This window comes from Amorphoplanes digitatis (assembly GCF_014205335.1).
Classification (GTDB): Bacteria; Actinomycetota; Actinomycetes; order Mycobacteriales; family Micromonosporaceae; genus Actinoplanes; species Actinoplanes digitatus.
In genome coordinates this window covers 629,735-685,488 of the sequence record NZ_JACHNH010000001.1, presented here as the reverse complement: position 1 = coordinate 685,488, position 55,754 = coordinate 629,735, and the positions used below count along the sequence as shown (strand labels likewise).

Here is a 55,754-nt window from a genome sequence, read left to right as displayed (position 1 = left end):
GGTCCGCGTACACCTCGGCGGGCGGGCCGGCCTGCTGCAGCACCCCGTACCGCAGCACCGCCACGCGGTCGGCCATGCTGATCGCCTCGATCTGGTCGTGCGTCACGTAGACCGTGGTGACACCCAGCCGCCGGGCCAGCGCCACGATCTCGCCGCGCAGCGCCGACCGCGCGCCGGCGTCCACGTTGGACAGCGGCTCGTCGAGCAGGAAGACCGACGGGTTGCGTACCAGTGCCCGCGCCATCGCCACCCGCTGCCGCTGGCCGCCCGACAGGTGCTCCGGATAGCGGCTGAGCAGGTCGGCGACGCCGACGTTGCGGGCCGCCTCGGCGACCCGCACGCCGATGTCCGTCGCCGGCACCGGCACGGTGCGCAGCGGAAAGCCGATGTTCTGCGCGACGGTCAGATGCGGGTAGAGGGCGTGGTCCTGAAAGACCATCGCGATGCCGCGGGCACGGGGATCGATGTCGCGCACCGGCACGCCGTCGAAGAGCACGACCCCCGACGTCGGCTCCTCGATCCCCGCCAGCAGGCGCAGCAACGTCGACTTGCCGCAACCGGTCGGGCCGAGCAGCACCAGGAACTCACCGGGCGAAACATCGAGATCGACATGGTCCACCGCGACGACGTCGTCGAAGTTCTTCGTAAGCCCGCGCGCGGCGATCGCCACCATGCCCATCATCGTGGGCGTAGGCGGCCGTCAATACCAGAGCGGGCCGCCCTACTTACTGGAAGACGGACCGGTCCAGCCAGCCGTCGCCGTCGTCATCGAACATCCGCTTCTCGAAGACGCCGTCGTGGTCCTTGTCGTAGTCGGCGAAATCGACCCGGTTGTCGAGGTCCTTGTCGACGCCCACGAAGTCGGCCTCGCCGTCGCGGTTCAGGTCGACCCGGATCTCCACGCCGCCGCCCTCGCGGCCGCGATAGGTCGCCTTGTCCAGGTGGCCGTCGCCATCGGCGTCCACCTGGTTGTGGTAGCCCTTCGGCGGTGCGAGGTGCTCGGCCTCGGCCTGGCCCTTGCCGGTGCCGCCCAGCGCCTCGCCGACCTCCTTGAACGCGGCGCCGAAGCCGCTGCGGGGCGCGTCGCCGAGCCGGGAGACGGCCGGCAGCCCGTCCAGGTCGGGGGCGTCCTCGACGCCGGGCGCCGACCCGAGGCCGGATCGCACGGCCATCTCGCCGCCGCCGGTGCCCCAGGCGTCCGGCGCCGAGCCGAAGCCCTCGGTCACCGGGTGCTCGACGACGTCGCGCGCGGCGACCCCGGCCGCGCTGCCGAACTCGGACCACTCACCCAGGGTTTCCCGGGCCGCGCCGGGACCGGCGCCCACCGGAGCGGAGCCGATGCCCTGGTGGGCCGCGCCGCCACCGAACGCGCCGGAGGCCCCGCCGAGGTCGCCGAACGAGGAGAACAGCCCGAACGTGCTCGACTTGTTCACCCGGTCCTCGACCTGGGCCGCGGACGCGCCGGGGTCGGCGCCGACCTGCTGCCGCAGCAGCTCGGCCTCGCCCGCCTCCAGCTTGTAGCCGGCCAGGGCACCGGTCGCGTCGGCGGCGAGGTGCGCCTGGAACGACGGGTCGGTGAGCAGCCGCTCCAGCACCGCGTCGAAATCACTCATGCCAACCACGTTAGGAGCCCGCGTCCAGTGCCCGCCATAGGGCGGGTGGTCAGTCCAGCTCAGGCATGGCCACCGGCTGTGGCCTGGGCCGACAGGTGCCGCACTGGACCGCGTCCTCGACCACCAGCGCCTCGGCCCGGCCACGCGACGCCGAACGACTCACCTGAAGGAGGTACGGCCCGAAGCGGGCGTGGTCTTCACAGACCCCTCGCCCACAGAACCGGCACGACCCTCGGGCGGCCTTGGCACAGAACCAGCAGAGCACTCATTCATCCAATCACTGGTGGCGGCGGGGAGCTCGACGAGGGCGGCGGCGAGCTCGGTGGCGACGACGACGGCGGCGGGCTCGACGGGCTCGACGGCGGCGTGGTCCGCGGCGTGGTCGGCGGCGGCGTGGTCCGCGGCGTGGTCGGCGGCGGCGTCGTCGCCCGGGTGGTCGGTGGCGTCGTCGTCGGGTCCGGGTCCTCCGTCGTCGGGTCCACCGGGTCGATCGTCGGCACCGGGACCTCGGTCGCCTCGGTCGGCGGAGCCGAGGTCGGCGACACGTCGTCGGTCGGCAGGTCCGACGGCAGCGGCTCGTCGCTCGGCGAGGGGCTGGGCGAGCCGGCCGGCGGCTCCACCTTGACGCCGTCGCCACAGCTCAGGTCGGTGCCGCTGGCCAGGCTCGGTGTGCCGTCGACGTAGACCCGCCCGGTGGCGACGCTCAGGCCGACGGGCTCGACCGCGTACCAGGCGGAGCCGTCGTTGGTGACCAGGCCGGACGGGCGGGACACGGCCATCTCCAGCGGCTGGTAGGCGCCGCTCGTGCTGGCGGTGTCGGCGAGCAGCCGGCCGGCGTCGAGGGTGAGGCTGCCGTGCGGCACCCGCCGGCGTCCGGCGTCGGTGTACAGCCGGCCGACCCGGGCGCTGGAGCCGGCACAGAACAGGGTGGCCGAGCCGCCCTGGAAGGTCAGCCGCCCGGTCGCCTTCGCCGGGACCGTGATGCGGGCGCCCTCGTCGACGTAGCGACGCTCGCCCTCGCTGATGGTCTCGGTCCGGCCGTCGATGGTCGCGGTGACCGTGCCGCGGTCCGAGGTGAGCAGCGCCCGGTCGGTCGGCATCTCGGCCCACGCGGGCCCGGGCACGAAGTTCATGGCCGTGAGCAGCATCGCGAACAGGAGCAGCAGCAGGACCAGCCACCACATCCGGCGCTCGAAGCGGCGGTCGACGTCGGGGTTCTCATAGCCGTCCGGCGGACCGGGCGGCGCGGCGAGGGGCGGATAGACGCCGGGCGAGTGCACACCGGACGCGGCCGGCCCGCTCTCCGCCGGCCCGCCGGCCGGGTGCACCGACGAGCCGACCAGCGGCGGCAGGTCGGAGGCGTCGGGGATGACCCACAGCCGTACGGGCGTGCGGGCCTGCGCGACCGTGCCGGGGCTGCCGTCGCCGACCGGGCCGACGAGCGTGCCGCGGCGCAGTTCGACCCCGTCGGGCATCGCGATGACGCCGGACTCGACCACGACGGCGTGCGTCGGCCCGGGCAGTACGACCGGCGCGCCGGGCTCGAGGTCGACCGGGTGCGCGGAGGCGATCAGCGCGAGCCGCTCGTCGCCGGCCAGCCCGGACAGCGCGGGTGTGTCGGTGAAGAGCGCCTCCGCCTCGGCCCGGTCGGCCGGCGGCGGGCCCGGCAGCGGGCCGACAACGGTCGCGACCGTGGCCGCCGGCACGGCGAGCAGCGTCGTACCGGCCGTGTGCCAGTCCAGCGAGGTCGAGCGGCCGGTGAGCGCGTTGGCCAGCCCGACCACGCCGCCGGCGCCGACGTGGTGGCGGATGACGCCGCCCGGATCGCCCGGCTTGCGGGCCTGCATCGCGCCGTCCACCACGACGTACACCGCCTGTTGGGCGGCGCCGGCCAGGATGAGCTGGGTGCCGGAGCGCGGTCGCAGCCAGCGCGCCCGGGCGGCGAGCCCGGCCAGCGCGTGCTCGGGCAGGCCGCCGAGGTCGGAGGCGCGCAGCGCGGCCATCCGGCGCGGCGCGTCGGCCTCACGCTGCTTCTCGGAGGCGCGCGCCCGGGCCGAGCGCCACCAGCGCGCGACCCGCCCGGCGGCGATGTAGATCAGCGGTGCGCAGAGCCCGAGCACGATCAGCACCAGCAGCGCCTGTCCGGCCAGGCCGCTGTGCCAGAGTCCGGTGGCGAGCCCGGCCACCCGGTCGGCCCAGATCCGGTACACCAGGTTCACGGCCACCGCGAGCCAGAGCACCGCCAGCACGCCGTAGAGGGCGACGATGCGGCCCTCCCGGTCGAGCCCGGACCACGACGGCGGGCGTCCCCGCAGGCGGCTGGTCACCCAGGCCAGGCCCCGGCCGCGCAGGTTCGGGATCTCCAGCCAGTCCATCAGCAGGTAGTAGCCGTCGAGCGCCAGCAGCGGGTTCAGGTTGAACAGGGCGTTGACGTACCAGGCGAAGGCCAGCTTGAAGGCGAGCGGGCCGAGCGCCGGCACCGCGAGCCCGACGAGCTGTATCGATCCGGCCAGCACCAGGCCCGTGAACGGCCCGGCGGCGGTGACGAGTATCCGGGCGCGGCGCCCGGCCATCCACACGTCGGTGGTGTCGACGAAGACGGACGGAATTCCGAAGAAGACCAGCACGCCGGCCGCGGGCACCTCCCGCCCGGCGTGTTTCGTGGCCAGCGCGTGTCCCAGCTCGTGGCTCGCCAGGGCCAGCAGGTTGAGCAGCAGCAGAACGATCGCACCGAGCAGATAGGAGCCGTTGGCCAGGAAGATCGCCTGGCTGCCCCGCCACCAGGTGGCGAGGAAGAGGCCCATCCCGGCGACCGCGAAGACGGACATGACGATCGCCGCGGCCTTGGTGAACAGGAACCGGCCGCCGAAGCGGTAGAGCGCGGAGACCACGCCGTCGATGTCGAAGACCAGCATGCGGCGGCCGCGCGCCGCCGCAAGCACGCCGCTGCCCAGGCGCTTGGGCAACGGCCGGCGCTCGAGCTCCTGGAGCGGGCGGAACGCGTCGACCGGCAGCTCGTCGAGCATCCGGTTGCCGGCCAGGTCGGCGACGACCCGCCGGACCTGGTCGGGCGCGAGCCGGCCGGCGAGCCGGGCGAACTCGGCGACCAGCCGGGCGACCGTGTGCGTGCCGTCCATCATCAGCGCGAGCTGCCACTCCTCCGGCGTCAGCCGCAGATAGCAGGCGCGGCCGCCGTCGTCGGGCGAGCGCAGCATCACGTACGCGGAGCCACGCACGCTCATGAGCTCGACGGCCTCGATGCCGGCGCGCAGCACCGGCCGGGCACGGGCGGGGTTGAGCCGGTCGACTACAGCGCCCCAGAGGCCAGGATCGGCGGGGCCGAGCGGCTCGCCCGGCGCGCGTCCCGCCAGGGCTTCCCAGACGCTCATTCGGGTCTCGACGTAGGTCACCGGGGTCGACCTTCCAATCGCTTTGGCGAATGGAGACTAGGCGGTCAGCCCGGGGATAGCGACCCCCCGATAAGCCTTTCGATATCTGAAATCACTCAAAGTGGACAAATAAGGGTGCGGTGGGTGGCCACGACCAACCCCCTTGGTCGCGACCACCCACCGCTGTGGGAAGTGGTGCCGCCCGATGGCCCGGGCGGCACCGGATGCGTGGTGTCAGGCCGATTCGGCCAGCACGGCGTTCACGGTCTGGCGCTGGCCGTTGCGGGTGAAGTCGATCGTCACCTTGTCGCCGACCTTGGCGCCCTGGATGATCCCGACCAGGTCGTCGGAGTCGTTGACGGCCTTGCCGTTCACGGAGTGGATCACGTCACCCTGCTCGATGCCGGCCTTGGCCGCACCGCTGTCCGGGCTGACCTCCTTGACGAGTGCGCCGCCGCCCTCGGCCTCCGTGACGCTCACGCCGAGCGCCGGGTGGCTGACCTTCTCGCCCTTCATCAGCGCCTCGGCGACGGCCCGGGCCTTGTCGCTCGGGATGGCGAAGCCGAGGCCGATGTTGCCCGAGCCCGAGCCCGAGGTGGCGATCGCGGAGTTGATGCCGATGACCTCGCCGTTGGTGTTGACCAGCGCGCCACCGGAGTTACCCGGGTTGATCGGCGCGTCGGTCTGCAACAGGCCGGACATCGAGGTCGCGCCAGAGCTCTGCTGCTGCGGCTGCTCCTCGCCGAACGGGTTCTGCGGTGCCTGCTGACCGTCGCTGCCGGCCCGGATGGTGCGGTCCTTGGCGCTGACGATGCCCTCGGTCACCGAGCCCTCCAGGCCGAGCGGGCTGCCCAGCGCGAGAACGGTGTCGCCGACCTGCATGTTGGCGCTGGAACCGAACTTCGCCGCCGTGAGACCCGAGACGCCTTCCGCCTTGATCACCGCGAGATCCGTACGCGGGTCGGTGCCGACGATCTTCGCGTCGGCCTTCTTGCCGTCCGCGAAGATCACGGTCACGGTGTCGCCCTGCGCGGTCGCGACCACGTGGTTGTTGGTGACGATGTAGCCGTCCGCGGTGAGCACGACGCCGGAGCCCTCGCCGGTGCCGGTGGTGATCGAAACCACACTGTCCTTGACGGCCGCCACGATCGCGGCCATCGACGAGTGGTCGACTACGCGGGTGACCGAGGAGTTGCTGGTCTGCACCGAGCCGGGGGCGTCGTCGGAGAACGCGAGCGCGGTGGCCGCGCCGACGCCGCCGGCGGCAAGGGCGATCAGGATCGCGGCCGCGCCGGCCAGGACGACCTTGCGGCCCCCGCCGGTCCGCGCGGGCTGGCGGGTCTCGGTGCCGACCGCCTGCGCCCAGGACGGGACCTCGGACTGCGGCGGCACCTCTCCGCCGGGCACCCAGGTGCCGGGCAGGCCGGCCGGGCCCTGCGACGGGTACTGCGGCCGGCCGGGGTAGGCGCCCGCGTAGGGCTGCTGCGGCCCGGCGGCCTGGTAGGGCTGCCCGCCGTGCGGGAACTGCGGTGCCGGGTGCTGGCCGGTGTGCTGCCAGGGCGAACCGGGCCAGCCGCCGGGCTGCTGCGGCGCGCCGGACTGCGGCGCCGCGGACTGCGGGATCCCGGACTGCGGGATGGCGGACTGCGGCGCGCCGGACAGCGGGATCGCGGACTGCGGCGCGGCCGGCTGGATCACCGCCGGCTGCTGGGCCGTGACGTCGGACTGTCCCCGCTCCGGGTTGTTCTCGGGGGAGGCGTCCACTGGCCGGTGCGACTGCTCCTCGGAGGGCCGCTGCGGGTTGGTCTCGTGCTCACTCATAGGAATAACCATGCCTTCGCCCGCTCCGATTGACCTGTGCTGCCCCTGGACGTTCTCTGTGAATGGTGCATGCCTCCAGAAGTCATGATTCGTCGGGAACCAGCGCCGGAAGGGACACCCGGAACGTCGCGCCCTCGCCGGGCTCGCTGATCACCTCGACCGTGCCGTGGTGCGCCCGCACGATCGCCGCGACGATGGCCAGGCCGAGGCCCGTGCCGGACGCCCTGCGGTCCGTACGCCGTGTCCTCGCCTCGTCGGCGCGGTAGAAGCGCTCGAAGACGTGTTCGCGCTGCTCGGGAGCGAGCCCGGGGCCGGTGTCGCTGATCTCGATGACGGCCTGGTTGCCCGTGTCCGGATAGAGCGCGAGCGTCACCGACGCCTCCGGCGGCGTGTGCACCAGCGCGTTTGTCATCAGGTTGCCGATGACCTGCCGCAGGCGCGCGTCGTCCCCGTACGCGACGAGCTTCTCCGGCGACTCCCGCACGTCCAGCTCGATGGTGCGCTCGGGCGCGGTGGCCTGCGCCGCCTGTACGGCGTCGACGGCCAGCACCGTCAGCTCGACGGGCGCCAGGGAGATCGGCCGCTCCCGGTCCAGCCGGGCGAGCAGCAGCAGATCCTCGACGAGCAGGCCCATCCGGGCGGCCTCGTCCTCGATCCGGCGTACCAGCTTGGCCACGTCCTCCGGTTTGCCGACCGCGCCCTGGCGGTACAGCTCGGCGAAGCCGCGGATGGAGGTCAGCGGGGTACGCAGCTCGTGCGAGGCGTCCGCGACGAACTGCCGCATCTTCTCCTCCGAGCGCACCGCGCGGGCCTCAGAGGCCTGCGCGGCCTCGGCGGCGTCCCGGGACTGCGACTCCGCGGCGCGGGCCGCGGTCTCCGACAGCGCCCGGGCGGTGAACGCGGCCTCGATCTGGGCGAGCATCGCGTTCAGGGCCCGGGAGAGCCGGCCCAGCTCGGTCTGCGGTTCCTCGACGTCCGGCTCCGGATCGGGTACGCGCTGGGTGAGGTCGCCGGCGGCGATGGCCGCCGCGGTCCGCTCGATCTGACCGAGCGGGATGAGGCTCTGCCGCACGATCGCCGCGCCGACCGCCGCGAGCGCGAAGAGCACGCCGGCGCCGACAAGCGTGTCGACCCAGATCAGCCGGCTTATCGCGTTGTCGATGCCGAGCAGGCGCTGCCCGACCTGAAGCACCTCGCCGGTGTCGGTGTAGGTGATCAGCATCCGCCACGTCACGGTGCCGTCGGAGGACTTGACCGTGAACGGCTTGTTGAGGTGCTTGTCGACCTCTTTCTGCCCCTTGATCACCGGCGGCAGCTGGCCGGGTTTCAGCGAGTTGTCGTACTTACGGTTCCCCGGTGCGCCGACGCCGTCGACCGTGGTCGCGCACACGTAGTAGTCGGAGGGCAGGATCAGCTTCTGCTCCCCGGTGAGGTTCTCCAGCGTGACCGTGAACCGCACCAGCCCGGCGTCCAGCCGCCCGATCATGTAGCTGTGCAGCGCGTACGTGCTGGCGGCGCTGATCAGGGTCAGCGCCGCGAACACCAGCGCCAGGACGGAGGCGACGAGCTTGATGCTCAGCGGCACGCGGCGCAGGCTGGCCTGCAACGGTACGTACCTGCGGAGCCGGTCGGAGAGGGTCGCGGTCACGGGGTTTGCTCAGGCCGCCGGCTTGCGCAGCACGTATCCGACGCCGCGAAGCGTGTGGATCAGCCGCGGCTGCACGTTGTCCACCTTGCGCCGCAGGTAGGAGATGTACGACTCCACGATGTTGTCGTCGCCCCGGAAGTCGTACTTCCACACGTGGTCGAGGATCTGCGCCTTGGAGAGCACCCGGTTGGCGTTGAGCATCAGGTAGCGCAGCAGCTTGAACTCGGTCGGGGAGAGCTGCACACGCTGCCCCGCCCGGTAGACCTCATGGGTCTCCTCGTCCAGCTCCAGGTCGGCGAAGACCAGGCGCGAGGGCTCCTCGTCGCCGGCCGAGGTGCGGCGCAGCACGGCCCGGATCCGGGCGGTGAGCTCCTCGAGGCTGAACGGCTTTGTCACGTAGTCGTCGCCGCCGAGCGTCAGGCCCCGGATCTTGTCGTCGGTGCCGTCGCGGGCGGTCAGGAAGACCACCGGCGTGCGGGTGCCGCCCTCGCGCATGAGCCGGATGACCTCGAAGCCGTCGAGGTCGGGCAGCATCACGTCGAGGACGACAAGGTCGGGAGTCGCACTCTTGGCCGCGCTGACGGCGGCGCTGCCGCTTGTCGCGGTGCTGACGTCGAACCCGGCGAAGCGCAGGCTTGCGGAGAGCAGCTCGAGAATGTTCGCATCGTCCTCGACGACGAGGAGCTTCGCCTCGCTCTGTTTGCCCTGGGTCTGAGAAACGGCCATGCAACCATCTTCACCCAGGGGCCTGCGCCCACGCTGCGCACTGGCTGAAAGTTTTCTGTGAGGCAGCTAGGCGGCAAGATCAAAGGTGCCGGACCGCAGTCCGGCCGTCGCCTCGGCCGCCCGGGCCAGCGACCGCCGGTCCGCGCCGGGCGCCGGTAGCAGCGCCGGAGCCCCGACGAGGGTAACCGTAAGCCCGCGCGACCGCGCCACCCTCCGCACCGAGGACCACAGGGAGTCGTCGCCGACGAAGGCGGCCGCCGGGGACGCGTACCGGATGGAGATCGGCACGACCGGCGCGCCGGCGTCGACGGCCGCCTGGAACACGGCGGGCCGGAAGCGCCCGCGGTCGGCGCCGCAGAACGTCGTGCCCTCCGGAAAGACCGCGACCGTTCGGCCGGCCCGCAGCGCCGCCGCGATCTCGGCGACCGTCGCCGGCAGGCGCTTCGGCCGGGTCCGGTCGAGGAAGATCGACCCGCTCGCGACCGCGAGGGCGCCGATGCCGGGCCAGCCGCGCACGTCGTGCTTGGCGACCAGCCGGACCGGCGTCACCGCGTGCAGCGCGAGGATGTCGAGCCAGGAGACGTGGTTGGCCACGAGCAGGCTGCCGGGCCGCGGCGCGGGCCCGCGCCACACCAGCCGCACCCCGAGGGCCGCGAGGATGCCGCGGGCCACGGCCCGTGCGGCGCCGGTCCGCGCGAACGGCGCAAGGGCGAAGGCCCATACGAGTACGCCGAAGAGCGCCGACATCCGCAACACCGTGGTGACGGCCCGCACGCCCCGCTCGCCGCCCGGCCGGCACTGCGGGCCGCAGGCGGAGGCGGGCTGCCACATCGCCGCGATCATCGGGTCGCCCCGAGAAAGTGCCGCCGGTAGCGCGGGTCCATCCGGTCCATGGAGAAGAGCATGTAGAAGTCGGCGCAGTTGAAGTCCGGGTCGTAGGCCGGCTCGCCGCAGACCCAGCCGCCCAGCCGCAGATAGCCCCGCAGCAGCGGCGGCGGCAGGACCGCCGGGTCGCCGACGAGGTCGGTCCCGGCGAGCCAGGAGTCGCGCGGCCGCACCCGCAGCGCGGGCGGAGAGAGGTGCCGGGCCGAGACCCGGGCCCAGACGCCGGCCGCGGTCGCCCCGCCGTCCTCGAGGCCGACCGACGCGCATCCGCCGAGCCAGCGCAGGTTGTTCAGGTGCAGGTAGCGGGCGATGCCGGCCCACATCAGGTTCACCACGGCCCCGGAGCGATGGTCCGGGTGCACGCAGGAGCGCCCGGTCTCGACCAGCTGGTCGCGCAGCGGGCGCAGGGCACTGAGATCGAACTCGCCGTCGCCGTAGCGGCGCCCGGCCCGCTCGGCACCCTTCGGGTGCATCATCCGGTACGTGCCGACGACCTGACCGGTCGAGTCGTCGCGGACGATCAGGTGGTCGCAGTAGTCGTCGAACTCGTCGACGTCACGGCCGTCGGGGGTGACGCCACGCAGCGTCGCGCCGAGCTCGGTGGCGAAGACGTCGTGGCGTAGCCGCTGCGCGGCCGCTACCTGCTCGGCGCCGTCGGCGATCAGGAGTGAATAGCCGCTGGTCCCGGTGGATGCGGCGGCGGTCATGAGTACCGTCATGAGAACTGTGTAAGGCCCCCGACTGCCGTCGGCGTGTCGGCTCAGGAGGCGGCGGATGACCGGTACATGAACGGCTTTATGTCGCACCCGTATGAGAGCGTCGGTGACATGCAGATCGCGTCCCGCTACAACGGCCCGCCCACGTCGGGCAACGGCGGCTGGTCCGCCGGCGCGTTCGCCGTGGCGTCCGGCGCGGGCGCGGACGGCCGGGCCTTCGAGGTGACGCTCCGGGTCCCGCCGCCGCTGGAGACCACGCTGACCGTGGCGGACGGCAAGGTCGCCGCGCCCGACGGCACCCTGGTCGCCGAGGTGGCGCCGGTCGCCGACGCCGGCAGCGGGGTGGCACCGGTCTCCCTTGAGCAGGCGCGGGCGGCCACCGCCGGCTACCCGGGCTTCGCCGACCACCCGTTCCCCACCTGCTTCGTCTGCGGCCCCGAGAACCCCGACGGTCTGCGGATCTTCGCCGGCCCGCTGCCCGACGGCCGGATGGCCGCGCCCTGGGTGGTTCCGCCCGACGTTCGCGTCGAGACGCTGTGGGCCGCGCTGGACTGCCCCGGCGGCTGGTCGGCGCTGCGCACCGGCCAGGTCTACGTGCTCGGCCGCATCGCGGTGGCCGTCGATTCCCTGCCCGCGGCGGGCAGCACCTGCGTGGTGGTCGGCGCGGCGGTCTCGGTGCAGGGCCGCAAGGCCCTTGTCGATTCCTCGGTCTACGCGCCGGGCGGCGAGCGAATCGCCACCGCACGGGCAACCTGGATCGCGCTGACGCGGTAGGTTGATCCACCAGCCGAGCGGAAGGAGTGTTCGTTGCCGACAGGCTCCGAGGAGATCGTCGTCTCCAACCTCACCAAGCACTACAAGGCGCTGCGCGCCGTCGACAACCTGTCCTTCACCGTGCACTCCGGGCGGGTGACGGGCTTCCTCGGCCCCAACGGCGCCGGCAAGACCACGACGCTGCGCATGCTGCTCGGCCTGGTCACCCCGACCTCCGGCACGGCGACCTTCTCCGGCGTCCGCTACGGCGACCTCGACGAGCCGATCCGGCACGTCGGCGCGGTCCTCGAGGCGTCAAGCGCGCACAAGGGCCGCAGCGGCATCAACCACCTGCGGATGATCTGCCTCGCGGCCGGGCTGCCGCGGCAGGCGGCCGACGAGGCGCTCGCCCGCGTCGGGCTCACCCCGGCCGCCAAGCGCAAGTTCAAGGGCTACTCGCTGGGCATGAAGCAGCGGCTCGGCATCGCCTCGGCGCTGCTCGGCAACCCGCGGGTGCTGATCCTCGACGAGCCGGCCAACGGCCTCGACCCCGAGGGCATCCGCTGGCTGCGCGACCTGCTCAAGGCGCTGGCCGCCGAGGGCCGCACGATCCTGGTCTCCAGCCACCTGCTCAGCGAGATGCAGCAGCTCGCCGACGACGTGGTGATCATCGCCGCGGGCAAGCTGATCCGGCAGGGCCCGGTCGGCGAGGTGCTCGGCTCCATGGCGGGCGGCAGCCAGGTCCGGGTGCGCACGCCCCAGCCCGCCGTGCTGGCCGCCGCGCTCGCGGCCGAGCAGGCCGCCGTGACCACGCTGCCCGACGAGGCCCTGCTGGTCACCGGGCTGGACACCGCCAAGGTCGGGCACATCGCCTTCACCGCCGGCGTCGAGTTGCACGAGCTCTCCGGCGAACGCGCCGACCTGGAACAGGTCTTCCTGCAGCTCACGGCCGGAAAGGCGGGCATCCGATGAATCTCGTCAAAGCCGAGCTGTTCAAGATCCGATCCACCTCCACCTGGTGGATCTTCGGCCTGATCACGCTGGCGCTCTGGGCGCTGTCCCTGCTGATCAACTGGGCCGGCAGCAGCATCAACCAGGGCGTCGACCCGGCCGAGCAGGGCCTGACCGCCGAGCAGGCCGCGCAGGTCCGGGTGGCCAACGAGGCCGTCAACGTGGCGGCCAACCTCTACACCAGCGGCCAGTTCTTCGGCGTGCTCATGGTGATGCTGTTGGGCGCCATCGTGGTGACCAACGAGTTCTTCCACCTGACGGCCACCACCACCTTCCTGGTGACGCCGCGCCGGGAGCGGGTCGTCCTCGCCAAGCTGGTCGCCTCGGCCGTGTTCGGCGTCGGCTTCTGGCTCGTCACCACCGTGCTCAACCTGATCTTCGTGCCGCTCATCCTGAACCAGCTGGACGTCGGCGCGCAGCTGGGCGAGCCGGCGGTGTGGCGGGCTATCGGCCTCAATGCGCTCGCGTACGCCCTTTGGGCGGTTCTCGGCGTCGGCGGCGGGGTGCTGATCCGCAGCCAGATCGGCGCGACCATCGCGCTGAGCACGATCTACGTGCTCGGCTGGTTCGGAACGACCATCATCTTCGCGCTGCTCGCGCCCCGGTTCGGCGACTGGTTCGACAAGCTCCAGGTGCTGGTCCCGCCGATCGCGTCACAGCTGATGATCTCCGGAACCGAGTTGCCGGGCAGTCCGCCCCGCTGGCTCGGCGCCGTCGTACTGATCGGCTACGCGGTGCTCGCGGGCGGTCTCGGCACGTGGCTCATGAAGCGGCGCGACATCACCTGATCGTGTTCGGCAGGTCACACGCCTGCTCTCCGCCTCGGCAGTTCGTCACACACTGGACGTCCGGATGGCCGCGCGAATCTCACGGCGTAGCCTTGACGGCGATTCCTTCGTCCCGTGTGACGAACCGTCGCGTGCTGACAACATGGTGAAAGAGGCGAACACGGCAGTGTCGACCCAGCAGACTTCGCATGACAATCCACTCGCGGACTTCGGCCCCAACGAGTGGATTGTCGACGAGATGTACCAGCGCTACCTGGCCGACCCAGCCAGTGTCGATCCCGCCTGGCACGATTTCTTCGCCGACTACAAGCCGGCCATGGCCTCGGGCTCGATCGCTACCCCTGACGAGGCGACCGCCGCCAACGCGAAGGCGACCGCCGCGAAGGCGGGCACCGACGCACCGGCCGCCGCGACCATCGCGCCGGAGAAGCCGGCCGCGCCGGCCAAGCCGGCGGCCGCGCCCGCCAAGCCGGCGGCAACGGCGAAGCCGGCCACCACGGCCGCGAAGACGCCCGCGCCGGCGAGCACGTCGAAGGTCACCACGCTGCGCGGCGTCGCCGCCCGCATCGTGCAGAACATGGACGCCTCTCTCGAGGTGCCGACCGCGACGTCGGTCCGGGCCGTCCCGGCGAAGCTGCTTGTCGACAACCGCATCGTGATCAACAACCACCTCGCCCGCGGCCGCGGCGGCAAGGTCAGCTTCACCCACCTGATCGGCTGGGCGCTGGTCCGCTCCGTGATGGCCCACCCGGAGATGAACAACTCGTTCGCCGAGGTGGACGGCAAGCCGGCGCTGGTGCAGCCCGAGCACGTCAACCTGGGCATCGCCATCGACCTCGCCAAGAAGGACGGCACCCGCACCCTGGTCGTGCCGTCCATCAAGAACTGCGAGCAGATGGACTTCCGCAAGTTCTGGCAGGCGTACGAGGACGTGGTCCGGCGCGCCCGCCGCAACGAGCTGACCATGGACGACTACGCCGGGACGACGATCTCGCTGACCAACCCCGGCGGCATCGGCACCGTGCACTCCATCCCGCGCCTGATGGCCGGCCAGAGCGCCATCATCGGCGTCGGCGCGATGGAATACCCGGCGCCCTACTCCGGCATGTCCGACGAGACCCTCACCGAGCACGGCGTCAGCAAGGTCACCACGCTGACCAGCACCTATGACCACCGGGTCATCCAGGGCGCGCAGTCCGGCGAGTTCCTCAAGGCGATGCACGAGTACCTGCTCGGCGACCACGCCTTCTACGACGACATCTTCACCTCGCTGCGGATCCCGTACGAGCCGGTGCGCTGGGTGCGCGACGTCGCCCGTACCTCCGAGGGGCAGATCGACAAGGCCGCTCGGGTCGTCGAGCTGATCCACGCGTACCGGGTGCGCGGCCACCTGATGGCCGACACCGACCCGCTCGAGTTCGAGATCCGCCGGCACCCCGACCTGGACGTGCTCCAGCACGGGCTGACCCTGTGGGACCTCGACCGGATGTTCCCGGTCGGCGGCTTCGCCGGCAAGCAGAAGATGAAGCTGCGCGACGTGCTCGGCGTCCTGCGCGACACCTACTGCCGCCGGGTCGGCATCGAGTACATGCACATCCAGGGCCCCGAGGAGCGGCGCTGGATCCAAGACCGGATCGAGATCAAGTACACCAAGCCGGACCCCGAGGAGCAGAAGCACGTCCTCAACCGGCTGAACGCCGCCGAGGCGTTCGAGACGTTCCTGCAGACCAAGTACGTCGGGCAGAAGCGCTTCTCGCTGGAGGGCGGCGAGTCGCTGATCCCGCTGCTCGACGAGGTGCTCCAGGCGTCCGCCGAGGGTGGCCTCGACGAGATGGTCATCGGCATGGCGCACCGCGGCCGGCTCAACGTGCTCGCGAACATCGTCGGCAAACCGTACGAGAAGATCTTCAACGAGTTCGAGGGCCAGATGGACCCGAAGTCGGCTCACGGCTCCGGCGACGTCAAGTACCACCTGGGCCAGACCGGCAAGTACACGACGCCGGACGGCACGAACTCGACGACGGTCAGCGTGGTGGCGAACCCGTCGCACCTCGAGGCCGTCGACCCGGTGCTCGAGGGCATCGTCCGCGCCAAGCAGGACCGCCTCGACCTCGGCCTGCACGGCTACACGGTGCTGCCCGTCCTGATCCACGGTGACGCGGCGTTCGCCGGCCAGGGCGTGGTCGCGGAGACGCTGAACCTCTCCCAGCTGCGCGGTTACCGCACCGGCGGCACGGTGCACGTGGTCGTCAACAACCAGGTCGGCTTCACCACCGCCCCGGAGTACAGCCGCTCGTCGCTCTACTCGACCGACGTGGCCCGGATGATCCAGGCGCCGATCTTCCACGTGAACGGCGACGACCCCGAGGCCGTCGTCCGGGTGGCCCGGCTGGCGTTCGAGTACCGCCAGGCGTTCAACAAGGACGTCGTGATCGACCTGGTCTGCTACCGGCGCCGCGGTCACAACGAGGGCGACGACCCGTCGATGACCAACCCGCGGATGTACAAGATCATCGACACCAAGCGCTCGGTCCGCAAGCTCTACACCGAGGAGCTCATCGGCCGCGGCGACCTCACCCTCGACGACGCCCAGGAGCAGTTGCGCGACTACCAGTCGCAGCTGGAGCAGGTCTTCAAGGCGACCCGGGACGCGGCCGGTTCCCCGCCGCGGCCCCGGCCGGCCCGCACCGACGAGCCGGAGCCGCAGGTCGACACGGCCATCGACCCCGCCGGCGTGCGCGCGGTCGGCCAGGCACACCTTGACCTGCCGGAGGGCTTCACCCCGCACAAGCGGGTGCAGCAGCTGCTGGACCGGCGCGCCAAGATGTCCGCCGACGGCGGCATCGACTGGGGCATGGGCGAGCTGATCGCCTTCGGCTCGCTGCTGAGCCAGGGCGTCACCGTCCGGCTGGCCGGCCAGGACTCGCGCCGCGGCACCTTCGTGTCACGGCACGCCTCGCTGGTCGACGCGAACACCGGCAACGACTACCTGCCGCTGTCGACGCTCGCCACCGGCAACGCCCGCTTCTTCGTGCACGACTCCCTGCTCAGCGAGTACGCGGCGATGGGCTTCGAGTACGGCTACTCGGTCGAGAACCCCGAGGCGCTGGTGCTCTGGGAGGCGCAGTTCGGCGACTTCGTCAACGGCGCCCAGTCGATCGTGGACGAGTTCATCTCCTCCGGCGAGGTGAAGTGGGGCCAGCAGTCGTCGCTGGTGCTGCTGCTCCCGCACGGCCAGGAGGGGCAGGGCCCGGACCACTCGTCCGGCCGCCCGGAGCGGTTCCTCCAACTCTGCGCGCAGGACAACATGCGGGTCGCCAACCCGACCACGCCGGCGAACTACTTCCACCTGCTGCGCCGGCAGGCCCTGTCCACCAAGCGCAAGCCGCTGATCGTCTTCTCGCCGAAGTCGCTGCTGCGGCACAAGCTCGCGGTGTCGTCGGTCTCCGACTTCACCACGGGCACGTTCCAGCCGATCGTCGGCGACGCCGGCGTCAACGGCACCCCGCTGGAGGACGGCGCCGTCAAGCGGGTCCTGCTCTGCTCGGGCAAGGTCTACTACGACCTGTTCCAGGCGCGGGCGGAGCGCGGCATCACCGACACGGCGATCATCCGCATGGAGCAGATCTACCCGCTGCCGGTCGAGGAGCTGAAGGCCGTGCTGAACCGGTACCCGAACGCGGAGGACTTCGCGTGGGTGCAGGAGGAGCCGGCCAACCAGGGCGCCTGGTCGTTCGTGGCCCTCAACCTGCTCGAGCACCTCGACGGCGTGCGCCTGCGCCGGATCTCGCGCCCGGCGGCGGCCGCACCGGCCGTCGGCTCGGCGAAGCTGCACGAGGCCGAGCAGTCGGCCCTGGTCGAGGCGGCGCTCCCGCGCCCGTGACCGTCTGTTAGAAAAAGGGCGCCCCGCGACATGCGCGGGGCGCCCTTTCACCTGTTTGGGAGAGACCGTGTACTTCACCGACCGTGGCATCGAGGAACTGGTCGAGCGGCGCGGCGAGGAGTCCGTGACGCTGGAGTGGGTGGGCGAACAGCTCCGGAACTTCGTCGACAACCACCCGGAGTTCGAGACGGCGATCGAGCGCTTCGCGACCTGGCTGGCCCGCGACGACGAGGACGACGAGGAGTAGGCCGCGACGTTGAGCGTGGCACGCGACCGGCAACCACGGCCGATCCGCCGCGTCGAGGCGGACCTCGGCGCGGAGATCGACCGCGATGCCTGGTGGGCGAGGATCCCCGCGATCGCGGCGGTGCTGGAGCACGGCCTGAACATCCCGGCGGGGGTGACGTTCCTGGTCGGCGAGAACGGCTCGGGGAAGTCGACGCTTGTCGAGGCCCTGGCGGCGGTGCACGGCCTGAATCCGGAGGGCGGCTCACGCAGCGCCCGGCACAGCACCCGGGTGACGGAGTCGCCGCTGGGCTCCGCACTGCGGGTGATCCGGACGCCGGGCCGGGCGGCGAACGCGTACTTCCTGCGCGCGGAGACCACGCACGGCCTCTACACCTATCTCGAGGCCCTGCCGGGCCCGAACCCGGACACCGGCCTGCACGACCGCAGCCACGGCGAGGGCTTCCTGGAACTGCTGGACCGCAAGTTCCGGGGGTACGGCTTCTACCTGATGGACGAGCCGGAGGCCCCGCTGTCGTTCACGTCGACGCTCGGCCTGCTCGCCCGCCTGGACGGGCTGCGTGGCCAGGGCGCGCAGGTGGTGGTGGCGACGCACTCGCCGGTGCTGACGGCGCTGCCGGACGCGACAATCCTGGAGCTGGGTGACCACGGGATCCGCCGGGTGAAATGGGACGAACTGGAGATCGTCGCGCACTGGCGCCGGTTCCTGGAACGCCCGGACGGCTACCTCCGCGCCCTGCTCTGACCGCCGGCGGTTATCCACAGGGTCGGCGTGGAATCATCGGCCGACCGGTACGTTGAGGACGTGGCAAGCAGCGTCTACGTCGCCGGGCTCGGGCCCGGCGTCGGCAAGAGCACCGTCGCCCTCGGGCTTGCCGAGCTCCTGTCCCGGCAGGTGGCCCGGATCGGCGTGTTCCGGCCGCTGACGGCCGGCCCCGGCGCGGACCCGCTGCTGACCCTGCTCACCACCCGCTACCCCGTCGTCGCGCCCTACGCGGAGTCGTTCGGCGTCACCGTGGCCGAGGCCGCCACGCTGGTCGCCGACGGCCGGCGCGAGGAGCTCATCTCCCGCATCGTCGAGCGCTACCGCGCGGTCGAGCGCCAGTGCGGCTCGGTGATCGTGATCGGCAGCGACTTCTCCGACGGCCAGGACGACGGGCACGACGAGCTGCCCCGCGAGCTGGCGTTCAACGCACGCCTCGCGACCGAGTTCGGCAGCGTGGTGATTCCCGTCGTCGCGGGCCAGGGACGGCGCCCGGACCTGAACGCGACGGTCCGCTCGGCCTACCACACCCTTGTGGACCTGGACGCGACCGTCCTGGCGGTGATCGCCAACCGGGTGCCCCCGGGGATGGCGACCCCGGGCGGCCTGCCGGTCCCGGTCTGGGCCATCCCCGAGGTTCCCGCGGTGGCGGCGCCGACCGTCGCGGAGGTCGCGGCCGCCCTCGACGCGACCGTCGTGACCGGCGGCGAGGCCGCCCTCGACCGCGACGTCCTCGACTACGTGGTCGGCGCCGCGCACGTGCCGGCCCTGCTCGACCACCTGACCGACGGCGCGCTGATCATCACCCCCGGCGACCGGGCCGACCTGCTCGTGGCGGCGAGCGCCGCACACGCCGCCGGCAGCGTGACGCTCGCCGGCCTGGTGCTGACCCTCGGCGAGCTGCCCGACCCCCGCGCAGTCCGGCTGATCGAGCGGCTCAACACCGGCCTGGCGATGCTTGTCGTGCGGTCGGACAGCTACCAGACCATCAGCGCCGCGAACCGGATCGAGGCGAAGCTCAGCGTCGGCACACCGCGCAAGGTGGAGGCGGCGCTCGGCGCGTTCGAGACCCATGTGGACACCACCGAGCTCAACCGGCTGCTCGACGTCACCCGTTCCAGCCGGGTGACCCCCCTGATGTTCGAGAACGACCTGATCGACCGCGCCCGCGCCAACCGCCGCCACCTCGTGCTGCCGGAGGGCACCGACGAGCGCATCCTGCGCGCCACCGAGACCCTGCTGCGGCGCGGCGTCGCCGACCTCACCCTGCTCGGCGACCCGGCCGAGATCACCCGGCGGGCCCGCGAGGTGGGCGTCGAGATCGGTGCGGCCCGGCTGGTCGACCCGGCCACCGCCCCCTGGCGCGACGACTTCGCCGAGCGCTACGCGGAGCTGCGCAAACACAAGGCGGTCACGCTCGACCTGGCCTACGACGTGGTCCGCGACGTCAACTACTTCGGCACGATGATGGTCAGCGCCGGACTCGCCGACGGCATGGTCTCGGGCGCCGGCCACACGACCGCCGCGACCATCCGCCCGGCATTCGAGATCATCAAGACCGTGCCCGGCCTGTCGGTCGCGTCCAGCGTCTTCTTCATGCTGCTGGCCGACCGCGTGCTGGTCTACGGCGACTGCGCGGTCAACCCCGACCCGGACGCCGCCCAGCTCGCCGACATCGCGCTGTCGTCCGCGCAGACCGCGGCGGCGTTCGGCATCGAGCCGCGGGTCGCCATGCTCTCCTACTCGACCGGCAGCTCGGGCTCGGGCGCCGACGTCGAGAAGGTGGCCGCCGCGACCGCCCTGATCCGCGAGCAACGCCCCGACCTACCCGTGGAGGGTCCCATCCAGTACGACGCGGCAATCGACCCTCAGGTGGCGGCGACCAAGCTGCCGGGCAGCACCGTGGCCGGCAAGGCGACGGTGTTCGTCTTCCCCGATCTCAGCTCCGGCAACAACACCTACAAGGCGGTGCAGCGCTCGGCCAACGCCGTCGCGGTCGGGCCGGTCATGCAGGGGCTCCGGCGCCCGGTCAACGACCTGTCCCGGGGCGCGACGGTCAAGGACATCGTCAACACCGTGGCGATCACGGCGATCCAGGCGGGCTCATGAAAATCCTCGTGCTCAACACCGGCTCCTCGTCGGTGAAATACCGGCTCTTCGACGACACCGCGACCCTGGCCAAGGGCCTGGTGGAGCGGATCGGCGAGCCGGGCGGCGACGCGGCCGACCACGAGGCCGCCATGCAACGCGTCATGGCCGAGGTCGACCTCGCCGGCCTCGACGCGGTCGGCCACCGCGTCGTGCACGGCGGCACCGAGTTCGCCGAGGCGACGGTGATCGACGACGTGCTGGTCGCGACCGTCGAGCGGCTCGTCCCGCTCGCGCCGCTGCACAATCCCGCGGCGCTCACCGGCATCGCGGTGGCCCGCAAGCTGCTCCCGGCCGTGCCGCAGGTGGCGGTCTTCGACACCGCGTTCCACCAGACGATCCCGCCGGAGGGCTCGACCTACGCGATCGACACCGCGCTGACCGACCGCTGGCAGATCCGCCGCTACGGCTTCCATGGCACGTCGCACGCCTACGTGGCACGCAAGACCGCCGAATTGCTCGGCCTGCCCGCCGCGACCGCAAAGGTGATCACCCTGCACCTCGGCAACGGTGCGAGCGCCTGCGCGGTCGACGGCGGCCGCAGCGTCGCGACCTCGATGGGCATGTCCCCGCTCTCCGGCCTCGTCATGGGCACCCGCTGCGGCGACATCGACCCCACGGTGATCTTCCACCTGCACCGGGTCGCGGGCCTGCCGATCGAGGAGATCGAGCGGTCCCTGACCCGGTCCGCCGGCATGCAGGGCCTCACCGGCGACAACGACATGCGCACGGTGGAGCACCGCTGGCAGCAGGGCGACCACGCCGCAACGCTCGCCATCGACCTCTACTGCCGCCGCATCAAGGAATACGTAGGCATGTACCTGGCAGTCCTGGGCGGCGCCGACGCGATCACGTTCACCGCCGGCATCGGCGAGAAGTCCCCGGAGGTCCGCGCACACTCCCTGGCAGGCCTAACCGCCCTGGGCATCACCATCGACGACCCCCGCAACACCCGCAACGCCCAAATCATCTCGCCGGACGGCGCAGCCGTAGCGGTGTGCGTGGTCCCCACCGACGAGGAACTGGAGATCGCCGGCCAGGTAGCCACCGTCCTCTCCCGCTGACCAAACACACCACCGCGCGACGACAACCCAAGCCCGTACGGCCCCGAAGCCAAGGCAGCCCGGAAACCGACCAGCGCGAAAGCCGGAACACGCCGGCGCGCCGAACCAAGCCACCCACGAGGCCACGACGGCGCAGAAGCGGGAAGCGCGCGGTGCGGCGACCGCCAAGCCCACGCCACCCAAGTCACTGGGGCGGCGAGGAGCCGGAGAGGGCGGAATCAGGCGTGGCGCGGGCGGGCCTGCGGGCGGGAGCCCGTGATCAGCCCGGCCCGCGCTCAGTCCGGATCAGGTCGGCAGGAGTCCTGGTCAGCCCAGCGCCAGCCAGGCGATCAGCGCGATCAGGACGATCGCGACGACGCCCACGCCGATGAACAGCGGGGTTTTGGACGGGGCTGGCGGCTCCTGCGGAGTCTGCTGCGTGAAGGCGCGGAAGGCCTCGGTGTTGCCGCTCGGGTCGACGGTGTTGTCAGGCATGCGCACGACCATAGCGAAGCCGGGTGGGCCCGCGACAGGGCGTCCTGCCCTTTAGCAGGGCGTTCGCTCTTCGTCCGGAGATTTCACCCGTCCGTGGGAGTGTCCCGGCTGCCTACGCTGGCCGGATGGACCCGGATCTGCAACTGCGCGCGATCTCCGAGATCGTCCGGGCCTCCGGCGCCGGGCTGTGGTTGCGGGGCGGCTGGGCGATGGACTTCTACCTCGGTGAGGTGACCCGGCCGCACCTGGACATCGACTTCTTCTGCCGGGACACGGACGCGGACCGCATCGTCGGCGCGCTGCGCGGGCTCGGCTACCGCGACGTACCGGGCCGCGCCCCGGCGGGACTCCAGCATGATCTGGAAAGCCCGGCCGGGCTGGACGTACAGGTCACGCTGCTCGGCGAGGACGCCGACCGCTGCCCGACGGTGCCCGCCGGGCCCTACGCGGGTACCCGGTGGCCGGCGGACCTGCTTGCCGGGGCGCCCGGCCGGATCGGGGCCGTGAGCTGCCCGATCGTCAGCCCGCGGGCGCAGATCGAGATCAAGGAGATGATGCCGGTCTGGGTTCCCGGCCTCGCCCGCCGCGAGAAGGACCGACGGGACATCGCCCTGCTCCGGGCCGCGATGGTCGCGCGCAAGATCACACCGGGCCGGGATGCAAACCCGGGCACAATGGGCGCATGAAATGCCGGACAGTCGCGCTGTTGATCGCAGTGGCGGCGCTGACCTCCTGCTCGGCCGAGTCGGTTCCGCCGCCGGGCACCGCACCGGCCGCCTCCGCATCCGCGGCCGCGAAGGCACCGGCAGCCGGCGCACCGGCCCCGTCGGCAACGGCCGCACTCGCCGGGAAGGCGCCGAGCGGAACCCTCCCGGTCAAGGTCAGGAAGCTGCGGCTCAGCCGCGGCGCGGACCGCCCGCTGCCGACCACCGTCTGGTACCCGGCCACCGGCAAAGGCCCGTACCCGGTGATCGTGTTCAGCCACGGGCTCACCGCCCGGCCGGGCGACTACGAGCGGCTGCTTTCCCGCTGGGCCGGCGCGGGCTTCGTCGTCGCCGGCCCGGCCTACCCGCACACCTCCGCGGGAGTCCCCGAATTTAACGTGATCGACGTGGTCAACCAGCCCGCCGACGCCTCGCACGTGCTCACCGAGGTGCTCGCCCTCGACACCCGGGCCGGCGACCCGCTGCGGGGCCGCCTCGACGAGGCGCACGTCGCGGCGGCCGGGCACTCCGCCGGCGGCATCACCACGATCGGCATGCTCTCCGGCACCCGCGACGACCGCGACGACCGTCTCGACGCCGCCGTCGTCCTGGCCGGCCGCCAGGTCCTGCCGATCCCGTTCTCCGGGCCGCCCGCCTCCGTCTTCTTCGTGCACGGCAAGCTCGACCGGACCATCCGGTACGCCGACGGCCTCGCCGCCTTCGAGGCCGTGCCGTGGCCCAAGGCGATGCTGACCGTCCCGAACGGCGGCCACGTCACCACCGACGGCAAGGACTTCAACGTCGTCGCCACCGCCACCACCGACTTCTGGCGCTGGAGCCTCTACGGCGACGCCGCCGCCAAGCGACGGCTCGAAGGCCGCAAAAACGTCGAGAGCGACCTTTAGGTCGAGGCCGTCACAATCCGCCCAGGCAAGCGGACGACCATAGACCGGCTCCCGCACCGCAAGGCGGGAAGTCAGGCCGTCATGATCAGCCTGACGCCGCCCAGCGCCGGTTTCGGGCCGTCGCGCGCGGGATTACACAGAACGGCGCCGGCGCTCGGGCGATCCGGGCGCGCGCGTCCAGACCTCACCGGAGCCCCGGCCGCAGTCCGGCGCTAGTGGAGGTGGTCGATGGCGACCTTGCCGAAGGCTTCGCCTGAGTTCAGGCGGGCGAACGCGTCGGCGACCGCCGAGAAGCCGTACGTGGAGTCGATCACCGGGCGGATGTCGCGGTCCACGCAGAGGTCGAGCAGTGCGGCCAGTTCCGCCGCCGTGCCCATCGTGCTGCCGAGGATCTCGAGCTGCATCATGAAGACACGGCGCAGGTCGACCTTCGGGAACGGGCCGCCGGTCGCGCCGCAGACCACGATCCGGGCGCCCGGCGCCGAACACTTCAGCGAGTGCTCGAACGTCGGGGCGCCCACCGACTCGATCACCACGCCCACCCGCTCCGGGAGGCGGCCGCCGGGTTCGATCGCCACGGCGCCGAGCTCGGCGACCTTCGCGCGCTTGTCGGCGTCGCGGCTGGTCGCGTACACGCGCTTGCCGAGCGCGACGGCGAGCACGACCGCCGCGGTCGATACGCCGCCGCCGGCGCCCTGTACCAGCACCGACTCGGCGTCCGCGACGCGGCCGCGGCTCATCAGCATGTGGTAGGCGGTCAGCCATGCCGTCGGCAGGCACGCGGCCTCGAGGAACGAGATGCCCGCGGGCTTGGGCACGAGGTTTCCCGTCGGCACCGCCACCCGCTCGGCCAGCGTCCCGGGCCAGCGCTCGGAGAGCAGTGAGAAGCGGCGCGGGTCCTGCGGGTCGTCGATGACCGGGTAGACGACGACCTCGTTGCCGTCGGCGTCCACTCCGGACGCGTCGCAGCCGAGGATCATCGGCAGCCGGTCGGCGGGCAGCCCGACCCCGCGCAGCGACCAGATGTCGTGGTGGTTGAGCGAGCTTGCGCGCACGTCGACCGTCGTCCAGCCCTCGGGCGGGGACGGTTCGGGCAGGTCACCGACCGTCAACGCGGCAAGTGGCTCGTCGGGCTTCGTCGCAGTGGCATAAGCGGCTCGCATACCGGCAGCTTAAGGCGAAACCGCCGGACCCGGCGGGCCGAGGCACATCGAGCACCTCGGCCCGCCGGGTTGCGGGACTGCTACAGCGAGGAGGTCACGGCCTCGGGAGGTGAGATCAGCGTCGAGGCAACGGACGGCCCGGCGGAGGGTGCCGGCGGGGGCGGTGCGGTGGCCAGCCGGGCGACGCCGTCGCGCTCGGCGGCGCGTGCGACCGCCGCCGCGACGGCGGGTGCGACCCGCGGGTCGAGCGCCGACGGGACGATCGCGTCGGCGCGCAGCTCGTCCGCGACGACGCCGGCGATGGCCTCGGCCGCCGCGACCTTCATCCCCTCGGTGATCCGGGTGGCGCGGGCGTCCAGCGCACCCCGGAAGATGCCCGGGAACGCCAGCACGTTGTTGATCTGGTTGGGGAAGTCGCTGCGCCCGGTCGCGACGATCGCCGCGTACTTGTGCGCCAGCGCCGGCGGAACCTCCGGCGTCGGGTTGGCCAGCGCGAAGATGATGCCGCCCGGAGCCATCCCGGTCAGCGCGCTCTCCTCGATCTGCCCGCCGGAGACCCCGATCAGGACGTCGGCGCCGATCAGCGCCTCCTTGATTCCACCGGTACGCCCGGAGTAGTTGGTCGACCGCGCCAGCGTGATCTTCGTGCCGGACAGGCCGGGACGCTCGGCGTGGATGATGCCCTGCGAGTCGCAGACGATGACGTTCGCGCCCTGGATGCCGGCCGTGATCAGCGTGTTCGTGATCGCGACCCCGGCCGCGCCAGCCCCGCTGATGACCACCCGCAGGTCGGCGAAGCGCCGGTTCAGCAGGGTGGCCGCGTTGCGCAGCGCGGCGAGCACGACGATCGCGGTGCCGTGCTGGTCGTCGTGGAAGACCGGGATGTCCAGCGCCTCGTCGAGGCGGCGCTCGATCTCGAAGCAGCGCGGCGCGCTGATGTCCTCGAGGTTGATGCCACCGAAGGACGGGCCGAGCGCCTTGACCACGGCGATGATGCCCTCGACGTCCTGGGTGTCGAGGCAGATGGGCACGGCGTTGACGTCGCCGAACTGCTTGAACAGCACGGCCTTGCCCTCCATGACCGGCATCGCCGCCTTGGGGCCGATGTTGCCGAGGCCCAGGACGGCCGAACCGTCCGTAACCACGGCGACGGTGTTACCGGTCCAGGTGTAGTCGGCGGCGAGTTCGGGAGATTCGGCGATCGCCTCGCAGACCCGGGCGACGCCCGGGGTGTACGCCAGCGACAGGTCGTCGCGGCTGGACAGCGGGACCGTGCACGAGATCTCCATCTTTCCCTGCTTGTGCAGGTCGAAGACCGGATCCGCGGCCAGGGCAGGGTCGAGCTCAAAACTGAAGAAAGACACGAGGGCTCCAAACAACGCATCGAAACGTCGGTGTGCCAGCCGGTCTAAAAGCGCGAGTCTGCGCGGACCGACGTGCGATGCGGGGGTCGCCCGGGATATAGCAACCGCAAGACTTCGGTGTGCTGCGGTTACTGGAGGTTAACTTAGCGGACCGGGGCGAGGCCAGTAGCGAAACACCACCAGACCAATGACATCCGCCACCCCGTACGCCCGCGAGTCGTCGGTCACGAACTCGTTGTCACCGCGTACCCACCATCCGCCGTCCTGCTCACGCAGCGCGCGCTTCACGACCAGCAGGTCCGGCCGGGCCCGAAATCGGGCGACGACGACGTCACCCGGACGTGCCCGGGCAGAGCGCCGCACCAGGAGGGCGTCGCCGGCCCGCAGGGTCGGCGACATGGAGGGCCCACGCACCTGTGCTGCGAAGAATGGCAACTGCCAACTCATGGCATAACTCCCGCGTCGAGTGTGGCCAGATCGGAAAGGGGTAATGTCAGCATCGGATCATCGCAAACGTATGAAGGGGTCCTGATGCGACTTCCGCGTATTTTCACGCCGCGCACCATGGTCAGCGCGCACTGCGACCTGCCCTGTGGGGTGTACGACCCGGCGCAGGCACGCATCGAGGCTGAGTCGGTGAAGGCCATCGCCGAGAAGTACCAGGCGAACACCGACCCCGAGTTCCGCACCCGCGCCATCCTGATCAAGGAGCAGCGCGCCGAACTGGTCAAGCACCACCTGTGGGTGCTCTGGACCGACTACTTCAAGGCGCCGCACTTCGAGAAGTACCCGAACCTGAACCAGCTCTTCAACGAGGCCACCAAGCTCGCCGGCGCCGGTGGCGCCAAGGGCTCGATGGACCCGGCGGTCGCCGAGCAGCTGCTTGGCAAGATCGAGGAGATCTCCAAGATCTTCTGGGAGACCAAGCAGGCGTGAGCTCCGCAACGGTACGGCCGGTACGTCGTGACGATGTGCCGGCCGTTGTCGCGATGGTGCACGAACTCGCCGAGTTCGAACGCGCCGCCGACTCCTGTCACCTCACCGAGCAACAGCTGACGGCCGCCCTGTTCGGCCCGCAGCCGGCCCTCTTCGGGCACGTCGCGGTCGACGCTGACGACGTACCGCAGGGCATGGCGCTGTGGCACCTCAGCTTCTCGACCTGGGAGGGAACCCACGGTATCTACCTGGAGGACCTCTACGTCCGCCCGCAGGCGCGGGGCACCGGCGCGGGTGGCGCCCTGCTGGCCGCGCTCGCCGCGGAGTGCGTGGCGCGTGGCTACCGGCGCCTCGACTGGGTGATGCTGGACTGGAACCCGGCCGCTGAGTTCTACGCCGCGATCGGGGCGAAGGTGGTCGACGGCTGGCTGTCGTACCGGCTGACCGGCCCGGCCCTCCAGCGACTCGGCGAGCGCTCCGCACCCGTCAGGGGCTAGAGTTCCGTCCATCGGGAGGATGGGGTCGGTGACTCAGCTGCAGACAACGCATCCGGAGCCGGCGTTCGGTGACGACGTCGTGCTGCTGACTGTGCCCGCCGACGGCGGATACCTCGGTGTGCTCCGCACGGCGACGGCCGGCCTCGCCGCGCGCCTGCACTTCGCGCTCGACGAGATCGAGGACCTGCGGATCGCGGTCGACGAGGCCTGCGCGATGCTGCTGGCCATCGCCACCCGCGGCGCGGAGCTCGAGTGCCGCTTCGCGGTCACCGACGACGCACTTACCGTCGAGGTCACGGTGTCGACGGTGCGCGGTGCGCGGCTGCCGTCGGAGTCCTCGTTCGCCTGGAAGGTGCTTACCGCGTTGACGACGTCGGCCTCCGCGGAGGCGACCGGCCGGCACGCGACCATCAGGCTGCTCACCCGCCGCACCGAGCTCTGACCCACCGAGCCCGGCTCAGCGGGCGTTGGCCATCGCGATGAAGTCGAGGTGGCGGCGGCCCACGTCCATCGCGGCCTCCGAGTCGCGGCCCTTCACGCAGTTCAGCAGCTCGCGGTGGTCGGCGTCGACCCGGGCCCAGTAGCCGTCGGGCAGGCTCTCGACGACCTCCTCGCCGTACGTGACGTGGTAGAGCGGGCGGGTGACCAGCTCGAAGAGCGGGTTGCCGGTCGCCGACGCCACCGCGGAGTGGAACGCGGCGTGCGCGGACAGCATCGTGGTGAGCTCGTCCAGGTCGGGATCGAACATCGCCCCGCGCAGCTCGGCCAGGTTCGCGTCCGTGCGGCGCATCGCCGCCAGCCCGGCTGCCGGGATCTCCAGCGCCCTGCGCAGCTCGAGCAGGTCGGCCAGGCCGACCTCGGCGGAGTTGCTCAGCAGCGTCAGCCCGGTGGAGAGCGCCTCGGACAGTTGATCGGCGTCGGGGTGCGCGACGAAGCTACCGCCCGTGACCCCTCGGGTCGTGACGATGAGGTGCTGGCTGGCGAGCAGGCGTAACGCCTCGCGTACCGTGCTGCGGCTCACGCCGGAGCGCACGCAGAGCTCGGGCTCGGGCGGCAGGCGCTCGCCCGGCTGCAACCGCCCCGACGTGATCTCCTCGCGGAGCTCGTCCGCGAGAAGCTGATACGCCGGTGGACGCACCGTCGATCCCGCCACTACCCTCACCCCCCTCGTGATCCGCCCACTCAGAGTAGGCCTTGAAACGCGAGCGGGTAGTGGCGTTCAGTCGAGTCCGAGAGCGCGGGTGGTCGGCGGGAGGACGCAGAGCAGCCCGACCGCCACGCCGAGAGCCATCATCGGTGCGCCGATCCACGCGGTGCCGGTTTGCAGCAGGAAGCCGCCGGCGGCGATGGCGAAGAGCTGCACGACGATCGCGGGACCGCGGGCGTGCGACGAGCGGCGCGCGAGGGCCCGGGCGACGAGGAACACGGCGACCGCGCCGATTGCGGTGAATCCGGTCAGCGCCACCGCGACGGCGACGCTGGTGGAGTCGGCCGTGAAGTCCAGCACCAGAAGGTACGCGGTGAGCAGCGCGAGCGCGACGGCCTCCGCGAAAAGCAGGCGTACCGCCCAGAGCAGCGTCGCCGGAGAATCCAGTTGGCGGGGAGTCACCGCTGTACGATACCGGCCAGTTCGGGCCCGCTCCGAGAGGTACAGTGCCGCCCATGCGAGCGTTACTGGTGGTAAATCCCAAAGCCACCACGACGAATGAGCGCAGCCGCGACGTGCTGGTGCGGGCCCTGCGCAGCGAGGTCGACCTGACGGTCGAGTACACCCGCAAGCGCGGCCATGCGGCGACGCTGGCCAGGTCCGCCGCGGAGAGCGGCGTGGACCTGGTGGTGACGCTCGGCGGCGACGGCACGGTCAACGAGGCCGTGAACGGGCTGATGACCGCGGACTCCGGCCTCTCCGCCCGCGGCACGTCCCCGGCGTTCCGGCTGCCGGCGCTCGCGGTGGTGCCGGGCGGCTCGACGAACGTCTTCGCCCGCGCGCTCGGCCTGCCCCGTGACTGGGTCGAGGGCACCTCGGTGATCCTCGACGGGTTGCGCTCCGGCCGGCACCGGGTCATCGGGCTCGGCCGGGCCGACGACCGGTACTTCACCTTCACCGCCGGGGTCGGCCTGGATGCCGCGGTGACCCGCCGGGTGGAGCAGGCACGGCTCCGCGGGCGTAAGTCGACCCCGTCGCTCTACGTCCGCTCGATGGTCGGGCTGATCTTCTCCGGCGAGGACCGCCGGTCGCCGCCGCTCGCGATCGAGCGTCCCGGCGAGGAGCCGGAGACCGGGCTGGGGACGGTCATCGTCCAGAACACCGCACCGTGGACATACGTCGGCGACCGTGCGATCAACCCCAACCCCGACGCCTCGTTCGATCGGGGGCTCGACCTGCTCGCCGTCCGTAACCTGCACATCACCAGTACTGCACGGACAGTGACTCAGATGGCGTCCCGCAACTCCGAGCCACACGGCAAGCACGTGCTGCGACTCCACGACCAGTCCGAGTTCACCGTGATCGCCAGCCGCCCCCAGTCGTTCCAGTTGGACGGTGACTACCTGGGCGAGCGCCAGAAGGTGCACTTCCTGTCCGTCCCCGAAGCCCTGCGTGTGATCTGCTGAGGGATCTGGCAGGCCTCCCCCGGGGCGTCCTCACGATCCGTTACAGAAAGACGGGCAAAAGGTCGGCAAGGGGCGGCGTACCGTACTACATTGATGGGAGCGTTCGTCCGCGGGTCCTGGGACATGCCCCAGAACCGGACAAAGGGGTCGTGAGTTAGCTCACGCGCTCGGAGAATTTCCGAGCGCTACCCTTGACATCGCGGGAGTTCGTGAAAGCATTCACAAGCGATAAGAAGTAACCCGATGCCGCTCGCGCACGTTCCTAATCCAGAAGGCGCGGAACGGCTTCACGAACAAAGCTTGCTCACGCACCGGTAGTCAGGCGGACGCTCTCCGTCGGTCCTGTGCGGACGCAGATAAAAGTAAGTAGCACCATTTTCTCTACCCAATCCGAAACAAGGAGTGTTGCCGCCATGGACTGGCGTCACCATGCGATCTGCCGCGACGAGGACCCGGAGCTGTTCTTCCCGATCGGGACGTCAGGCCCCGCGCTCCTGCAGGTCGAGCAGGCCAAGGCCGTGTGCCGGCGATGCACCGTGACCGAGTCGTGCCTCTCCTGGGCGCTCGAGTCCGGTCAGGACGCCGGCGTCTGGGGCGGTATGAGCGAGGACGAACGGCGTGCCGTGAAGCGCCGGGGTGGCCTTCGCGTCAGTGCACCCACCGCCTGAACAATCCCTCACAGCATTCACGCCCCAGGCCGCACCGGCGCTGGGGCGTCGTGCTGTCCGGGGGCGGGTTCATGTCCGAGTCCGATCATGCGCTGTTTCCGATCGATTACCCCGCGCAATGGTTACGCACGGCATGAATAAGATCACGGGCTTCGCGAAATGATCTCGAAATCGGCGTTATCGACGACACCATTAGTGGGCCCGCTCACCGCCGCCGTGACGGCGGTCTCCGGAGCAGTCACTCTGCGTCGCCGGGGAATCGCGGCGGCCCGCGCGGGGTAGCGCTCAGCCGGATCGGGCGCGGCATGACGCGCTGTGACGCCGCGACGCACCCGACAACCGGACCGGTGCCGCGGCGAGCGCCGCCGGGATCCTCGTCACACACCGCAGACCAGGCCAGACGGGGTGCGGCACGCCTCACACCGCCCACGCGCCCGCCACGATCCACGTCACACACCGCAGAACCAGAACAGGCCGACCAGGCCGCAGCGGACCGGCTGACGGCGCTGCGGGCCGAATCCGGCCGGCCACCAGACGCACCCGGTCCCCCACGGCAACCAGGACCCACGCCACACGCCGCAGGATCGGATCAGGCCAGGAGCGGGCAGACGACGCCAGAGCGAGCCACAGCGGCCCGCATTCAGCCATCAGACGCACCCGGTCCCCCGCGGCAGCCAGGACCCACGCCACACGGCGCAAGACCGAATCAGGCCGGAGCGGGGCAGACGACGCCAGAGCGAGCCACAGCGGCCCATATCCAGCCGGCCACGAGACGCACCAGGTCCTGCACGGCCCCAGGACCACGCCACGTCCCAGGACCCGGATCGGGCGACGCGGACGAAGGCACAGCGGCCACGAGACGCACCACGTCCGGCACCGCCCCCAAGACCACGCCCCACCGCAGGGCCCAGATCAGGCGACACGGACGAAGGCACGGCGGCCCGCATCCAGCCAGCCACGAGACGCACCAGGTCCGGCACGGCCCCTCAGGACCTACGTCACAGGCTGCGGGACCGGATCAGGCGGAGCGGGCGGCAACGGATCGGACGACGGCACAGCGGGCCGCTGCGGCCCGAATCCGGCCGGCCACCAGGTGCACCAGGTCCGGCACGTCGGTCAAAGGCTCCGCAACGGCCGTGACCCCGGCCTCACGCGCCGACCGCACCGTGTTGTCGTAGAGCAGCCCCGGAGCCAGGAAGTAGGACGCGAGGCCCACCCGCCGATGACCCTGCGCACGCAGCGACGCCACAACCTCACCCGAAAGCGGCGCCGCCGCCGACGCGTAAGCGACCCGGCACGGCACCCCCAGCCGCTCCCCCAGCGCCGCCGCGGCCCGAACCACCGTCGCCCGCGCCGCCGAGTCCCGGGTGCCCGCCGCGGCGAGCACCACAGCATCAAGGCCGCCCGGCGCGGCCTCGCCCAGCCGCTGCTCCAGCCCGCCGAGCAGCAGCGGCGAGACCTGACCGTCGAACGGACCCAGAACGTCCGCCGTCTCCACGTCCATGCCGAGCCCGTCCGCCCGGGCCGCCGCGATCTCGCCCGGCACGTCCACCCGGCCGTGGTAGGCCGCCGTCAGCAGCAGCGGCACCAGCACCGCGCGCCCGTGGCCGCGGGCCTCGAAGTCGGCCAGGACCTGCCGCGGCCGCGGCACGCTGTGGTCCAGGTAGGCCGCCCGGACGTCCCACAGCGGGTACGCGTCCCCGACCGCCCGCGCCAGCGACTCCGTGGCCGCGGCGGCACGCGGATCCCTGCTGCCGTGCGCGACCAGGACGACGGCTAGACGTGCAGGCCGCATTCGGTCTTCTCGAACATCGCCCAGCGGCCCGCGCGCGGGTCCTCGCCGGCCTTCGTGCGCCGGGTGCACGGCCAGCAGCCGATCGACCCGTACCCCTTCTTGAAGAGCTCGTTGACCGGCACGTTCCACCGCGCGATGTAGCGGTCGACGTCCGCCTGCGTCCACGCCGCGATGGGGTTGACCTTGACCTTGCCCTTCTTCGCGTCGAACGCCACCACGGGGGTGTTCGCGCGGGTCGGGGACTCGTCGCGGCGCAGGCCGGTGGCCCAGGAGTCGTAGTCGGACAGGGCGCGCTCCAGCGGCTCGACCTTGCGCAGGAAGCAGCACTCGTCGGGGCTGCGGGCGAAGAGCCGGGGCCCGAACTCGCCGTCCTGCTGGCCGACCGTCATCCGCGGGCGGATCGAGCGGACGTTGACGTTCATCGTGCGGGCGACCGTGTCGCGGATCTTGAGGGTCTCCGGGAAGTGCAGGCCGGTGTCGAGGAAGACGACGTCCACGCCGGGCGCGACGCGGGAGAACAGGTGCGCGACGACGGCGTCGGCCATCGAGCTGGTGACGCAGAAGCGGTCGCCGAACGTGCTGGTCGCCCAGCGCGCGATCTCCTCGGCGGGTGCGCCCTCGAGCGCCTTGCCGGCGGCGTCGGCGAGCTCCTTGAGCTCGGCGGCCGGTCGGCGGGTCGGGTCGGCGGGGGCGGCGGGCGCGCCGAGGGACACCAGTCCCAGGCCGACAGCGGTCACGACAGTCATCGGTTCACTCCCTTGGCGAGCAGTCCGTTGAACTTGACCGTGAAAACCCGGGCGCAGGAGTGGCACTCCCACGCGCCGTGTGAAGCCTCGTTGGGTCGCAGGTCCTCTTCGCCGCAGTAGGGGCAGTACAGCGGGGCCGATCTGGCGTCGCTCATTTCAGCAGCTCCTCATCAGCACGGATGACCCAGTTGGCGAAGGATTCGCCGTCGCCGCGGCCCGCGAGGTAGTTGTGCGCGAGACGCTCCACATAGCCCGGAAGCTCCTCGGCGGTCGCCTTGAGGCCGCGCAGCTTGCGGCCGAAGCCGGCGGTCTGTCCCTGCGCCATGCCGAGCCCGCCGCCGAGGTGCACCTGGAAGCCCTCGACCTGCTCGCCGTGCGCGTTCAGGACCAACATGCCCTTGAGGCCGATGTCGGCGACCTGGGTGCGTGCGCAGGCGTTCGGGCAGCCGTTGATGTGGATCGAGATGTCGGTGTCGAAGTCGCGCAGCCGCTCCTCGAGCCGGGCGACCAGCTCCTCGCCGCGGGCCTTGGTCTCGACGATCGCGAGCTTGCAGTACTCGATGCCGGTACAGGCCATCGTGCCGCGGCGCCAGGCCGACGGCCGGGCCTCAAGCCCGATCCCGCGCAGGCCCTCGACAAGCGATTCCACCTGGTCGTCGGCGACATCCAGGACCAGGAGCTTCTGGTACGGGGTGAGCCGCACCCGGTCCGAGCCGTGCGCCGCCACGAGGTCGGCGAGCCCGCTCAGCTGCGCTCCCGAGGAGCGGCCGACGACCGGGGCCGCGCCGACGTAGTTCCTGCCGTCGAGCTGCTTGTGCACTCCGATGTGGTCGATCGGCTTCGCCGGCAGCTCGGCCGACGGGCCGTCGACCAGCGCCCGGCCCAGGTATTCCTTCTCCAGGATCTCCCGGAACTTGGCGACGCCCCAGTCGGCGAGCAGGAACTTCAGCCGGGCCCGGGTGCGCAGCCGCCGGTACCCGTAGTCGCGGAAGATCCCGACGACGCCCTCCCAGACGTCCGGGATCTCGTCGAGCGGGACCCAGACGCCGAGACGCTCGGCGAGCCGCGGGTTGGTGGAGAGGCCGCCGCCGACCCAGAGGTCGAAGCCGGGCCCGTGCACCGGGTGCCGCACGCCGATGAAGGAGATGTCGTTGATCTCGTAGGGCGTGTCCGCCAGCCAGGAGATCGACGACTTGAACTTGCGCGGCAGGTTGGAGTAGCGCGGGTCGCCGATGAAGCGCTCGATGATCTCGTCGATCGCCGAGGTAGGGTCGATGACCTCCTCGGTCGAGACGCCGGCGACCGGGCTGCCCAGCACGATGCGCGGGCAGTCGCCGCACGCCTCGGTGGTCTGCAGGCCGACCGCCTCGAGCCGGCGCCAGATCTCCGGCATGTCCTCGACCCGGATCCAGTGCAGCTGGATGTTCTGCCGGTCGGTGATGTCCGCGGTGCCGCGGCCGAACTCGGTGGAGATCTCCGCGATCGTGCGCAGCTGCGCGAGGTTCAGCGCACCCCCGTCCACGCGTACGCGGAGCATGAAGTACTCGTCCTCGAGCTCGTGCGGCTCGAGCACCGCCGTGCGTCCGCCGTCGATGCCGGCCTTGCGCTGGGTGTAGAGGCCCCACCAGCGGAAACGCCCGCGCAGGTCCTGCGGGTCGATGCCGGCGAACCCGGTGTGTGCGTAGATGTTCTCGATCCGGGCCCGGACGTTCAGCGGGTTGTCGTCCTTCTTGATCCGCTCGTTCGGGTTCAGCGGCTCGCGGTGTCCGAGCGCCCACTGGCCCTCGCCGCGCGCCTTGCGGGGGCGGGGAGCGGGCTTGGTGGCCGGGGTGCTGTCCAGCGCCATGTCGGCGTTCCTCCAGATATTTCAGCCGTGGTGAGCGCGCTGAACGCGATCGGCCACCTGGGAAGGCTCGCGACATCGGTGTCTGGAGAAGGCCGGCGCGTCTTGCGCGCCCGAAACAGAAGGTCGGGCGGCGTCAGGAAGCCGGACACATCGCGCTGCGGACACGGCCGTAATCCACGTGGCGGCGGGCCACGAAGCGGCGGTCAACTGCAGCGGTCATGCCGGTAAGCCTCTCACGCCCCGCCCTTCTCGGCCAGCCCGGTCCAGATTGCGGGAGTGTGGCGACGGACACCGCATTCGTAACATGCGTTGCGGGTGGACCTGCTAAACCCTTGACGTGTGCGGACCCTTTCACCCACGACGCCGTCGCCGGCGGCCGAGCGAGCGCGTACCGCGCCGCGCGCGCCCCGGCTCGGCCGGGTGCTCTGCTGGCTGGCGCCGGCTGTCCTGACCGGGCTGCTGGCCGGCTACCGGATGGCGCAGCCGGAGGCGTGGCGCGACGAGCTCGCCACCTGGAGCGCGGCGACCCGGACGGTGCCGCAGATCTTCGCGCTCGGGCGCCACATCGACGGCGTGACGGTGCCCTACTACCTGCTCGCACACGTCTGGTCCGGCTGGTTCGGCGACTCGGTCCCGGCGCTGCGGGCGGCGTCCGTGCTCGCCGTCGCCGCGACCGCGGCGGTGGTGGCGCTGCTGGCCCGCCGCCTGCACGGCCCCCGCGCCGCCCTGCTCGCCGGGCTGTTGTTCGCCGTCATGCCGGTCGCCTCGCGCTTCGCACAGGAGGCCCGCGGTTACGCGTTCGCCGGGCTCTTCGCTGCGTGCTCGACCCTGCTGCTCCTGCGCGCCCTGGACAAGCCGGCCTGGTGGTCCTGGATCGCGTACGCGGTGAGCGTCCTGCTGCTCGGGTGGTCGCACCAGATCGCCCTGCTGCTGCTCCTCGGGCACGGCCTGGCCGTCACCGTGCTGAGCCCGCGCCTGCTGGCGCGGTGGCTGCCGGCGGTGCTGGTGGCGGCCGCCGGGGTGCTGCCGTTCACGGTGATGGGCCTCGGGCAGCGCGATACCCAGCTGGACTGGCTCGCCGCGGCGACGCCCGGCGACCTCGCGGGCATCGCCGGCAATCTGTTCATCTCCGGCATCGTCGGCGGCGCGGTCTGCGCGCTGGCGGCGTTGGGCGTGCGCGCCGACGAGGACCGCCGGGCCACGCTGGTCCTCATCGCCGCGGTGTCGCCGATCCTCGCCCTCTACCTGGTCGATCAGCTGGTCGCGCCGATCTTCGTGGGCCGCTACCTCTACTTCGTCGTGCCGCTGCTCTGCGCCGTCGCCGGGCGCGCGCTGGCCGGCCTGCGCACCCCGTACGCGGTCACGGTCGTCCTGGTCGTCGGCCTGGTCGGGCTCCCGAGCCAGGACGAGATGCGCCGCCGCCACTCGGGCTTCGACTACCCCCGGGCGGCCGCGATGGTCGAGGTGTACGCCCGGCCGGGCGACGCCATCGTCTACGCGCACCGCGGCGGCTGGCAGTTCTCCGACACGGCCCTGCGCTACTACCTCGGCGACGACCTGCCCCGCGACGTGCTGCTGCGCTCCGGCCAGGTCGAGAACGAGTCGCTGTGGGCGACGACCTGCCCGGCGCCGGACGCCTGCCTGGCCGGCACGGACCGGGTCTGGGTGCTGAGCGCGGACAACCTGGAGACCGGCCGCCGGGCCGGGGAGACCGATCAGCTCACCGACGCCGAGCGGCACGCGCTCGCGCCGTTCACCCGGCTGATGAGCACTCGGGTGGACGGCTTCACGCTTGCCCTCTTCGAGCGGCGGCCGCGGCCGGGCGGCGAGCCGGACGAGCCGACCGCCGCCGACCGCCACTGGGGACCGGGGCTCCGCTCCGCCGACAAGGACTGAGCCGGCGGTCAGCGTTTGCCGAGCGGCACCACCAGGATCGCCTCGGTGCCGCCGCCGGCCCGGTTGCGCAGCTCGATGCTGCCGCGCAGCTCCCCGGTGGCCAGCGCCCGGACGATCTGCAGGCCGAGGCGCCCGCTGTCGTCGGCCGCGAAATCGTCGGGCAGTCCCCGGCCGTTGTCGGCGACCGTGACGTGCAGCTGCTTGCGGAACCGGTGCGCGGAGACCACGACCTCGCCGATCGGCGCCGGCGGGGTCAGCGTCGGCGCGGCGGGCGGCGCGTCCTCGTCCGGGGCCGGGAAGCCGTGCTCGACCGCGTTGATCAGCAGCTCGTTGAGGACCATCACCAGCGAGGTGGCGATCTCGGCCGGCAGCACGCCGAACGTGCCCTCGCGGCGCATCTTCACCGAGATCTCGGTGGCGGCCACCTCGGTCGCGGCGGTGGCGACCCGGTCGACGATGCCGTCGAAGTCGACCGCCTCGTCGCTGGACATCGACAGCGTCTCGTGCACCAGGGCGATCGACGCGACCCGGCGTACGGATTCCTCGAGGGCCACCCGGGCCTCCGGTGCGTCCACCCGCCGGGCCTGTAGGCGCAGCAGCGCCGCGACCGTCTGGAGGTTGTTCTTGACCCGGTGGTGGATCTCGCGGATCGTCGCGTCCTTGGTCATCAGCGCGCGATCGCGGCGGCGGACCTCGGTGACGTCGCGGGCCAGCACCAGCGCGCCGATCGGCACACCGGCGGGCATCAGCGGAAGCGCCCGGATCAGCACGGTCGCGCCACGGGCCTCGACCTCCTTGCGCGCCGGTGCCTCGCCGCGCAGGGCGCTGAGGATGCGCTCGGCCGCGTCGGTGCCCTCGAGCGGGTCGGCGGCGAGCCGGCTGGAGAGCGCCGACAGCTCCTCGCCGACCAAGTGGGCGTTGAAGCCGAGCCGGCGGTACGCGGACTGCGCGTTCGGGCTCGCGTAGGTGACCTTGCCGCCCGCGTCGAGCCGGATCAGGCCGTCGCCGACGCGCGGCGCGGAGGTGGTCTCGCCCTTGTTCGCCGGCGGCGGGAAGGTGCCGTCGGCGACCATCTGTGCCAGGTCGTCGGCGGTGGTCAGGTAGTTGAGCTCGAGCTGGCTTGGCGTACGCGCGGTGGACAGGTTGGTGTCGCGGCCGATGACCGCGATCACCTCGATGTTCTCGTCAGGTCCGCGCAGCCGCACCGGGATCGCCTCGTGCCGGGCCGGGGTGTCGCCGTACCAGACCGGGTCGCCCTCGCGCCAGATCCGGCCCTGCGCGTACGCGATGCCGAGATGGGCGACCTCCGCGCCGCCCACGATCTTGCCGACCTGGTCGTCCTGGTACGCCGTCGAGGAGGTGTTCGGCCGGACCTGCGCCACGCAGAGGAACGTGCGCGGCCCGCCGTCCTCGGAGCGGATCGGGACCCAGAGCAGCAGGTCGGCGAAGGACAGGTCGGACAGCAGCTGCCAGTCGCCGGCCAGCCGGGTGAGGTGGTCGATGTCGGGTGGGCCGAGGTCGGTGTGCTCTTCGGCGAGATCGCGCAGCGTGGACACGGCACAAGCGTGCCACGCCCACGCCGCGGACTCCCGCGATCAGAGCGTCGAGGTGATCTTCTTGAGGCCGCGCGGCGCGTCCGGGTCCTCGCCGCGGGCCAGCGCGAGGGCGAGCGCGAGCCGTTGCAGCGGCAGGATGTCGAGCAGCGGGGCGTACCGCTCGTCGACGGCCGGCACGGCCAGCCGGCCGGAGGCGCCGGGTATGTCGGCGGCGCCGACCGTCACCACGTCGGCGCGCCGCTCGCCGAGGCGGGCGACCACGTCGGTCATCGACCGCCCGCCGGGGCCGGCGCCGACGACGGCGAGCACGGGCACGTCGGGGTCGGCCATGGCCAGCGGGCCGTGCAGCAGGTCCGCGCCCGAGAAGGCGAGCGCCGGCAGGTACGAGGTCTCCATGAGCTTGAGCGCGGTCTCCCGGGCGGTCGGGTACGCGTAGCCGCGGCCGGTGGTGACCAGGCGCGACGCGAACCGGTAGCGCTGGGCGAGCTCGTCCGTGCCGTGGTCGGCGAGCACCTCGGCGGCCAGTCGCGGCAGCTTCTCCAGCGCGGCCCGCTCGTCGGCGGGCAGTGTGCCGTCGCCGTTGCGGATGCCCTCGACGAGCAGGAGCAGCGCGAGCAGCTCGGCCGTGTAGGTCTTGGTTGCGGCGACGGCACGCTCGTGCCCGGCGGCGACGTCGATGGAGAGCTCGGCGGTCTGCGCGAGGGTCGAGGCGGGGTTGTTTGTCACCGCGAGGGTCAGCGCGCCGCTCTCGCGGGCGACCTTGAGCACCTCGGTGAGGTCAGGCGAGCCGCCGCTCTGGCTGACGCCGACGACCAGGGCGCCGGCCAGGTCGGGCCGCGCGCCGTAGAGGGTGATCGCGCTGGGCGAGGCGAGGCCGACCGGGATGCCCAGCCGGATCTCGGTCAGATAGGCGGCGTAGAGGGCCGCGTGATCGGAGGTGCCCCGGCCGACGAAGACCGCGTGCCGGGGGCGCCGCTCGGCCACCCGGGCCGCGACTTCCGCGATCGCCTTGGCGGGCTCCCCCTCCAGCAGCCGCGCGTAGCCCTCCGGCTGCTCTGCGATGTCGTCCGCCATGCCCTGGCCTCGCTGAGTCACTGAACCGTCCTCTCGTGCGCACTCACGCTCATTTGGTGCGCAGTCTTGCACTGTAGAGCCTCCAATCGCAACGTTTCGAGCATGGGTGCGTGCAATTTGCGGCCTGACATATCGAGATTCGTCGCCTAGGCTCGCGTCGGTGGCACACGGCGTGCCACGCAGGGAAGGCGTGGTCATGGATGATTCCCGGCACTCCGCCGACCGCGACCTCGAGCAGGCCCGCGCGGCGCTCGAACGCGGTGAGATGCACCACGCCGCCGATCATCTGGCCGGCGCGATCGCGCACGCGCCCACCCTGCCGGAGACACACGAACTGCTCAGCCGCCTCGCCGCCCGCGCCGACGGCGGCCTGGAACTCTTCCCGCTCGAGCAGCACGCGTTCGTGGGCACCGTCGTCGCCCGGGCGCACCTGCTCGCCGCCGCGGGCCGGCCCGAGGACGGGCTGCCCCTGCTGGTCGCCGCGAGCGGGCACACGCCCGGCGTCGACTGGGCGGGCGTGCCGTGGGTCATCGCACCCGAGCTGGGCGCCCGGATGGAGCCCGGGCTGCTGGCCCAGATCGTCATGCAGCTCTGCACCGCCATCGGCGACCCCGTGCCCGAGGCCGGGCGCGACGCCCTGCGGCCCTACCTGACGCTGGTCCGGCACGCCGTCGACGCCCACCCCGAGCAGGCCATGCTGCTCGGCGCGGGTTCCGCGCTGGCCCGCCGGCTCGGCGAGGCGAAACTGGCCGTGGAGTGGGCGGTGCGCGGCGCCCGGATCCGGCCGTCGAAGCTGGCGGAGATCTGGCTGGGCTACGCCTACCGCAGCGCCGACCGCATCCCCGAGTGCCTCGCGGCCCTGCGCCGCGCGGTCATGTACGACCCCGAGGACCTCTCCGTCTACGCGGACATCGCCGGCACCCTCGCCGACCACGGCCGGCTCGACGACGCGCTGGCCTGGGCCGACCGGGCGCTGGCCAAGGACCCGGAGTTCGACTGCGCGGTGCACACCGCGCACCGGCTGCGGTACCGCGCCGACGGCGACCTGGCGCACCTGGTCCGGCTCGCCGACTTCCAGCGCGACCACCCGGACGCCACCCACGAGCACACCGACCTGGCCGACTGCTGCGCCGACCAGCCCTGGCTGAGCAGGGTGCCGACCGCGCCGACCATGACCTCGGACCCGGCCCGGGAGCCGTTCGTCGCCGGGCGGCCGACCGAGGCGGCCGTGCAGCGGCTGCACCGGCTCGCGCACCCGCTGTGGCCGCACCCGCCGGCCGCCTACGACGCGGCGCTGGGGCTGGTGCTGGTCGAGCCGGAGGACCTGCTGGCGCTCATCGCCTGCCCGCCGCCGGCGCCGGACAACGAGGTCGGGCGGGCGCTGGCGGCGCACGACCCGGCGCTCTGGGCGCGCTGCGCGCAGGTCTGGGCCTGCCTGGGACTGCTGCACCACCGCACGGACGAGCCGTGGGCGCGGTCCGCCCGGCGCCGGATGCTCGTCGAGCTGGCCGGCGGCGGCACGGATCAGATCACCGAGGCCGCGCTCTTCGCCCTGGTCACGAGCGCCTGGGTCGAGCCGGACGCGCGGGCCGACGTGGCGGAGCTGGTGACGCGCCGGCTCGACGAGGTCGCGGGCACGCACCACCCGATCGCCTGGTCGGTGGCGCACCTGGCGCTGGCTACCCCGGGACTCGAGCCGGACGTCCGGGAGCGGGCCGCGGCCGTCATGCTGGAGGAGGAGGATTTCACGGTGCCGCTGATGCCGCGCCAGCGCCGATTCGGCGTCCGCCTCCGGCGCTGGCTGTCGGGCCGCACTACTCGATGACGGCGATCAGGTCGCCTTCCTGGACCACGTCGCCCTCGTTGACCGCCAGCTGAGCCACGACGCCGTCGGACTCGGCGAGCACGGGGATCTCCATCTTCATCGACTCGAGGATCACCAGGGTGTCACCCTCCTCGACGTCGGCTCCTGCGGCGGCGACGACCTTCCACACGTTGGCCACCATCTCTGCTCGGATCTCGTCGGCCATGGTGCAGTCCTCCCAGTCGGCGCTACTCGGGTGAACGGTATCCAATCATGGTGGCGCCGTGCGGGCATATGGGGCGTGACGGGGCGTCGTTCCGCCGCCGACTACCATCGGCGAGTTGGCGTGCGGACGAATGGAGATCGACATGGCGAAGAAGTCTCGCAAGAAGAAGGCCAGGAAGAAGAGCGCGGCGAACCACGGCAAGCGCCCCAACTCCTGAGCCGTGGACGACGGGAAGGGCCGGCAGCGATCGCTGCCGGCCCTTCTTTGTCGCCTTTACCGCCGCCGTGGTCTCAGGGGAGATACTCGCGCGTCTCCACCTCGACCACGTACTCGCTGAGCTTGATCCGGAGCCGCTCCCGCAGCTCCTCCGGCGCCGTCTCGTCGCCGCAGCAGCGCGCCACCAGGGCCTTGACCTCGTGCTCGATGCCGTACTCCCGCAGGCAGTCCGAGCAGTCGTCGAGGTGCTTGTGGATCAGCTGCCGCCGGTCGTCGCTGCACTCCAGGTCGAGGTACAGGTAGACCTCGCTGATCACTACGCTGCAATCGGTCTTGTGCTCGTCGTCGTTCACGTCGCTCACGCCTCCTGTGCGGCGCTCGCGCCGGAGCTGCGGGTGATGCCGCGGTCGATGGCGTACTGCTCGAGCATCTTGCGCAGGTTGCGCCGCCCGCGGTGCAGGCGGGACATGACCGTGCCGATCGGCGTGTTCATGATGTCGGCGATCTCCTTGTACGAGAAACCCTCGACATCAGCGAGGTAGACGGCCAGCCGGAAGTCCTCGGGCAGCTGCTGCAACGCGTCCTTGATATCGCTGTCGGGCAGCTTGTCCAGCGCCTCGGTCTCGGCCGAGCGCAGGCCCGCGGAGGTGTGCGACTCGGACGAGGCGAGCTGCCGGTCCGAGATCTCCTCGGTCGGCGCCTGCACGGGCTGACGCTGCCGGCGCCGATAGGAGTTGATGTACGTGTTGGTGAGGATGCGATAGAGCCAGGCCTTGAGGTTCGTGCCCTGCTCGAACTGGTGAAAAGCCGAGAAGGCCTTGAGGAAGGTCTCCTGCACGAGGTCCTCGGCGTCGGCGGGGTTACGCGTCATGCGCAGGCCCGCCGCGTACAGCTGGTCGACGAACGGCAGCGCGTCGCGTTCGAAGCGCGCGCGGCGCTCCTCGGCCTTCTCGCTGCGTTCGGTCCGTTCGGTCCGCTCTGCTGGCGTCACCCGCAAGTCTCCCCTCGACCGCCACGCCGAGGATACGGGTTGTGTCCCGCTCGGCGATTCGAAAACCGCCGGAGTGCCGACTCTCACCGATGACCGTACGCCCGCCGGCGCCGCCGCCGGCCACTCGGGCGAGCGCAGCAGGCCGCTCATCTGGCGGGCCCGCAGACCGTCGCGCTCCACGAATCCGGTTTCGGCTCGCACTTTGGGGTACCCCTTCCGACACACAGCCATCCGGCTTGTGCAACGGCGGCGGGGCGGCCCGCATTCCGGCTCAGCGGGCCCAGCTGTTGGCCGCCAGCCAGGAGGCCACGATCTCGGCCGTCCCGGGCAGGTCACGGCGCAGATCGTGCACCGCGCCCGGGCGCACGGCGACCTCGACCCGGCCGACCGGCTCGGGCACGCCGAACGGGTCCCGGTCGCCGTTGACCACCAGGGTCGGCAGGTCCGCCGGCAGCTCGCCGGCGCGGCTGCGCTCGGGCCTGCCCGGCGGGTGCAGCGGAAAGGCCAGGGCGAGCACGCCGGCCGCACCGAGCGCGGGCGCCGTGCGGCAGGCCACCCGGGCACCGCTCGAGCGGCCGCCCAGGACGAGCGGGAGGCCGTCCACCCGGATCTGCGACACCACCGCCGTCCAGGCCTCGTCGAGATGGCCGGCCGGTGCGGGCGCGCGGCGGCCGGCGACCCGGTAGGGCTGGGTCACCAGCGCCACCCGGACCCCTGCGGCGACGGCCACGTCGTGCACCGCCGTCAGGTCGGGCGCGTCGACGCCGCCGCCGGCACCATGGCCGAGGACGAGCATGCTGACGGGCGGGCCGACCGGGTCCGTGATCCGGATCCCCGCCGGCCCGCGCGGCGTTTCGATGAAGGAGCTGTCCACGACTCCTATGTCTAGCGGCTTATCGGCACCAGCGTGAGCAGGCGACGGTCTTCCTCGTCCGTGCCGTCGTCGACCTCCGCCCCGTCGGGCAGCACCCGTTCGCGCCAGGCGACGAGCATCGCCCGCCGCTCCCTGGGTGTCGTCCCGCCCCAGACGCCGTGGCAGTCACCGACCTGCAACGCCCAGGCGAGGCATGGCCCCTGGACGTCGCAGCCCCCGCAGAGCGCCACAGCGCTCTCGGAGGGTTCGTTCGGAGCCGGAAAGAACGTCTCCGGGTCGACGGTGCGGCAACTGCCGCGGGTACGCCAGGCCTCGTCGGACCTGCGTTCGTCGATCGCACTGAGCAATCTTGGGTCGCGCCTGGCAATGGCGACCTCATGCGGCCGCGGCATTCGAGCACGTGTCATCAGCCCACCTCCCCCGTGGGTGCCGGTAGGGCCGTGACGGTCGGTCCGCACCGTGCGGACCGGCATCACACCGGCCCTGGTTTCTATCGCACGGAAGAAGATCAGAACAAGGGGGTTGTCTATCTCGAAACAATGTTTGCTGATAAAAGTGCCTGCATTTGCCGCAAAAGTCAGCCGCGTTTCGCCGCGAAGCGGCAAATAAGACAGGCGCGCGACATCCAGGATTCAGTCAGAAGAGGGTCGCCTCCGCCTCGATCTCCGGCTCGGGCGCCGTCAGCAGGTGCGGCCCGTTGTTGCGCACATTGCCCACGTCCGGGCGGACCGGTCGGACCTCGATCGCCGCCAGCTCGGCGGGCGACATCGGCCGCAGCAGGCCGGGCGCGTCACCACCGCCGGCCAGCCACTCGGGCCAGCGCTCCCGGGGCAGGATCAGCGGCATCCGGTCGTGCACGGCGGCGAGGCCGCCCAGCGCGGCGGTGGTCAGCACGCTGCACGTCAGGGTCTGCTCGCGCCACATCGTCCAGATGCCCGCGAACGCGAGCACGGACGAGTCGGCCGGCGTCATGTAGAAGGCCTGGCGCTTTCTGCCGTCGCGGACCCACTCGAACCAGCCGTCGGCCGGCACCAGGCAGCGGCGGCGCTGGAACGAGGGCGCGAACGCCGGCGAGGTCGCCACGGTCTCGGCGCGGGCGTTGATCATCCGGGCGCCGGCCCGCGGATCGTCCGCCCAGGGCGGGATCAGGCCCCAGCGCGCGGTGTCGACGACCCGGGCGTCGTGGCGCCGCGACATCCGGACCACCGGCACCGGGTCGGTCGGCGCGACATTCCAGCTCGGCGCCAGCTCCTCGGCGACGGTCACCGCGTCGAAGAGCAGGCCGAGGTCGGCCTCGCTCCGCGTCGTCGCGTACCGCCCGCACATGGCAGCGACCCTACGCCGCTCGCGTCTTTCGTGTTGCCCCGCGCAGGCTGTCGTACCCGACCGGCAGAATGGGGGCCGTGACTACTCAAGCGCGTCCCTGGACGGCTCCCGTCGCCGGTGGCCCGGTCGCCACCACGGTGCGGCTGCCCGGGTCGAAATCCATGACCGCGCGGGCCCTCGTGCTCAGCGCGCTAGCCGACGGGCCGTCCGAGATCCGCCGCCCGCTGCGCGCCCGCGACACCACGCTGATGGCCGCGGGGCTGCGCGCGCTCGGTGTCACGATCGACACCGGATCCGACGAGCTGTGGCGGGTCGAGCCGGGCACCCTGCGCGGGCCGGCCCGCATCGACGTCGGCCTGGCCGGCACGATCATGCGCTTCGCGCCGCCGGTCGCCGCGCTGGCCGACGGCACTGTCACCTTCGACGGCGACCCGCACGCGCGCAACCGGCCGCTGCGCCCGATCATCGAGGCGCTGCGCGCGCTCGGCGCCGACATCGACGCGTCGCCGACCGGCGGGCTGCCCCTCGTCGTGCGCGGCACCGGCCTGCTGGCGGGCGGCGAGGCGATCATCGACGCCTCCGGGTCCAGCCAGTTCGTCTCCGGGCTGCTGCTCTCCGCGCCCCGCTTCGCCAAGGGCCTGATCCTGCGCCACGAGGGTCCGCCGGTGCCCTCCGCGCCGCACCTGCGGATGACCACACACATGCTGCGCGCCGCCGGCGCGACGGTGGACGAGAGCGTGCCCGACGTGTGGACGGTCGAGCCGGGCGGGCTGCGCGGCCGCACCTGGGACATCGAGCCGGACCTGTCCGGCGCGGCGCCGTTCTTCGCCGCGGCAATGGTCACCGGTGGCACGGTCACGCTGGCCGGCTGGCCGCGCGACAGCTGGCAGCCGGTGGGCCGGCTGACCGAGCTGCTCACCGCGCTCGGCGGCGAGGTCGGCCAGAGCGACGAGGGGCTCACCGTGCGCGGCACCGGCGCGCTGCACGGCATCGAGGCCGACCTGTCAGAGGTCAGCGAGCTGACCCCGGTGATCGCGGCGCTCGCGGCCCTTGCCGACTCGCCGTCCGAGCTGCGCGGCGTGGCGCACATCCGCGGACACGAGACCGACCGGCTCGCCGCGCTCGCCGCCGAGCTGGGCAAGATCGGCGCCGGCATCGTCGAGCACCCCGACGGGCTGGAGATCACCCCCGGACCGCTGCGGCCGGCCGACTTCGAGACCTACGCCGACCACCGCATGGCACACGCGGCGGCGGTGATCGGCCTCGCCGTCGAGGGCGTGCGCCTCACCGACGTAGCGTGTACCTCCAAGACGCTGCCCGAGTTCCCCGAGCTCTGGGCACACCTCGTGACGGGGGACTGAAACTGCCGGCCAGGAAGCGCGAGTACGACGAGGACGACGTACGGATCAGGCCCGGCCGTTCCTCGCGCCCGCGCACCCGGACCAGGCCCAAGCACGAGGACGCCGTCGACGCCCTCGTCATCACCGTGGACCGCGGCCGTTACGGCTGCGTGCGCGAGGACGCCGAGCACCTGGACGAGCTGATCACCGCCATGCGGGCGCGCGAGCTGGGCCGCAAGTCCGTCGTGGTCGGCGACCGGGTCGCGCTGGTCGGCGACACGTCCGGTGCACCGGGCGCGCTGGCCCGGATCGTGCGGATCGCCGAGCGCAGCTCGGTGCTGCGCCGCACCGCGGACGACGACGACACCACCCCCGAGGGCCGGCTCGAGCGGGTCGTGGTCGCCAACGCCGACCAGCTCGTCATCGTCAGCGCGCTGGCCGACCCGCCGCCACGCACGGGCTTCATCGACCGCTGCCTGGTGGCGGCCTACGACGCGGACATCGAGCCACTGCTCTGCCTCACCAAGGCCGACCTGGCGGGCCCCGAGGCGGTGCTGGACTACTACGCCGAGCTGGACCTGCCGTACGTGCTGGTCAAGCCCGACAGCGACCTGACCGAGCTGCGCGACCGGCTGGCCGGGCGGATCTCGGTCATGGTCGGCCACTCCGGCGTCGGCAAGTCCACCCTGGTCAACCGGCTGGTCCCGGACGCGCTGCGGGCGGTCGGCGTGGTCAGCGCGATCGGCAAGGGCCGGCACACCTCGACCAGCGCGGTGGCGCTGCGCCTGCCCCGGGTCCGCCGCAAGGGCGACCCCGGCTGGATCATCGACACGCCCGGCATCCGGAGCTTCGGGCTCGCGCACGTGAGCGCGGAGAGCCTGCTGCACGGCTTCCCGGACCTGGTCGAGGGCACCGTCGACTGCCCGCCCAACTGCGGACACGCCGCCGGCGACGTGGACTGCGCCCTGGACGCCTGGATCACGGCGGGCAAGGCCGACGCGCGCCGCCTGGCCTCGTACCGGAGGCTGCTGACCTCGCGGGCCGGTGAGCCGGACCCGCGCGATCAGATCGAGTAACGCCCTCCCACCGGCGCCGGTCCTCGATCACGGGGGGCGACCGGATCGGCTAGCGTGCCCGGCATGGCCTCGTATGCCGATGACCTCGCCCTCGCCCACCTGCTCGCCGACACGGCCGACTCGATCTCCATGGCCCGGTTCCGCGCGCTGGACCTGCGCGTCGAGGCCAAGCCCGACCTCACGCCGGTCTCCGATGCGGACACCGCCGTCGAGAAGGCGATCCGCGGGACGCTGTCGCGGGCCCGGCCCCGCGACGGCGTGCTCGGCGAGGAGTTCGGCATGTCGACCCCGCCCGCCGGGCAGGGCAACCGGCACTGGGTGATCGACCCGATCGACGGCACCAAGAACTTCATCCGCGGCGTGCCGGTCTGGGGCACCCTGATCGCCCTGATGGAGGGCGAGCGACCGGTCGCCGGCCTGGTGTCCGCGCCCGCGCTGGGCCGGCGCTGGTGGGGTGCGGTGGGGCACGGCGCCTTCGCCGGCCGGCACCAGCGCGCCGCCAACAAGATCTCCGTCTCCGCCGTGCGCAAGCTCGGCGACGCCAGCTTCTGCTACGCGAGCCTGCCGGCCTGGGAGGAGGCCGGCCGGCTCGAGCCGATGCTCGGCATCATGCGTGACGCCTGGCGCAGCCGGGCCTACGGCGACTTCTACGGCTACATGCTGCTCGCCGAGGGCGCCCTCGACGTCATGGTCGAGCCCGAGCTGTCGCTCTGGGACGTCGCGGCGCTGATCCCGATCGTCACCGAGGCCGGCGGCGCGTTCACCGACCTCGACGGGCAGCGCGCGCCGGGCGACGGGAGCGCCATCGCCACCAACGGTCACCTGCACTCCGAAATCCTCGGACGGCTGACCCGCGCAACGGCCTGACGCACCGATAGTCCTGAGGGGTTGCCGGAGCTGGTCTATTCTCGCCGGGTGATGTCGTCGGGCTGGTTCTATCTCGCCGCGATGATCGCCGCGTACGGGATCGCCAATCTGTTGCAGTCCATGGCGGCCGCACGTACGACCGTGCATCACACCTTCGACCCGCAGCTCCTGGTCCGGCTCGCCTGTCACCGCACGTACCTGCTCGGCCTGTTGTGCCAGGTCCTGGGCTTCGTGCTGGCCTTCCTCGCGCGGCGGGACCTGCCGCTGTTCCTCGTGCAGGCAAGCGTCGCGGCCGGGCTCGGCGTCACCGCCCTGCTCGGCGTCCTGCTGCTGAAGTGGACCCTGCCGGTCGCGGAGGTCGCGCTGCTCATCCTGCTGCTCGGCGGGATCACGGCGCTGGTGATCTCCGCGCAGCCGGCGCAGTCGCGGCAGCTGGGAACGCCGGGGATGATCGGGTTGGCCGGCGCGCTGCTGGCCATCGCGGTGCTCGGCTTCTTCGCGGTGCGACTACACGGCGCCCTCGGCTCCGTCGCGCTCGGTTCCCTGGCCGGCATCGCGTTCTCGGCGGCGGCCATCGCGGCCCGCCCGCTCGCCGGCGAGCAGACGCTCGGCGATTTCTGCGCCAATCCGCTGCTCTATCTGCTGGTCGCGCACTCGATCGTCGGCCAGCTGCTGCTCGGCCTCGCCATGCAGCGCGGCTCGACGACCGCCGCGGTGGCCGCGATGGACGCCGCCGGTGCCGTGCCGGCGGCCGTCGTCGGCCTGCTGTGGCTGGGCGACAAAATCCATCCGGGCCGGGAGTGGATGGCCGCCGTCGGTTTCGTGGTCACCCTGGCTTCGGTGATCGCCATGACCAGGTACGCCGAGCCGCAGCACCACCACGCGACGGCGCATCCGCGCGCGGATCGGCCGAAGGGCAACTCAAGATTGCATCCCGCTGGGCGCTGAGGTGCATGAGACTCAGGCCACGGGGTACCACCTACACAGGCCATACCGTCGTTAATTGGTCATACAGCTAGAAAGCCTCACAACGGGACTGCTACGCGCCGAAATGCGGGAACGACCCGCGTTACGCACAATGGAGCGATCATGTCGAGCGAGGTCCGGCACCTGGTGGACAGCGGGCAGACCTATCCGGTCGTCCGGCTGGCCGGGATCCTCGATGCCGTCACCGCGCCGCTCGTGCGATCCATCCTGATCGACTTCCTGGCCGGCCAGCCCGAGGCGGTCGTCGTCGACGTTGCCGAGCTGAGCGTCCGCGACCCGGCAACGGTCTCCGTCCTGAGCGGCCTCGCCGCGGAGGTCGCCGACTGGCCCGGCAGCCGCCTGATGATCTGCGCGGTCGCGGAGGGCGAGACCTGGAACGGCACCGGGCTGCCGGTCTGGCCCACCGCGGCGGACGCCTTCGCCGCGCTCGGCGCCCCGGCACCGGGACACTTCCTCGACCTCGCCCTGGAGCCACAGGTCGGCGCGGCCAGGCGCTCGCGCCAACTGGTCACCGAGGCGTGTGGCCGCTGGGAACTGCCCGGGCTGGCCGGGCCGGCCTGCACGGTGGTCACCGAAATGGTCAACAACGTCGTCGTGCATGCCCGCACGCCGATGACGGTCCTGCTCGGGCTGCGCGGCGACACGGTGACCGTGGCCGTGCGCGACCACTCGGCGGACGTGCCGCGCTTCTCCGGCGACCCGGTGCCGGTCACCTCGTACGGCGGACGCGGCCTGCTGCTCATCGACTCGGTGGCCCGGCGCTGGGGCAGTCTGCCGCTGACCGGCGGAAAGGTCGTCTGGGCGGTGCTCGAGGGCGAGCAGGAGCAGCCGACGGAAGTCTCCAGCGTGGGTATGGCGGGGCACGCTCGCGGGTAGATTGCGGAACATGCGAGACAACGACTATCCGACCGAAGTCTCCGACCCGGAGGCATCGGGCCTGCCCGAGACCGCCGACGCCGATTCGAACGCGTACGACTCGGTGACCAGCAGCCGATGGGCCGACGGCCGCGATCCGGCCGCGCTACCGGGTGTCGGGCCGGGCGGCTCCAACCGCTTCGGCGACACCCCGGCGGAGGCGCTCCAGGGCGAGCCCCTCGCGTACCACCTGCGCCAGGAGGAGCCCGATTTCGGCGCCGGCGACCCGTCTCCGGACGCCGACCACGCGTACGACGAGACCGTCGAGGACTCCGAGCAGCTCCGCTTCGACGCGGACGTGTGGGGGCCGGGCCCGACCTCGGACCCGAACTCCGCGGTGTCCCTCTACGACGACGGCCAGCTGGACGAGGAGGCACCGCAGCCGGTGGGCCGCCTGGTCGCCACCGACGAGGGCTACGGCTTCGACGACGAGGCGGACAGCATCGCCTACGACGCCGGCGCGGCGGGCGGCGGAGCCAGCGCCGAGGAGCTGGCCATGCACGAGACCAACGCGCCCGACTACCGCTAGTCCAGGCCCTGCTCGATCGCGTATCGGGTCAGCTCGACCCGGTTGTGCAGCTGGAGCTTGCCGAGCGTGTTCTGCACGTGGTTCTGCACGGTGCGGTGGCTCAGGACGAGCCGCTCGGCGATCTGCCGGTAGGACAGGCCCTTCGCCACCAGGCGCAGCACCTCGGTCTCGCGCTCGGTCAGCTTGGGGGTCATGGCGTCCGGGGTGGCCGGCTCCACGGCCAGCCGGCGGAACTCGCCGAGCACCAGGCCCGCCAGGCCCGGCGTGAAGACGGTGTCGCCCGCGGCGGTGCGGCCCACCGCGTCGAGGAACTCGGCCTGCGCGGCGGACTTCAGCAGGTAGCCGCTCGCGCCCGCCTTGACCGCGTCGAGCACGCTCTGCTGCTCGCCGCTGGCGGAGAGCATCAGCACCCGGACACCCGGCACCGCCTCGAGCAGACCGTTGATCACCTCGACCCCCGAGACGTCCGGCAGTTGCAGGTCGAGCACGACGACGTCGGGCCGCGCGGCCGCGGCGATGCGGACCGCCTGCCGGCCCTCGCCCGTGGCGGCCACCACGTCGTAGCCGGCGGCCGTCAGGTCGCGGCTCACGCCCTCACGCCACATCGGGTGGTCGTCGACAACCATGACCCGCGTTCTGGGTGCGTCTGTCACCGGCTCAGCCTATCGGCGCGGCAGCGTGAGCTCGACCTCCGTGCCCTGCCCCGGCGCCGAGGTGATCCGGACAGCGCCGCCCAGGTCGGCGATCCGGCCGCGGATCGACTGGGCCACGCCGAGCCGGCCCTGCTCCTCGGCCTCGTCGAGCCGCTCGGGCGCGATGCCGGGTCCCTCGTCACGCACGCTGACCGTCACCTCGGCCGGCTCGTCCTCGACGAGCACCCAGGCCTTCGTGCCGGGCTCGCAGTGCCGCACCACGTTGTCCAGCGCCGCCGCGACGGCCGCGGCGAGCTCCGCGGCGACGCGGGCGGGCAGCCGGACCGCACCGGCCGGCCCCGCGACCGACACCGTCGCCGACGCGTACGGCTCGAGCAGACTCATCAGGTCCGCCTCGGCGTGCTCGTCCTGTCGTTCGGCGGTGCGGCCCGTGACCAGGGTGCGCAGCGCCGCCTCCTGCTCGCCGGCCAGCCGCGCCAGCTCGCCGGCCTCGCCGTCCAGTCCGGCGCCGCGGCGCTTGACCAGGGCCAGCACCTGTAGCACCGAGTCGTGGATGTCGCGGGCCAGCCGCTCCCGCTCCCGGTTCGTCGCCTCCAACTGGACGGCGCGTTCGAGCCGCTGCTGCGACACCTCGGCGAGCCCGACCAGGTAGCCGACCGCGGTCGCCGCCAGCACCATCAGCACCGTGCCGGTGAATGCGGCCTGGTCGTAGTGCGCGCGGACCGTCAGGTCGGTGATGCCCATGGCCAGGGCGGCGGCGATGCCCCAGCGCCGGCCGCCCGCGACGGCCCACGCGAGCACCGGGGCCACGTGCCAGGCCACCGCGAGCGTCGGCCGGCCCTCCTCCAGCGCGACCCGCCCGACCACCCAGACGCTGGCGGCCAACACGGCCATGGTGATGAGCAGGTCGGCGATGAGCAGCGGCGGCCGGCGCCGGGCCGGCACGGCGTACGCGTACGTGGTGAAGACCGTCCAGCCCGCCATCACCGCCAGCACCGGCCAGGCCAGCATCGGCCGCTCGTACGCGCCGACGTTGCGGACCACCAGGACGGCGACATAGAGGAGCGCGGCGATCCGGAACACGGCGATCGCCCGCCAGAGCGGGGTCTGCAACCCACTCGATTCCGCCATGCCGGAACGATCCCACACGCCGCCGGGCGCCGTCCCGCGCCGATGAGATCAAAAACGGACTCCAGGGTACGGCCGCACTCATTTCGAGTCACCCCGGCGGCTCGAATTCTGAATCTTCGTTTAATTCCATCCACACGCCTTGACGTTTCGACGCAGATCTTCTTAGGTCTCTGCTGACGCATCAGCACCTTTGGCCCCGGAGGTTTCCCGTGCCGCGACACAGCCTGCCGCCGCAACCCACCTGGCTGCGGCCCCGACTAGTCGTCGCATTCGTGGTCGCGACCGCCGGACTGGCCACCGCCATCTGGCTGCCGACCCGCAACGACAGCGCGGACGCCTCGGAACGGGACCGCGCCGGAAACAACGACCGCAGGGACCGCGACCGGACGCCGTCGCTGACGACGTTCGCCGACGACTTCGACGGCAAGCGCGGCAGCACCGTCGACCCGACGAAGTGGTCGCTGAACACGGACCAGGCCGACAACGGGCTGTCCTTCCGGGAGAGCACCCGCAACGCGCGCCTGGACGGCGACGGCAACCTGACGATCGTCCTGCGCCGCGAGGACGAGGGCGGGTTCTCCTCGGCCCGGCTGCTGACCAAGGACCGGCTGCGCGCCACCTCCGGGCACGCCGAGGCCCGGATCAAGACCCCCGAGGGCGACACGGCGCGGCCGGTCTTCGAACTGATCGGCGCCGGCCGGCAGGGCTTCGGCTCGTTCGACGTGCTGAAGGACTCGCTCTCCGACGACTTCCACACGTACGCGGTGGACTGGGCGCCCGGTGAGGCGGTCCTGTCGGTGGACGGCCAGGAGATCTCCCGGATCACGCCCGAGGGCGGCCTGGGCACCGACCAGTCGTTCCGCCTGGCGCTGAGCCTCTCCATCGCCGACGACCGGTCGGGCGACGGCCTCCCGGCACGCATGCAGGTCGACTCGGTCAGCTTCTCGGCCGCGAACGCCACCGAGCCACCGGCCACCGAGCCGCCGGCCACCGAGCCGCCGACCACCGCACCGACGACCGAGCCGCCGGCGACCGAGCCGACCGAGGCCCCCACCACCGAGCCGCCGACCACGGCACCGACGACAGAGCCGACCACCGAGCCGCCCACGACCGCGCCCCCGGCCACACCCGAGTGGGCGCCGTTCACCGACTACGTCGCCGGCCAGCCCGTGAAGTTCAAGGGCGTCGAGTACCAGGTGCTCGAGACGCACACCTCGCTGCCGGGCTGGGAGCCGACCGCGTTGCCCAGTCTGTTCAAGAAGTTGTAACAAAGGGCGGACTCCGGGGTTCCGGAACCAGTCTCTATTGACTGGTGATGGTCAATCTGTAAACACTATTTAAAGTGTTAACACCTCTTCCCCCGGAGGTTCCATCCCCATGCTCAAAACCCGGAAACTGCTCGCCGCGGCCCTTGTCGCGGCGTGCCTCACAGCAGGTCTCGTCTCCACCTCCCGCAACGACACCGCCGAGGCAGCCATCGGCGGCATCACCTGGCAGGACGAGTTCAACGGCTCCGCCGGCGCCCCGATCGACTCCGCGAAGTGGAAGTTCGACATCGGCGGCAGCGGCTGGGGCAACAACGAGCAGCAGTACTACACCAACTCGACGAGCAACGTCTCGCAGGACGGCCAGGGCCACCTCGCGATCACCGCGCGCCGGGAGAACCCCGCGAACTACCAGTGCCACTACGGCACCTGCCAGTACACGTCGGGCCGGATCCTGACCGCCGACAAGTTCACCCAGCGGTACGGCCGCTTCGAGGCCTCCATCAAGGTCCCGAAGGGGCAGGGCATCTGGCCCGCGTTCTGGATGCTCGGCGGCAACAACTGGCCCACCACGGGCGAGATCGACATCATGGAGAACGTCGGCAACCAGCCGAACACGGTCTACGGCACCGTGCACGGTCCCGGCTACTCCGGCGCCGAGGGCATCGGCGGCAACCGCAACATCGGCACCCCGCTCAGCAACGCCTTCCACAACTTCGCGGTGGAGTGGTCGCCCAATCTGATCGTCTGGTTCCTGGACGGCAGCGAGTACTTCCGGGTCACCCCGGCCAGCCTCGGCGGCGACCAGTGGGTCTTCGACCACGCGTTCTTCATGATCCTGAACGTGGCCGTCGGCGGATACTGGCCCGGCTACCCGGACGCCAGCACTGTGTTCCCGCAGACCATGCTCGTCGACTACGTCCGCGTCTCGGCCTGGACCGACGGCACCACGCCGCCGCCCAGCGGCAGCACCGCGCTGCGGTCGAACTTCAGCAACCGCTGCATCGACATCCCGTCGGGCAACCCGGTCGACGGCGCCCGGCTCCAGATGTGGGACTGCAACGGCACCGCCGCGCAGAAGTGGTCCTTCGCGAGCGACGGCACCGTGCGGGGTCTGGGCAAGTGCATGGACCCGGCCGGTGGCGCGCTTGCCAACGGCACGCCGATCCAGCTGGTCACCTGCAACGGCAACCCGGTGCAGCGCTTCACCCTGTCGGCCGCCGGCGACCTGGTGAACGTCTCCGCCAACCGGTGCGTCGACATCAAGGAGTGGAACAGCGCGAACGGCGCACAGCTCCAGCTCTGGGACTGCGGCGGCACCTCCAACCAGAAGTGGACCAAGGCCTGACCCAGGCCGTGAACGACCGAGGACCGGCGGCACACCGATGCCGCCGGTCCTTCGTTTGCGCATGATCGCTAAAGTCCACCGCGGTCGCCGCCCCCGCGGCGCGCCGAGGCCTGCGAAACGGACACCCTGATGCGCGGACGCGATCACCACTTCGTCACGAACGTGACTTCGCTGCTGATCTGTGGCCTGTTGGCCGGTATCGCCGTGGCCGCGGCCGCGTTCCCCGCCGTCGCCATGTCCGGCCTCGCGGCCAAGGCCGGCAGCGAGGGCTTCGCGAGCCTGCCCAGCGAGCTCAAGCAGGCGACCGCGCCGCAGCTGACCCGGGTCTTCGCCGCCGACAACAAGACGCCCGTCGCGGTGTTCTACGACGAGTTCCGCAGCGAGGTCCCGCTCAAGGACATCTCCGTCAACATGCAGAACGCGATCGTCGCGGCCGAGGACCACGAGTTCTACACGCACAACGGCGTGGACCTCAAGGGCGCCGCCCGCGCGATGGTCAACAACTCGGGCAAGCA

The 55,754-nt window shown here is 71.9% G+C and carries 55 protein-coding genes (2 of these 55 running past the window's edge); 27 read left to right on the top strand and 28 right to left on the bottom strand.

The genetic code is table 11. The features are described from left to right. The 8 genes from BJ971_RS03205 to BJ971_RS03170 all read right to left on the bottom strand — a co-directional run. Window positions 1-673: the 5' portion of an ATP-binding cassette domain-containing protein gene (locus BJ971_RS03205; RefSeq protein WP_184989642.1), read on the bottom strand. Its footprint begins 527 nt before the window's first position; 673 of the gene's 1,200 nt are visible here — the first part of the coding sequence; the start codon lies at window positions 671-673; its stop codon lies off the left edge, out of view. A gap of 52 nt (window positions 674-725) precedes the next feature. After that, window positions 726-1,613 carry a hypothetical protein gene (locus BJ971_RS03200; protein ID WP_184989640.1) on the bottom strand — a complete coding sequence of 296 codons (888 nt, stop codon included), beginning with the start codon at window positions 1,611-1,613 and terminating at the stop codon, window positions 726-728. Between the two features lie 269 nt (window positions 1,614-1,882). Then, entirely contained in the window at window positions 1,883-5,023 is a 3,141-nt protein-coding gene (locus BJ971_RS03195; RefSeq protein ID WP_184989637.1) for a cyclic nucleotide-binding protein, read from the bottom strand. Window positions 5,024-5,236: 213 nt separating this feature from the next. Next, window positions 5,237-6,823: a S1C family serine protease gene (locus tag BJ971_RS03190; protein WP_184989635.1), complete on the bottom strand. Its 1,587-nt coding sequence runs from the start codon at window positions 6,821-6,823 to the stop codon at window positions 5,237-5,239. An 82-nt stretch (window positions 6,824-6,905) separates the two neighbouring features. Further along, window positions 6,906-8,471 carry a sensor histidine kinase gene (locus BJ971_RS03185; RefSeq protein WP_184989633.1) on the bottom strand — a complete coding sequence of 522 codons (1,566 nt, stop codon included), beginning with the start codon at window positions 8,469-8,471 and terminating at the stop codon, window positions 6,906-6,908. A gap of 9 nt (window positions 8,472-8,480) precedes the next feature. Continuing rightward, on the bottom strand, window positions 8,481-9,197 hold the full coding sequence (locus tag BJ971_RS03180) for a response regulator transcription factor (protein WP_184989630.1): 717 nt from the start codon (window positions 9,195-9,197) through the stop codon (window positions 8,481-8,483). Window positions 9,198-9,263: 66 nt separating this feature from the next. Continuing rightward, a complete protein-coding gene (locus BJ971_RS03175) occupies window positions 9,264-10,028 on the bottom strand; it encodes a lysophospholipid acyltransferase family protein (protein WP_239087608.1) in 765 nt (254 codons plus the stop codon). 8 nt (window positions 10,029-10,036) lie between these two features. Beyond that, window positions 10,037-10,801, bottom strand: a complete 765-nt coding sequence (locus BJ971_RS03170; RefSeq protein ID WP_184989625.1) for a GNAT family N-acetyltransferase — start codon at window positions 10,799-10,801, stop codon at window positions 10,037-10,039. A 108-nt stretch (window positions 10,802-10,909) separates the two neighbouring features. Between BJ971_RS03170 and BJ971_RS03165 the strand changes: the two genes are divergently transcribed. The 8 genes from BJ971_RS03165 to BJ971_RS03130 all read left to right on the top strand — a co-directional run bounded on the left by BJ971_RS03165 (window position 10,910) and on the right by BJ971_RS03130 (window position 21,454). Then, complete coding sequence (locus BJ971_RS03165; RefSeq protein WP_184989622.1) at window positions 10,910-11,572, top strand: hypothetical protein; 663 nt, start codon at window positions 10,910-10,912, stop codon at window positions 11,570-11,572. Between the two features lie 33 nt (window positions 11,573-11,605). Then, entirely contained in the window at window positions 11,606-12,523 is a 918-nt protein-coding gene (locus BJ971_RS03160; protein WP_184989620.1) for an ABC transporter ATP-binding protein, read from the top strand. Continuing rightward, window positions 12,520-13,350, top strand: a complete 831-nt coding sequence (locus tag BJ971_RS03155; RefSeq protein WP_184989618.1) for an ABC transporter permease subunit — start codon at window positions 12,520-12,522, stop codon at window positions 13,348-13,350. The genes BJ971_RS03160 and BJ971_RS03155 overlap by 4 nt, the downstream gene beginning before the upstream one ends. 166 nt (window positions 13,351-13,516) lie before the next feature. Beyond that, window positions 13,517-17,233, top strand: a complete 3,717-nt coding sequence (locus BJ971_RS03150) for a multifunctional oxoglutarate decarboxylase/oxoglutarate dehydrogenase thiamine pyrophosphate-binding subunit/dihydrolipoyllysine-residue succinyltransferase subunit (protein WP_184998615.1) — start codon at window positions 13,517-13,519, stop codon at window positions 17,231-17,233. 67 nt (window positions 17,234-17,300) lie between these two features. Then, window positions 17,301-17,480: a DUF6104 family protein gene (locus BJ971_RS03145; RefSeq protein ID WP_184989616.1), complete on the top strand. Its 180-nt coding sequence runs from the start codon at window positions 17,301-17,303 to the stop codon at window positions 17,478-17,480. A 15-nt stretch (window positions 17,481-17,495) separates the two neighbouring features. Continuing rightward, a complete protein-coding gene (locus BJ971_RS03140) occupies window positions 17,496-18,224 on the top strand; it encodes an AAA family ATPase (RefSeq protein WP_184998614.1) in 729 nt (242 codons plus the stop codon). Window positions 18,225-18,284: 60 nt separating this feature from the next. After that, window positions 18,285-20,351, top strand: a complete 2,067-nt coding sequence (gene pta, locus BJ971_RS03135) for a phosphate acetyltransferase (protein ID WP_184989614.1) — start codon at window positions 18,285-18,287, stop codon at window positions 20,349-20,351. Further along, window positions 20,348-21,454 carry an acetate/propionate family kinase gene (locus BJ971_RS03130; RefSeq protein ID WP_184989612.1) on the top strand — a complete coding sequence of 369 codons (1,107 nt, stop codon included), beginning with the start codon at window positions 20,348-20,350 and terminating at the stop codon, window positions 21,452-21,454. The genes pta and BJ971_RS03130 overlap by 4 nt, the downstream gene beginning before the upstream one ends. 306 nt (window positions 21,455-21,760) lie before the next feature. Here the strand turns inward: BJ971_RS03130 and BJ971_RS03125 are convergent, their stop codons facing one another. Continuing rightward, window positions 21,761-21,928, bottom strand: coding sequence for a hypothetical protein (locus BJ971_RS03125; protein WP_184989609.1), 168 nt, complete (start codon window positions 21,926-21,928; stop codon window positions 21,761-21,763). 125 nt (window positions 21,929-22,053) lie between these two features. Here BJ971_RS03125 and BJ971_RS03120 point away from each other — a divergent pair, with 125 nt between their 5' ends. Further along, complete coding sequence (locus BJ971_RS03120) at window positions 22,054-22,614, top strand: nucleotidyltransferase domain-containing protein (RefSeq protein ID WP_184989607.1); 561 nt, start codon at window positions 22,054-22,056, stop codon at window positions 22,612-22,614. Then, entirely contained in the window at window positions 22,611-23,537 is a 927-nt protein-coding gene (locus BJ971_RS03115; protein ID WP_184989605.1) for an alpha/beta hydrolase family protein, read from the top strand. The genes BJ971_RS03120 and BJ971_RS03115 overlap by 4 nt, the downstream gene beginning before the upstream one ends. A gap of 212 nt (window positions 23,538-23,749) precedes the next feature. Here BJ971_RS03115 and BJ971_RS03110 read toward each other — a convergent pair whose 3' ends face one another. From BJ971_RS03110 to BJ971_RS03100, 3 genes are all read right to left on the bottom strand, one after another. Next, entirely contained in the window at window positions 23,750-24,700 is a 951-nt protein-coding gene (locus BJ971_RS03110) for a zinc-binding dehydrogenase (RefSeq protein ID WP_184989603.1), read from the bottom strand. Window positions 24,701-24,780: 80 nt separating this feature from the next. After that, window positions 24,781-26,064, bottom strand: a complete 1,284-nt coding sequence (locus tag BJ971_RS03105; protein ID WP_377885262.1) for an NAD(P)-dependent malic enzyme — start codon at window positions 26,062-26,064, stop codon at window positions 24,781-24,783. Between the two features lie 138 nt (window positions 26,065-26,202). Next, complete coding sequence (locus tag BJ971_RS03100) at window positions 26,203-26,511, bottom strand: S24 family peptidase (RefSeq protein WP_184989601.1); 309 nt, start codon at window positions 26,509-26,511, stop codon at window positions 26,203-26,205. Between the two features lie 84 nt (window positions 26,512-26,595). On the opposite strand from BJ971_RS03100, the gene sodN reads away from it, so the two are divergent. The 3 genes from sodN to BJ971_RS03085 are packed head-to-tail and all read left to right on the top strand — an operon-like array spanning window position 26,596 to window position 27,939. Then, window positions 26,596-27,000, top strand: a complete 405-nt coding sequence (sodN, locus tag BJ971_RS03095; RefSeq protein WP_184989599.1) for a superoxide dismutase, Ni — start codon at window positions 26,596-26,598, stop codon at window positions 26,998-27,000. 53 nt (window positions 27,001-27,053) lie between these two features. Then, on the top strand, window positions 27,054-27,497 hold the full coding sequence (locus tag BJ971_RS03090) for a GNAT family N-acetyltransferase (RefSeq protein ID WP_184998611.1): 444 nt from the start codon (window positions 27,054-27,056) through the stop codon (window positions 27,495-27,497). Window positions 27,498-27,525: 28 nt separating this feature from the next. Next, window positions 27,526-27,939: an ATP-binding protein gene (locus BJ971_RS03085; RefSeq protein ID WP_377885261.1), complete on the top strand. Its 414-nt coding sequence runs from the start codon at window positions 27,526-27,528 to the stop codon at window positions 27,937-27,939. A gap of 15 nt (window positions 27,940-27,954) precedes the next feature. Here BJ971_RS03085 and BJ971_RS03080 read toward each other — a convergent pair whose 3' ends face one another. Then, the gene (locus tag BJ971_RS03080; protein WP_239087606.1) at window positions 27,955-28,635 is read right to left on the bottom strand and encodes a FadR/GntR family transcriptional regulator; all 681 of its coding nucleotides are present in this window, start codon (window positions 28,633-28,635) and stop codon (window positions 27,955-27,957) included. An 81-nt stretch (window positions 28,636-28,716) separates the two neighbouring features. After that, complete coding sequence (locus BJ971_RS03075) at window positions 28,717-29,106, bottom strand: hypothetical protein (RefSeq protein ID WP_184989593.1); 390 nt, start codon at window positions 29,104-29,106, stop codon at window positions 28,717-28,719. A gap of 53 nt (window positions 29,107-29,159) precedes the next feature. Between BJ971_RS03075 and BJ971_RS03070 the strand changes: the two genes are divergently transcribed. After that, window positions 29,160-30,110 (top strand): diacylglycerol/lipid kinase family protein, encoded by a 951-nt coding sequence (locus tag BJ971_RS03070; RefSeq protein ID WP_184989591.1) that lies wholly within the window; start codon window positions 29,160-29,162, stop codon window positions 30,108-30,110. Window positions 30,111-30,523: 413 nt separating this feature from the next. Further along, the gene (locus BJ971_RS03065; protein WP_023562201.1) at window positions 30,524-30,778 is read left to right on the top strand and encodes a WhiB family transcriptional regulator; all 255 of its coding nucleotides are present in this window, start codon (window positions 30,524-30,526) and stop codon (window positions 30,776-30,778) included. A gap of 1,018 nt (window positions 30,779-31,796) precedes the next feature. Here BJ971_RS03065 and BJ971_RS03060 read toward each other — a convergent pair. The 4 genes from BJ971_RS03060 to BJ971_RS03045 are packed head-to-tail and all read right to left on the bottom strand — an operon-like array spanning window position 31,797 to window position 35,165. Continuing rightward, a complete protein-coding gene (locus tag BJ971_RS03060) occupies window positions 31,797-32,573 on the bottom strand; it encodes a sirohydrochlorin chelatase (protein ID WP_184989589.1) in 777 nt (258 codons plus the stop codon). Continuing rightward, window positions 32,555-33,319 carry a phosphoadenylyl-sulfate reductase gene (locus BJ971_RS03055; protein ID WP_184989587.1) on the bottom strand — a complete coding sequence of 255 codons (765 nt, stop codon included), beginning with the start codon at window positions 33,317-33,319 and terminating at the stop codon, window positions 32,555-32,557. Before BJ971_RS03055 ends, BJ971_RS03060 begins: the two co-directional genes overlap by 19 nt. Beyond that, window positions 33,316-33,474, bottom strand: coding sequence for a hypothetical protein (locus BJ971_RS03050; RefSeq protein ID WP_023562204.1), 159 nt, complete (start codon window positions 33,472-33,474; stop codon window positions 33,316-33,318). The genes BJ971_RS03055 and BJ971_RS03050 overlap by 4 nt, the downstream gene beginning before the upstream one ends. Continuing rightward, window positions 33,471-35,165 carry a nitrite/sulfite reductase gene (locus tag BJ971_RS03045; RefSeq protein ID WP_184989585.1) on the bottom strand — a complete coding sequence of 565 codons (1,695 nt, stop codon included), beginning with the start codon at window positions 35,163-35,165 and terminating at the stop codon, window positions 33,471-33,473. Before BJ971_RS03045 ends, BJ971_RS03050 begins: the two co-directional genes overlap by 4 nt. 339 nt (window positions 35,166-35,504) lie before the next feature. Here BJ971_RS03045 and BJ971_RS03040 point away from each other — a divergent pair, with 339 nt between their 5' ends. Further along, a complete protein-coding gene (locus BJ971_RS03040) occupies window positions 35,505-37,061 on the top strand; it encodes a glycosyltransferase family 39 protein (protein WP_239087605.1) in 1,557 nt (518 codons plus the stop codon). 8 nt (window positions 37,062-37,069) lie between these two features. Here BJ971_RS03040 and BJ971_RS03035 read toward each other — a convergent pair whose 3' ends face one another. Together BJ971_RS03035 and BJ971_RS03030 are read right to left on the bottom strand one after the other, a co-directional pair. After that, window positions 37,070-38,617, bottom strand: a complete 1,548-nt coding sequence (locus BJ971_RS03035) for a sensor histidine kinase (protein WP_184989582.1) — start codon at window positions 38,615-38,617, stop codon at window positions 37,070-37,072. Window positions 38,618-38,656: 39 nt separating this feature from the next. Further along, a complete protein-coding gene (locus BJ971_RS03030) occupies window positions 38,657-39,691 on the bottom strand; it encodes an SIS domain-containing protein (RefSeq protein ID WP_184998608.1) in 1,035 nt (344 codons plus the stop codon). A 196-nt stretch (window positions 39,692-39,887) separates the two neighbouring features. Here BJ971_RS03030 and BJ971_RS03025 point away from each other — a divergent pair, with 196 nt between their 5' ends. Continuing rightward, window positions 39,888-41,516: a tetratricopeptide repeat protein gene (locus BJ971_RS03025; RefSeq protein ID WP_184989580.1), complete on the top strand. Its 1,629-nt coding sequence runs from the start codon at window positions 39,888-39,890 to the stop codon at window positions 41,514-41,516. Here BJ971_RS03025 and BJ971_RS03020 read toward each other — a convergent pair. Further along, a complete protein-coding gene (locus BJ971_RS03020) occupies window positions 41,506-41,721 on the bottom strand; it encodes a biotin/lipoyl-binding carrier protein (protein ID WP_184989578.1) in 216 nt (71 codons plus the stop codon). The two genes, BJ971_RS03025 and BJ971_RS03020, sit on opposite strands and share 11 nt — an antisense overlap. Window positions 41,722-41,863: 142 nt before the next feature. Here BJ971_RS03020 and BJ971_RS42595 point away from each other — a divergent pair, with 142 nt between their 5' ends. Continuing rightward, a complete protein-coding gene (locus BJ971_RS42595; RefSeq protein WP_369814844.1) occupies window positions 41,864-41,938 on the top strand; it encodes a 50S ribosomal protein bL37 in 75 nt (24 codons plus the stop codon). 73 nt (window positions 41,939-42,011) lie between these two features. Here the strand turns inward: BJ971_RS42595 and rsrA are convergent, their stop codons facing one another. The 5 genes from rsrA to BJ971_RS02995 all read right to left on the bottom strand — a co-directional run bounded on the left by rsrA (window position 42,012) and on the right by BJ971_RS02995 (window position 45,128). After that, window positions 42,012-42,290 carry a mycothiol system anti-sigma-R factor gene (rsrA, locus tag BJ971_RS03015; RefSeq protein ID WP_184998606.1) on the bottom strand — a complete coding sequence of 93 codons (279 nt, stop codon included), beginning with the start codon at window positions 42,288-42,290 and terminating at the stop codon, window positions 42,012-42,014. A 5-nt stretch (window positions 42,291-42,295) separates the two neighbouring features. Beyond that, window positions 42,296-43,129 (bottom strand): sigma-70 family RNA polymerase sigma factor, encoded by an 834-nt coding sequence (locus BJ971_RS03010; protein ID WP_377885260.1) that lies wholly within the window; start codon window positions 43,127-43,129, stop codon window positions 42,296-42,298. A 70-nt stretch (window positions 43,130-43,199) separates the two neighbouring features. Then, window positions 43,200-43,802, bottom strand: a complete 603-nt coding sequence (locus tag BJ971_RS03005; RefSeq protein WP_184998605.1) for an alpha/beta hydrolase family protein — start codon at window positions 43,800-43,802, stop codon at window positions 43,200-43,202. An 11-nt stretch (window positions 43,803-43,813) separates the two neighbouring features. Continuing rightward, window positions 43,814-44,209, bottom strand: coding sequence for a WhiB family transcriptional regulator (locus BJ971_RS03000; RefSeq protein WP_239087604.1), 396 nt, complete (start codon window positions 44,207-44,209; stop codon window positions 43,814-43,816). Between the two features lie 229 nt (window positions 44,210-44,438). After that, window positions 44,439-45,128: an SOS response-associated peptidase gene (locus BJ971_RS02995; RefSeq protein WP_184989574.1), complete on the bottom strand. Its 690-nt coding sequence runs from the start codon at window positions 45,126-45,128 to the stop codon at window positions 44,439-44,441. A gap of 68 nt (window positions 45,129-45,196) precedes the next feature. On the opposite strand from BJ971_RS02995, the gene aroA reads away from it, so the two are divergent. The 6 genes from aroA (at window position 45,197) to BJ971_RS02965 (ending at window position 50,842) form a co-directional block, all read left to right on the top strand. Beyond that, the gene (gene aroA / locus BJ971_RS02990; RefSeq protein ID WP_184989572.1) at window positions 45,197-46,489 is read left to right on the top strand and encodes a 3-phosphoshikimate 1-carboxyvinyltransferase; all 1,293 of its coding nucleotides are present in this window, start codon (window positions 45,197-45,199) and stop codon (window positions 46,487-46,489) included. Beyond that, window positions 46,462-47,544, top strand: a complete 1,083-nt coding sequence (rsgA, locus tag BJ971_RS02985; RefSeq protein WP_377885266.1) for a ribosome small subunit-dependent GTPase A — start codon at window positions 46,462-46,464, stop codon at window positions 47,542-47,544. The genes aroA and rsgA overlap by 28 nt, the downstream gene beginning before the upstream one ends. Window positions 47,545-47,607: 63 nt before the next feature. Next, entirely contained in the window at window positions 47,608-48,411 is an 804-nt protein-coding gene (gene hisN, locus BJ971_RS02980; RefSeq protein WP_184989570.1) for a histidinol-phosphatase, read from the top strand. A gap of 81 nt (window positions 48,412-48,492) precedes the next feature. Then, the gene (locus BJ971_RS02975; RefSeq protein ID WP_221479064.1) at window positions 48,493-49,359 is read left to right on the top strand and encodes a hypothetical protein; all 867 of its coding nucleotides are present in this window, start codon (window positions 48,493-48,495) and stop codon (window positions 49,357-49,359) included. Between the two features lie 141 nt (window positions 49,360-49,500). Further along, window positions 49,501-50,274, top strand: coding sequence for an ATP-binding protein (locus BJ971_RS02970; protein ID WP_184989566.1), 774 nt, complete (start codon window positions 49,501-49,503; stop codon window positions 50,272-50,274). 10 nt (window positions 50,275-50,284) lie between these two features. After that, window positions 50,285-50,842, top strand: a complete 558-nt coding sequence (locus tag BJ971_RS02965; RefSeq protein ID WP_184989563.1) for a DUF5709 domain-containing protein — start codon at window positions 50,285-50,287, stop codon at window positions 50,840-50,842. On the opposite strand, the gene BJ971_RS02960 is transcribed toward BJ971_RS02965, so the two are convergent. Together BJ971_RS02960 and macS are read right to left on the bottom strand one after the other, a co-directional pair. Beyond that, entirely contained in the window at window positions 50,839-51,468 is a 630-nt protein-coding gene (locus BJ971_RS02960; protein WP_184998602.1) for a response regulator, read from the bottom strand. The genes BJ971_RS02965 and BJ971_RS02960 overlap by 4 nt on opposite strands. Before the next feature lie 36 nt (window positions 51,469-51,504). Continuing rightward, window positions 51,505-52,626, bottom strand: a complete 1,122-nt coding sequence (gene macS / locus BJ971_RS02955; protein WP_184989561.1) for a MacS family sensor histidine kinase — start codon at window positions 52,624-52,626, stop codon at window positions 51,505-51,507. Window positions 52,627-52,835: 209 nt separating this feature from the next. Here macS and BJ971_RS41945 point away from each other — a divergent pair, with 209 nt between their 5' ends. The 3 genes from BJ971_RS41945 to BJ971_RS02940 all read left to right on the top strand — a co-directional run. Beyond that, window positions 52,836-53,894 carry a carbohydrate-binding protein gene (locus tag BJ971_RS41945; RefSeq protein ID WP_184989559.1) on the top strand — a complete coding sequence of 353 codons (1,059 nt, stop codon included), beginning with the start codon at window positions 52,836-52,838 and terminating at the stop codon, window positions 53,892-53,894. A 109-nt stretch (window positions 53,895-54,003) separates the two neighbouring features. After that, window positions 54,004-55,239 carry a glycoside hydrolase family 16 protein gene (locus tag BJ971_RS02945; protein ID WP_184989557.1) on the top strand — a complete coding sequence of 412 codons (1,236 nt, stop codon included), beginning with the start codon at window positions 54,004-54,006 and terminating at the stop codon, window positions 55,237-55,239. 129 nt (window positions 55,240-55,368) lie between these two features. Continuing rightward, window positions 55,369-55,754: the start of a transglycosylase domain-containing protein gene (locus BJ971_RS02940; protein WP_184989555.1), read on the top strand. It continues 1,975 nt past the right edge of the window; the window shows 386 of its 2,361 coding nt (coding positions 1-386); the start codon lies at window positions 55,369-55,371; its stop codon lies beyond the right edge, outside the window.

Excerpts from the sequence above, each read along its gene's own strand:
- BJ971_RS02995 (WP_184989574.1), bottom strand. The coding sequence starts at position 45,128 with ATGTGCGGGCGGTACGCGACGACGCGGAGCGAGGCCGACCTCGGCCTG.
- BJ971_RS03120 (WP_184989607.1), top strand. The coding sequence starts at position 22,054 with ATGGACCCGGATCTGCAACTGCGCGCGATCTCCGAGATCGTCCGGGCC.
- BJ971_RS03000 (WP_239087604.1), bottom strand. The coding sequence starts at position 44,209 with ATGACACGTGCTCGAATGCCGCGGCCGCATGAGGTCGCCATTGCCAGG.
- BJ971_RS03100 (WP_184989601.1), bottom strand. The coding sequence starts at position 26,511 with ATGAGTTGGCAGTTGCCATTCTTCGCAGCACAGGTGCGTGGGCCCTCC.
- BJ971_RS03115 (WP_184989605.1), top strand. The coding sequence starts at position 22,611 with ATGAAATGCCGGACAGTCGCGCTGTTGATCGCAGTGGCGGCGCTGACC.
- BJ971_RS02960 (WP_184998602.1), bottom strand. The coding sequence starts at position 51,468 with ATGGTTGTCGACGACCACCCGATGTGGCGTGAGGGCGTGAGCCGCGAC.
- BJ971_RS02970 (WP_184989566.1), top strand. The coding sequence starts at position 49,501 with ATGTCGAGCGAGGTCCGGCACCTGGTGGACAGCGGGCAGACCTATCCG.
- BJ971_RS03065 (WP_023562201.1), top strand. The coding sequence starts at position 30,524 with ATGGACTGGCGTCACCATGCGATCTGCCGCGACGAGGACCCGGAGCTG.
- BJ971_RS03045 (WP_184989585.1), bottom strand. The coding sequence starts at position 35,165 with ATGGCGCTGGACAGCACCCCGGCCACCAAGCCCGCTCCCCGCCCCCGC.
- aroA (WP_184989572.1), top strand. The coding sequence starts at position 45,197 with ATGGGGGCCGTGACTACTCAAGCGCGTCCCTGGACGGCTCCCGTCGCC.
- BJ971_RS03125 (WP_184989609.1), bottom strand. The coding sequence starts at position 21,928 with ATGCCTGACAACACCGTCGACCCGAGCGGCAACACCGAGGCCTTCCGC.
- hisN (WP_184989570.1), top strand. The coding sequence starts at position 47,608 with ATGGCCTCGTATGCCGATGACCTCGCCCTCGCCCACCTGCTCGCCGAC.
- BJ971_RS02945 (WP_184989557.1), top strand. The coding sequence starts at position 54,004 with ATGCTCAAAACCCGGAAACTGCTCGCCGCGGCCCTTGTCGCGGCGTGC.
- BJ971_RS03165 (WP_184989622.1), top strand. The coding sequence starts at position 10,910 with ATGCAGATCGCGTCCCGCTACAACGGCCCGCCCACGTCGGGCAACGGC.
- BJ971_RS03030 (WP_184998608.1), bottom strand. The coding sequence starts at position 39,691 with ATGGCGGACGACATCGCAGAGCAGCCGGAGGGCTACGCGCGGCTGCTG.
- BJ971_RS02975 (WP_221479064.1), top strand. The coding sequence starts at position 48,493 with ATGATCGCCGCGTACGGGATCGCCAATCTGTTGCAGTCCATGGCGGCC.
- BJ971_RS03070 (WP_184989591.1), top strand. The coding sequence starts at position 29,160 with ATGCGAGCGTTACTGGTGGTAAATCCCAAAGCCACCACGACGAATGAG.
- BJ971_RS03020 (WP_184989578.1), bottom strand. The coding sequence starts at position 41,721 with ATGGCCGACGAGATCCGAGCAGAGATGGTGGCCAACGTGTGGAAGGTC.
- BJ971_RS03110 (WP_184989603.1), bottom strand. The coding sequence starts at position 24,700 with ATGCGAGCCGCTTATGCCACTGCGACGAAGCCCGACGAGCCACTTGCC.
- BJ971_RS03180 (WP_184989630.1), bottom strand. The coding sequence starts at position 9,197 with ATGGCCGTTTCTCAGACCCAGGGCAAACAGAGCGAGGCGAAGCTCCTC.
- BJ971_RS03055 (WP_184989587.1), bottom strand. The coding sequence starts at position 33,319 with ATGACTGTCGTGACCGCTGTCGGCCTGGGACTGGTGTCCCTCGGCGCG.
- BJ971_RS03060 (WP_184989589.1), bottom strand. The coding sequence starts at position 32,573 with ATGCGGCCTGCACGTCTAGCCGTCGTCCTGGTCGCGCACGGCAGCAGG.
- BJ971_RS03025 (WP_184989580.1), top strand. The coding sequence starts at position 39,888 with ATGGATGATTCCCGGCACTCCGCCGACCGCGACCTCGAGCAGGCCCGC.
- BJ971_RS03090 (WP_184998611.1), top strand. The coding sequence starts at position 27,054 with ATGGTGCACGAACTCGCCGAGTTCGAACGCGCCGCCGACTCCTGTCAC.
- BJ971_RS03130 (WP_184989612.1), top strand. The coding sequence starts at position 20,348 with ATGAAAATCCTCGTGCTCAACACCGGCTCCTCGTCGGTGAAATACCGG.
- macS (WP_184989561.1), bottom strand. The coding sequence starts at position 52,626 with ATGGCGGAATCGAGTGGGTTGCAGACCCCGCTCTGGCGGGCGATCGCC.
- BJ971_RS03200 (WP_184989640.1), bottom strand. The coding sequence starts at position 1,613 with ATGAGTGATTTCGACGCGGTGCTGGAGCGGCTGCTCACCGACCCGTCG.
- sodN (WP_184989599.1), top strand. The coding sequence starts at position 26,596 with ATGCGACTTCCGCGTATTTTCACGCCGCGCACCATGGTCAGCGCGCAC.
- BJ971_RS03190 (WP_184989635.1), bottom strand. The coding sequence starts at position 6,823 with ATGAGTGAGCACGAGACCAACCCGCAGCGGCCCTCCGAGGAGCAGTCG.
- BJ971_RS03155 (WP_184989618.1), top strand. The coding sequence starts at position 12,520 with ATGAATCTCGTCAAAGCCGAGCTGTTCAAGATCCGATCCACCTCCACC.
- BJ971_RS03175 (WP_239087608.1), bottom strand. The coding sequence starts at position 10,028 with ATGTGGCAGCCCGCCTCCGCCTGCGGCCCGCAGTGCCGGCCGGGCGGC.
- BJ971_RS03050 (WP_023562204.1), bottom strand. The coding sequence starts at position 33,474 with ATGAGCGACGCCAGATCGGCCCCGCTGTACTGCCCCTACTGCGGCGAA.
- BJ971_RS02965 (WP_184989563.1), top strand. The coding sequence starts at position 50,285 with ATGCGAGACAACGACTATCCGACCGAAGTCTCCGACCCGGAGGCATCG.
- BJ971_RS03170 (WP_184989625.1), bottom strand. The coding sequence starts at position 10,801 with ATGACGGTACTCATGACCGCCGCCGCATCCACCGGGACCAGCGGCTAT.